We start from the raw sequence: 57,671 nt of genomic DNA on the forward strand, positions 1-57,671 counted from the left end.
TTGAGCTCGGGGTTTTCTCGGAATAGGTGCCTGACGATGACCTACTCTCGCATGGGGAGGCCCCACACTACCATCGGCGCTGATCGGTTTCACTGCTGAGTTCGGCATGGGATCAGGTGGTTCCCGTACGCTATGGTCGTCAGGCGAAAAACGGTGAATCATGCTGACGAGATGCGTCTCTACGTATCCGTCGTGTCGGTTGCCATCGGCAGACCGCTTGGGTGTTATATGGTCAAGCCTCACGGGCCATTAGTACCGGTTAGCTCAACGCCTTGCAGCGCTTCCACACCCGGCCTATCAACCAGCTGGTCTCGCTGGGCCCTTCAGGAGGCTCAAGGCCTCGGGGAGATCTCATCTTGAAGGGGGCTTCCCGCTTAGATGCTTTCAGCGGTTATCCCGTCCGCACATAGCTACCCGGCAATGCCACTGGCGTGACAACCGGAACACCAGAGGTGCGTCCACTCCGGTCCTCTCGTACTAGGAGCAGCACTTCTCAAATCTCCAACGCCCACGGCAGATAGGGACCGAACTGTCTCACGACGTTCTAAACCCAGCTCGCGTACCACTTTAAATGGCGAACAGCCATACCCTTGGGACCGACTTCAGCCCCAGGATGTGATGAGCCGACATCGAGGTGCCAAACACCGCCGTCGATGTGAACTCTTGGGCGGTATCAGCCTGTTATCCCCGGAGTACCTTTTATCCGTTGAGCGATGGCCCTTCCATACAGAACCACCGGATCACTAGAACCTACTTTCGTACCTGCTCGACGTGTCTGTCTCGCAGTTAAGCACCCTTATGCTCTTGCACTCAATGCACGATTTCCAACCGTGCTGAGGGTACCTTCGTGCTCCTCCGTTACTCTTTGGGAGGAGACCGCCCCAGTCAAACTACCCACCACACACGGTCCTCGATCCGGATAACGGACCTGAGTTAGAACGCCAATGATGCCAGGCTGGTATTTCAAGGTTGGCTCCACTGCGGCTGGCGCCGCAGTTTCCAAGCCTCCCAGCTATCCTACACAAGCAACATCAGCGTCCAGTGTGAAGCTATAGTAAAGGTTCACGGGGTCTTTCCGTCTAGCCGCGGGTACACAGCATCTTCACTGCGATTTCAATTTCACTGAGTCTCGGGTGGAGACAGCGTGGCCATCATTACGCCATTCGTGCAGGTCGGAACTTACCCGACAAGGAATTTCGCTACCTTAGGACCGTTATAGTTACGGCCGCCGTTTACCGGGGCTTCGATCAGGAGCTTCGCGTGAGCTAACACCATCACTTAACCTTCCGGCACCGGGCAGGCGTCACACCCTATACGTCCGCTTGCGCGTTTGCAGAGTGCTGTGTTTTTAATAAACAGTTGCAGCCACCTGGTATCTTCGACCGCTTCGCGCTTAGGGAGCGAGTCCCATCACGCTAATGCGGCGTGCCTTCTCCCGAAGTTACGGCACCATTTTGCCTAGTTCCTTCACCCGAGTTCTCTCAAGCGCCTTGGTATTCTCTACCTGACCACCTGTGTCGGTTTGGGGTACGGTTCCACTGTATCTGAAGCTTAGAGGCTTTTCCTGGAAGCGTGGCATCGATGACTTCCAGACCGTAGTCTGTTCGTCTCGTCTCTCGGCCTTGAAGAACCGGATTTGCCTGATTCTTCAGCCTACTGACTTTCACCAGGACAACCAACGCCTGGCTCACCTAGCCTTCTTCGTCCCCCCATCGCAATACAGTGAAGTACGGGAATATTGACCCGTTTCCCATCGACTACGCCTTTCGGCCTCGCCTTAGGGGCCGACTCACTCTGCTCCGATTAGCGTCGAACAGAAACCCTTGGTCTTCCGGCGGGGGAGTTTTTCACTCCCCTTGTCGTTACTCATGTCAGCATTCGCACTCGTGATACCTCCAGCAGACCTCTCGATCCACCTTCATCGGCGTACACGACGCTCCTCTACCGCTCGTCATTCGACGAACCCGTAGCTTCGGTACCTGGTTTGAGCCCCGTTACATCTTCCGCGCAGGCCGACTCGACTAGTGAGCTATTACGCTTTCTTTAAAGGATGGCTGCTTCTAAGCCAACCTCCTAGCTGTCTGAGCCTTCCCACATCGTTTCCCACTTAACCAGGATTTCGGGACCTTAGCTGACGGTCTGGGTTGTTTCCCTTTTCACAACGGACGTTAGCACCCGCTGTGTGTCTCCCACGCGTCACTCACCGGTATTCGGAGTTTGCCTCGGGTTGGTAAGTCGGGATGACCCCCTAGCCGAAACAGTGCTCTACCCCCGGCGGTGCTACGTGAGGCGCTACCTAAATAGCTTTCGAGGAGAACCAGCTATCTCCGGGCTTGATTAGCCTTTCACTCCGATCCACAAGTCATCCAAATCTTTTTCAACAGATCCTGGTTCGGTCCTCCAGTTGATGTTACTCAACCTTCAACCTGCTCATGGATAGATCGCCCGGTTTCGGGTCTATTCCCAGCGACTGGTCGCCCAGTTAAGACTCGGTTTCCCTACGCCTCCCCTATACGGTTAAGCTCGCCACTGAAAATAAGTCGCTGACCCATTATACAAAAGGTACGCGGTCACAGAACAAGTCTGCTCCCACTGCTTGTACGCACACGGTTTCAGGATCTATTTCACTCCCCTCTCCGGGGTTCTTTTCGCCTTTCCCTCACGGTACTGGTTCACTATCGGTCAGCCAGGAGTATTTAGCCTTGGAGGATGGTCCCCCCGTCTTCAGTCAAGGTTTCTCGTGCCCCGACCTACTCGATTTCACACCAATCAGATTTCGACTACGGGGCTATCACCCTGTATCGCGTGGCTTCCCAACCACTTCGTCTATCAGTCATGGTGCTTAAGGGCTGGTCCCCGTTCGCTCGCCGCTACTAGGGGAATCTCGGTTGATTTCTTTTCCTCGGGGTAATGAGATGTTTCAGTTCCCCCGGTTCGCCTCCTGACACCTATGTATTCAGTGCAGGATACCCACGTTGCCGTGGGTGGGTTTCCCCATTCAGAAATGCCCGGGTCACAGGTTGTTTGCCACCTCGCCGAGCCTTATCGCAGGCTTCCACGTCTTTCATCGCCTCTGGCTGCCTAGGCATCCACCGTGTGCGCTTCATCGCTTGACCATATAACCCCAAGAGGTCTGGTCCGCGATGACAATCGACAATTGCCGGATACGCTTGAGACGTATCTCGTGTCTCTTCCTCTCGGAAGAAACGTTTGTCAGCATGATTCACATTGTTAAAGAGCACTGTTCAGAGAACAGTGGGAAGCCGTCTGGCTTGCCGCTGGTCTCTGTGACCGGACTGTCAGGTGAGGATGGTGGAGCCTAGCGGGATCGAACCGCTGACCTCCTGCGTGCAAGGCAGGCGCTCTCCCAGCTGAGCTAAGGCCCCTCTGATCCTGCAAATGGTGGGTCTGGGCAGACTTGAACTGCCGACCTCACCCTTATCAGGGGTGCGCTCTAACCAACTGAGCTACAGACCCGGCTACAAACCACTGGGTCCGCGACCCAAACAGTCTTTGCTCTGGTCGATCAGGTAATTCATTGTGGACACTTGCCGAGTGCCGGCGACGTCGTCGATTAAGGAGGTGATCCAGCCGCAGGTTCCCCTACGGCTACCTTGTTACGACTTCACCCCAGTCATGAACCACACCGTGGTGATCGCCCTCCGAAGTTAGGCTAACCACTTCTGGTGCAGTCCACTCCCATGGTGTGACGGGCGGTGTGTACAAGGCCCGGGAACGTATTCACCGTGACATTCTGATTCACGATTACTAGCGATTCCGACTTCACGGAGTCGAGTTGCAGACTCCGATCCGGACTGAGACCGGCTTTATGGGATTAGCTCCACCTCGCGGCTTCGCAACCCATTGTACCGACCATTGTAGCACGTGTGTAGCCCTACCCGTAAGGGCCATGATGACTTGACGTCGTCCCCACCTTCCTCCGGTTTGTCACCGGCAGTCTCCCTAGAGTTCCCGACCGAATCGCTGGCAAATAGGGACAAGGGTTGCGCTCGTTACGGGACTTAACCCAACATTTCACAACACGAGCTGACGACAGCCATGCAGCACCTGTCTGAGAGTTCCCGAAGGCACCAATCCATCTCTGGAAAGTTCTCTCGATGTCAAGGGTAGGTAAGGTTCTTCGCGTTGCATCGAATTAAACCACATGCTCCACCGCTTGTGCGGGCCCCCGTCAATTCATTTGAGTTTTAACCTTGCGGCCGTACTCCCCAGGCGGTCGACTTATCGCGTTAACTGCGCCACAAAGGTCTCAAGGACCCCAACGGCTAGTCGACATCGTTTACGGCGTGGACTACCAGGGTATCTAATCCTGTTTGCTACCCACGCTTTCGCACCTCAGTGTCAGTGTCAGTCCAGAAGGCCGCCTTCGCCACTGGTATTCCTCCCGATCTCTACGCATTTCACCGCTACACCGGGAATTCTACCTTCCTCTCCTGCACTCTAGCCTGACAGTTCCGGATGCCGTTCCCAGGTTGAGCCCGGGGCTTTCACAACCGGCTTATCAAGCCACCTACGCGCGCTTTACGCCCAGTAATTCCGATTAACGCTCGCACCCTCCGTATTACCGCGGCTGCTGGCACGGAGTTAGCCGGTGCTTCTTCTGTGAGTGATGTCTTTCCTCCGGCGTATTAAGCCGAAGGCGTTCTTCCTCACTGAAAGTGCTTTACAACCCGAAAGCCTTCTTCACACACGCGGCATGGCTGGATCAGGCTTTCGCCCATTGTCCAATATTCCCCACTGCTGCCTCCCGTAGGAGTTCGGGCCGTGTCTCAGTCCCGATGTGGCTGATCATCCTCTCAGACCAGCTACGGATCGTCGCCTTGGTGAGCCATTACCTCACCAACAAGCTAATCCGACATAGGCTCATCCGATAGCGCAAGGTCCGAAGATCCCCTGCTTTCTCCCGTAGGACGTATGCGGTATTAGCCTGAGTTTCCCCAGGTTATCCCCCACTATCGGGCAGATTCCTATGCATTACTCACCCGTCCGCCGCTCGACGCCTCCTAGCAAGCTAGGATCGTTTCCGCTCGACTTGCATGTGTTAGGCCTGCCGCCAGCGTTCAATCTGAGCCATGATCAAACTCTTCAGTTTAAAGTCTGATAGTTCCTAAGGTGGAACCAAACCTGGCTCAAGGTTCAAACGTCTCATTTGACGAGTCGCTTGCCTTGAATGTTTCAGTGACTGGTCACCGACATCCCGACAAGCGCCCACATGAATTACCTGATCGATTGTTAAAGAGCATCTCGCTGTTGCCGTCGTGTCCGGCCAACTTCTTGCGAAGCGGCGGTCTCGCCGGCGCCCTGCGAGGAAGGCGTATTCTACCTGACCGGCGTTTCTTGTCAACCCTGCGAGGCGTTCCGAAGAAGCGAAGCGGGTGACCGAAACCTCGTTGCGCTAGCGCGCTGCGAGTGCCGATCGAGTGGCGTGCATTCTACCGAATGCGGCGAGTTCGTCAAGCGGGAATTTTCAAAGCGTCTTCGAAAAACCCAAATGGAAACAAGCACTTCTGCCACCATTACCGCCTGCAACGTTTGCCCGTCGCCGGCAGCGGATGCGTACTTTACGGATTTCCCGGGGACCGTGCAAGGCCTTCGTGAAGAAAAATGTCGGGGGCGTGTCGCGAGCGTGACACGGCGATGACAGCCACCTTATCCACAGCGCCTTGCGGCGCCCGGCGCGATGACCGGGTGTGGATAGATTTCTCGCCTTCCAGAGACACGAACGCCCGCGCGAGGCGGGCGTCGTGACGGGCGCAGGATACCGCCCGGGCGGCCTGCTGGCGAGGCCGCTCCTGGTGGAGGATGGCCTCAGCCGCCGATGGCCAGGCGCACCCGTCCGCCATTGCTCTCGTAGGCACTCACCTCGATCTCGTAGGTGCCGGGCTCGAGGTAGCGATGGATCCGTGAGCCGTAGCCGAGGTCCCCGGCATCGTCGTTCTGTTCGCTGACGCCGTTGCCCGTCAGGCCGAGGATGGTGTCCACGGCACCCGAGGTGGTCTCGATGACCACATCCTGAGCCGCCTCGACGACCAGCCGGTAGGTCAGGCTGCGGCCGGGGCTCAGCTGGCCATAGACCACCTCGCCGGTCGCCACCTCTCCCCCGTTGCTGATGCGCCCCTCGAAGGCACGCTGCTCGGTGCGCAGCCGGTAGGCGCCGGTGCCGCTGTAGCTCTCCACGTCCAGGCGGTACTCGCCGGGCTCGAGCACGGTGGTGATCAGGGAGTTGCGATCGCCGCCGCCATCGTCGTCACTCAGGTCGATGCCGTTGCCGTAGAGGCGCAGCACGGGATCGAAGGCGCCGGACTCCAGGGCCAGCTCCACCTCGCTGACCTCGTCGATCACGAAGCGGTAGGTGTTGCTCGTGCCGGCCCCGACCAGGTTGCCGCCGAGGCTCTCGCCGGGCGTCACCTCCCCGCCGTTGCGCAGCTCGCCGTCGAAGGCGCCAAGGGTGACGTCCAGCGCGTACTCGCCGTCCGCCTCGCCGTAGCCGCTCACCTCGACGCGATACTCGCCGGGCATCAGCACGGTCTGCAGCCGGGAGTCGGTGCCGGTGCCACCGTCGTCGTCGACCAGTTCGCTGCCCTCTCCCGTGACGTGCAGCACGGTATCGAAGGCCGAGGAGCGCAGCGCCAGCGCGACGTTGCTGGGCTCATCGATGCGCAGGGTGTAGGCATTGCCGGCGCCGGACTCGAGGGTGCCGGTGATGCGATCGCCATCCCGCAGCGGCCCCGCGTTGCGGCGGCCGTCGGCCAGGTCCTTGCGCTCGGCCACGAGGCGATGGACGCCGTCGGCGCCCAGCAGGCGGGGCGCACACGCCTCGCCGGAGGCCTCGACGGCCTTGTCGTCCTGCTCGACCTCGACGCGATACTCCCCGGCGTCGAGGTAGGCTTCGAGGCGCAGCTCGCCGGGCGCGCAGGCGCGGGCCTGGCGGCTGACGCCGTCGCCGACCAGGCGCAGGCTCAGGTCGGCGCCGCCGGAGAGGGAGAGGTCGATCCAGGCGGGCGCGTCCAGCGTCAGCGGATAGGCCGCGCGACCGTCCTCCAGCCGCCCGACCAGCGCGCCATCGGTTTCGAGCTCGGTCGAGAAGGAGACCGGCTCGGCCTCCAGGCGGTAGGGCCCGAAGGCGCCGTCGTCCTGGCCGCTGACGGCCACCAGGGTGCACGCCTCGGCGGAGGCCATCAGCACCGGGCGCTCACCGCCGGGCTCGCCCGCGACGCTGCCCAGCCACTGGCCCTGCTCGTCGAAGGCCGAGAGGCGGGCGGCGAAGGGCGCGTCGAGCGCATAGCGCACCAGGGACGAGGCATCGTCCGCGCCGCCGCACAGCCAGTGGGCGGCCACGCGGGTGCCGTCGCTGAGGTTGATCTCGCTGGATGAGGTGAGCTCGCCGGCGATGTCGCTGCCGAGCGTGGCCTCGGGGGCCGCGGCGAAGCGCGTCTCCTCCTCGGCGCAGCCGGCCAGCAGGACCAGGCCGGCGGCGCCGACCAGCAGGCGATGGGGGCGCAGGACCGCATGACCGGACGCCTTCCGGATTGCTTGAACTACCACTCGAAGTCTCCCTACGTAAGTATCACTCTCTGTCGCACCCATGCGACGAGAGCTAATACTTTAGCCGAAAACGGTATAGAAGGGGACGCAGCAAGGGCGACCACGGCGCCGCGCCCGGCGGATGCCCGCCGGGCGCGGTTCTCAGGGCGCGGCGCTGGCTCGGTCGAGCAGCGAGAGGATCGAGCGGTAGGGGATGCCGCCGTGCTCGGCCAGGCCGATCTCGCAGGTGCGCGAGTTGGAGTAGCCGGCACTGCAGTCGGCCACCTGCTCGGCCAGCCCCGCCAGCGCGGAGGCGTTGAGCTCCGGCGTGGTGAAGCCCTTGTCGCCGGCGAAGCCGCAGCAGGTGATCTCGGCCGGCACCACCACCTCGCGGGCGCAGGCCCGGGCCAGGGCGACGAACTTGTCGGCCAGCCCCATGCGCGTGCTCGAGCAGGTCACGTGGACGGCGACTCGCTCGTCCACCGGCGTCACGGCGAGCCTCGGCAGCAGGTGATCGTGGGCGAAGGCGACCGGCTCCAGCATCTCGAGGCGCGCGTCGAGGTGCTCGCGCATCTGCAGGGTGCAGGGGCTGGTGTCGCAGAGCACCGGGTAGCGGCCGTTCTGGCTCGCCACCAGCAGCTCGCGGTTGAGCTCGCGCCCCTTGTGGGTCGCCTCCTCGAACTGCCCCTTGGACTGGAAGGCCATGCCGCAGCAGAGGTGGCCGATCATCTCCGGCAGGATCACCTCGAAGCCGGCCTTGTCGAGCAGCGCCAGGGTGATCTCCATCACCGAGCGCTGCTCCGTGTCGTCATGGTCGGCACCGAAGATGCGGGTGGCGCAGGAGGGCAGGTAGACCACCTTGTCCCGGGTGGCATCGCCCGACGACACCCGATCGAGTACCCGAATCGACGCCGACCTGGGCAGCGCCGGGCTCCAGCGGGGCAGGCGGCCGCCGCTCAGGCGGCGCACCCCGCCGCTGGCCCTGGCCATCAGGTCGGTGCCGAGCAGGGCCCTGGCCGCGCCGGCCGCATTGAGCCCGCCCCGGGCCACCCGGGTCGCACCCGAGAAGTGGCGCCCGATCCGCCGGGCGACCCCGGCCGTGCCGGCGGCCCGCTCGTGGCGCATCCCGCGCACCAGGTCGCCGGTGTTGATGCCCACCGGGCACTGGGTGGAGCAGAGGCCGTCGGCGGCGCAGGTCTCGTCCCCCGCGTAGCGATAGTCGTCGCGCAGGGAGGCCAGGCGCGCCTCGTCCTCGGCGCCGCGCGAGGTGCCCAGCGCCTCGAGTCGCGCCAGCTCCCGGGCGATGACGATGCGCTGTCGCGGGGTGAGGGTCAGGTCCTTCGACGGGCAGACCGCCTCGCAGAAGCCGCACTCGATGCACTTGTCGACGATCGCGTCGGCCGCCGGCAGGGGCTTGAGGTTCTCCAGGTGCAGGGTCGGGTTGCGGCTCAGGATCACCTCGGGGTTGAGCAGGTTCTCCGGGTCGAAGAGCGCCTTGATCTCCCACATCAGCGCGTAGGCGTCGGGCCCCCACTCGAGCTCGACGTAGGGCGCCATGTTGCGCCCGGTGCCGTGCTCGGCCTTGAGCGAGCCGCCGTACTCGACGCCGACCAGCTCGGCCACCTCGTCCATCAGCGCCTGGTAGCGCTCCACCTCGCCGGGCTTCTCGAACCCCTGGGGGAAGACGAAGTGCAGGTTCCCCTCCAGGGCGTGGCCGAAGAGGATGGCGTCGCGGTAGCCGTGGCGATGGAAAATGTCGGTCAGCGCCAGTACGCCCTCGTCGAGGCGCTCGATGGGGAAGGCGACGTCCTCGATGATCACCGTGGTGCCGACCTCGCGCACCGCCCCCACCGCCGGGAAGAGCCCCTTGCGGATCTTCCAGTAGAGGGCGTAGGTGTCGGCCTCGCGGGTGAAGGTGACCGGCTCGAGGGTCTGGATCCCCTCGAGGGTCGCCTGCACCGCCTGCATGCGCGCCTCGAGCTCGTCCGCGTCGTTGCCGCGCACGTCGACCAGCAGCGCCGCCGCCCCCTCGGGCAGCGTCTTCAGCACCCCGGGCATGCCCGGCTGGTCCTGCACCGAGCGCAGCGCGGCGCGGTCCATCAGCTCCACCGCGGAGACCGGCGCCTGCTTGAGCGCGATGGTCGCGCGGCAGGTGGTGCCCATGTCGGGGAAGAAGGCCAGGGCCGCGGCCTTGAGGGGCTCGTCGACCACGCTCTCGTAGGTGATGGCGCTGATGAAGCCGAGGGTGCCCTCGGAGCCGATCATCAGGTGCTTGAGGATCTCGATGCCGTCCGTGAAGTCGACCAGGCTGTTGAGGGCGTAGCCGGTGGTGTTCTTGAGCCGGTACTTGTGGCGGATCTTCTCGGCCAGCGCCGCGTTGTCCCGGGTCTCGGCGGCCAGGCGCTCGAGCCCGGCCAGCAGCTCGCCGTGGGAGGCGCGGAAGGCGGCGACGCTCTCGGCATCGGCGGTGTCGAGCAGGCTGCCGTCGGCGAGGATCACGCGGAGGTCGCGCACCGTGCGGTAGCTGTTCTGGGCGGTGCCGCAGCACATCCCGGAGGCGTTGTTGGCGGCGATGCCGCCGACCATGCAGCTGGCGATGGAGGCCGGGTCGGGGCCGATCTTGCGCCCGTAGGGCGCCAGCAGCTGGTTGGCCCGGGCCCCGATCACCCCGGGCTGCAGGCGGATCGCCCGCCCCTCGTCGAGGATCTCGTGGTCGCGCCAGCCGCGCCCCAGCTGGATCAGTACCGAGTCGGTCACCGCCTGGCCGGAGAGCGAGGTGCCGGCGGCGCGAAAGGTCACCGGCAGCCGGCGCGCCCGGCACTCGGCCAGAGTGCGCTTGAGCTCCGCCTCGTTCTCGGGGCGCACCACCAGCCCCGGGATCAGCCGGTAGAAGCTGGCATCGGTGCCGTAGGCCAGGGTGCGCAGCGGATCATCGATCAGCCGCTCGGCGGGCAGCACGTCGCGCAGCGCCTCGCGCAGCGCCTCGAAGGGTGCCGTCACGCCGCCGGCCTCGGTTCCCCGTGCAGTCTCATCGCCCATCTCATCCTCCTATCTCATGCCGACGCGCCGAGTCATTATTCACCGCGGCTCGCACTGCCCACCAGCGAATCCGGCCCGAGATCGGCGATGGTGCGCGCTCCGGTGAGCGTCATTGCCACGCGCATCTCCTTGTCGATCAGCTCGAGCAGATGCGCCACGCCCGCTTCTCCAGCGGTGGCCAGCGCGTAGATGAAGGCACGTCCCAGCAGGACGGTATCGGCTCCCATGGCGATCATGCGCACCACGTCGAGGCCATTGCGCACGCCGGAATCGGCCAGGATGGCCAGGTCGCCCTTGACCGCATCGGCGATAGCCGGCAAGGCATGTGCCGTCGAGGGCACACCATCGAGCTGGCGACCACCATGGTTGGAGACGACGATGCCATCCGCGCCGAAGCGCACGGCATCGCGAGCGTCCTCGGCGTCGAGGATGCCCTTGATGATCATCGGCCCGTCCCAGAACTCGCGGATCCATTCCAGATCCTTCCAGGAGATGGAAGGATCGAAGTTGTCGCCGAGCCAGGCGATATAGTCCTCGAGTTCGGTGGGATGGCCGCGATAGTCTGAGACATTACCCAGGTCATGGGGGCGACCATGAATGCCCACGTCCCAAGCCCAGCGCGGATGGGTCGCCGCCTGAAGCATGCGGCGAATCCCACCGTACTTGCCACTCATGCCGGAATGGGCGTCGCGATAGCGCGCCCCGGGTACGGGCATGTCGACAGTGAAGACGAGCGTCTTGACGCCCGCGGCCTTGGCACGCTCCAGCACATGCTTCATGAACCCCCGGTCCTTCAGCACGTAGAGCTGGAACCAGAGGGGACGATCCACGGCCGAGGCGACTTCATTGATGGGGCAGACCGACACCGTGGACAGCGTGAACGGAATGCCCTTCCCGGCCGCCGCTCTCGCCGCCTGCACCTCGCCTCGCCGGGCGTACATGCCCGTCAGGCCCACCGGCGCCAACGCCACCGGCATGGCCATCGACTCACCGAACAGCTCGGTCTCGAGCGACAGGGAGGACATGTCCTTGAGCACACGTTGGCGCAAGGCGACACCGGCAAGATCCTCGACATTGCGTCGCAGCGTATGCTCGGCGTAGGCACCACCGTCGGCGTAGTGGAAGAGGAAGGGCGGAACACGGCGCTTGGCGGCTCGGCGGTAGTCCGTGGAAGCTGAAATGATCATGGCGAGTCCCGTGCAATGGATGGACGATCCAAGGGTGGCTGGCGACGACCTCGTGTCGAGTGCGGAGCGTCTCACCCTGATACGCGAGCGAACGCATCATGACGAGCCCGCCCCCGAGATCGAATAGTGATCAGACGCACCCTCGTCCCATCCCTGCGCGAGCTCGGGAAGTGCGGCGAGAGCCTGGGAAGTCCGGCGTGAGCCTGTAGGGTAGCGTCTGGTGGCAATCAGGCACGGCCACGTTGCATGACGAATGACCGGGCGAGTTATCGATTATTGGTAAAACCAATTTACATCAGGCGTGAAGCGCACTCTAGAAGCGCCCGACAACCGGTGTCAAACCGCACCCCTTCACGGGCACTTATACTTTAGTCACGTCTCGCTCGGAATATCCCTAACTCATTGAGAGACAGAGCCTTCGCTCGTCGAAGCCGACTTGCCAGGCAAGCATCTCATCGCCTAATATTGGTCTTACCAATTTTATCTTCACCTTTTTCTATCGATGGTGCCCCATGGCCTACCAACCCGTTCAGCATCCGCGCCTCGCCGACGTCATCACCGAGCGCCTGGAGGCGCTGATTCTCGAGGGCAGCCTGCGGCCCGGTCAGCGCCTGCCGCCGGAGCGCGAGCTGGCCGAACGCTTCGGCGTCTCGCGGCCTTCGCTGCGCGAGGCCATCCAGAAGCTCTCGGCCCGCGGGCTGCTGATCAGCCGCCAGGGCGGCGGCACCTTCATCAGCGAGGAGCTCAACAGCGGCTACAGCGACCCGCTGCTGGAGATGCTCGCCCGTCACGGCGAGTTCCACCTCGACCTGCTGGAGTTCCGCGACGCCATGGAGGGCATCTCCGCCTACTACGCCGCGCTGCGCTCCACGCCCACCGACAAGGCGCTTCTGATCTCGCGCTTCGAGGAGCTCGAGGCCTGCTTCAAGGGCCACGACCCGGTGCTCGAGGCGCGCGCCGACGCGGCCTTCCACATGGCCATCGCCGAATCGGCCCACAACGTCCTGCTGCTGCACACCATCCGCGGGATCTTCCACCTGCTGGAGAAGAGCATCGTCGACAACCTGGCCCACCTGTTCGAGAAGGCCGAGTCGCGCCCGCGGCTGATGGAGCAGCACCGCGCCCTGCTCGACGCCATCCTCGAGGGACGCGCCGAGGACGCCCGGGCCCGGGCCCATGAGCACCTGGTGTTCGTCGAGGAGAGCCTGCTCGAGGTCGAGCGCGCCGAGACCCGGGCCCAGCGCGCCCTGCGCCGCTCCCAGGTCATGCCCACCGACTCCCACTGAGGCCCCGGCCATGCCGACTTCGCCCCGCGGCCGCGGCGTGCGCCGCCTGCTCTGGGTGCTGGCCCCGCTGGGGCTGGTGCTTGCCATGTGGCAGGCCGCCCAGCTGGCCCGCGACCAGGCCCTGACGCAGCTGCGCCAGGACGCCGAGAACGAGCTGCGCCTCTCCGCCGAGGGACTGGTCGGCCACCTGTCGCGCCACGACTACCTGCCCGAGCTGCTCGCCTCCCGCGAGATGGTCAAGCGCTTCCTGGCCGCCCCCGAGGCCCAGGACGCGATGCCGCTCAACCGCCTGCTGGACCGCTTCCGCGCCACGGCCGGGGTCTCCGACGTCTACCTGCTCGACCGTGACGGCGACACCCTGGCGGCCAGCAACTGGCATCGCCCCGCCACCTTCATCGGCCAGAACTACGCCTTTCGCCGCTACTACCAGGAGGCGATCGCCGGCCGCCCCGGGCGCTTCTATGGCCTCGGCGTGCAGTCCCGCGAGCGCGGCTACTACTTCTCGGCCCCGGTGTGGCTGGAAGAGACCGCCCCGGACGCCACCGCCGACGGCGTCATGGTGGTGAAGGTGCTGCTCGACACCGTGGAGGCGGGCTGGGCCGAGCAGGACGCCGAGCTGCTGGTCATCGACGGCGACGACATCATCTTCATGGCCAGCCGTCCGGAGCTGCGCATGCAGGCGCTGCGGCCGCTCTCCGACGCCGACCGCGAGGCGCTGCTGGCGACCCGCCGCTACGCCGACGAGTCCCTCGACGCCTCCGGCATCGCCTTCCTGGGCGACCTCGAGGAGCACGGCCAGCGGATCGGCTTTCGCCACGGGCCCCTGGCCGACACCGAGTACCTGGGGCTCTCGCGCCAGATGCCGGACTTCGGCTGGCGGATGCAGATCCTCACCTCGCTGGCCCCGGTGACCCGGGCGCAGTGGCTCGCCGCCCTGCTCGCCGGCGGCCTCTACGGCGTGGTGGTGCTGGCCGGCGGCATCGGCTGGCAGCGCCTGCGGCTGCGCCGCGAGCGCGAGCAGTTCGCCGAGCGCGAGCGCCGCACCCTGGCCCGGGCCCGGGACGAGCTGGAGCGCAACGTCCAGCGCCGCACCCGCGACCTGGTCGAGACCAACCAGCGCCTCTCCGGGGAGATCGAGGAGCGCCGGCTCGCCGAGGAACGCCTGCGCCAGACCCGCGACGAGCTGATCCAGGCGGCCAAGCTGGCCGTGCTCGGCCAGCTCGCCGCCGGCATCAACCACGAGCTCAACCAGCCGCTGGCGGCGATCCGCGCCTACGCCGAGAACGCCAGCGCCTTCCTCGAGCGCGGCCGCCCCGAGGCGACCCGCGACAACCTGGCGCAGATCGTCGAACTCACCGAGCGCATGGCGGAGATCAGCGCCCAGCTGCGCCAGTTCTCGCGCAAGAGCGGCGACCGCCCCACCGCCGTGTCGGTGCCGGCCTGCTTCGACTACGCCCTGCGCCTCTTCCAGTCGCGGCTGCGCGAGGGCGGCGTCACGGTCGAGCGCGACTGGCCCGAGCAAGAGGCCTGGGTACGCGCCGACCTGGTGCGCCTCGAGCAGGTGCTGGTCAACCTGATCGGCAACGCCCTGCAGGCCATGGGCCAGACGCCCGAGCCGCGCCTGGGCCTGGTCATCGAACCCGGCGAGACGACGGTGTGCATCCGGGTGATCGACAACGGCCCCGGCATCGCGGACGAGCACCTGGGGCGGATCTTCGAGCCCTTCTTCACCACCAAGTCGCCGGGCAGCGGCCTGGGGCTCGGCCTCTCGATCTCGGCGCGCATCATCGACGACCTGGACGGCGAGCTGAGCGCGGACCGGGCCCCCGGCGGCGGCGCCCGCTTCACCATCACCCTGCCCCGCGCCGCCGACCCCGACGGCACCGGCGAGCCGCGGACCAAGGAGCACGACACCCATGCATGACCCGGCGACCCTCCCGGTGATGATCATCGACGACGAGGCGCACCTGCGCATCACCGCCGGCCAGACCCTTGAGCTGGCCGGCTACGCCCCCCAGGCTTACGACAGCGCCGAGGCCGCCCTGGCGGCCCTGCCCCCGGACTTCCCCGGAGTGGTGGTCAGCGACATCCGCATGCCCGGCATGGACGGCATGGCGCTGCTGCGCGAGGTGAGAAGCCGGGATCCCGATCTGCCGGTGATCCTGATCACCGGCCACGGCGACATCTCCACCGCCGTGGAGGCGATGCGCGAGGGCGCCTGGGACTTCCTCGAGAAGCCCTTCCCCGGCGAGCGGCTGGTGGAGATGGTGCGCCGCGGCGTCGACAAGCGCCGCCTGAGCCTGGAGAACCGCGCGCTCAAGGCCGAGCTAGAGGCCCAGCAGTCGGCGCCGGGACCGCGCCTGGTGGGCCGCACCCCGGCCATCCAGCGCCTCGCCTCGATGGTCCAGCGCATCAGCCAGGTCGAGACCGACGTGCTGCTGTTCGGCGAGACCGGTGCCGGCAAGGACCTGGTGGCCCGGGCCATCCACGAGCGCAGCCGCCGCGGCGGCCGCCCCTTCGTGGCCATCAACTGCGGCGCGGTGCCCGAGAGCATCATCGAGTCGGAGCTCTTCGGCCACGAGAAGGGCGCCTTCACCGGCGCCGTGGAGCGGCGCATCGGCAAGTTCGAGCACGCCGAGGGCGGCACGGTGTTCCTCGACGAGATCGAGTCGATGCCGCTGGCGCTGCAGGTCAAGCTGCTGCGGGTGCTCCAGGAGCGCTCCGTCGAGCGCCTCGGCGCCAACGTGCCGGTGCCGCTCGACCTGCGGGTGATCGCCGCCACCAAGGTCGACCTCAAGGCCGCGGCCGAGGCGGGGCGCTTCCGCGAGGACCTCTACTACCGCCTCGAGGTGGTCACCCTGCCGATTCCGCCGCTGCGCGAGCGCCGCGAGGACATCCCGCTGCTGTTCCAGCACTTCGCCGTGGTGGCCGCCAACCGCAGCGGGCTGGAGGCGCCGCCGCTGGACGCCGGCGGCGTCTCGGCGCTGCTCGCCCACGACTGGCCGGGCAACGTGCGTGAGCTACGGAACCTCGCCGAGCGCTACGTGCTGCTCGGCGCCACCTGCGACTACCGCCTCGACGCCCTGCTGCGCGGCGTGGGCAGCGACGCCGTCGACCTGGCGCTGCCCCGGCAGGTGGAGCTGTTCGAGAAGAGCCTGATCGACCAGGCCCTGGCACGCCATCGCGGCCGGGTCAGTGAGGCCTGCGAGCAGCTCGGCCTGCCGCGCAAGACCCTCTACGACAAGCTCCGAAAGTACGACCTCAAGGCCGAGGACTACCGCCAGAGCGAGGCGCCCTGAACGAGCAGCTCGCGCAGCGGCCCCCAGGGCGGCAGCCAGGGGGCGAGACTCACCGCCGCCATCAGCATCGCCAGGGAGTTGCCCGGCTCGCGCCAGTCGAAGGGCTTGAGGGCGGTGCCGAAGGAGCGCTTGAGGCGCGCGCCGGTGAGATCGACGCTGTAGAGCTCGTCGAGCAGCAGGTGGATGACGAAGCCGAGCGCCAGGGCGGCGCCCTGGGCCCAGGCCAGGTGGTCGGGCTGGTCGAACAGCCGGTGGCTCAGCGCGGTGGTGGAGAGCCCGCACAGCCCGGCCGCCAGCAGCGAGTGCCAGAGGCCGCGGTGCACGGTGAAGCGGGCGAACAGCGCCCCGGCCAGGAAGCGCACGGCGAGATAGATCGCCCCGCACGCCATCAGCAGGGTGCCGACGGGCAGCCGGGCCTGCAGCAGCAGGGCGCTGGCCACCACCGCGGGCACGGCCAGCAGGTGGAAGATCAGGCGGATCGCCCTGGAGCGGTCGGCGTCGATGTCGGGCAGGATGCCGCCGAGGGTCACCAGCGCCAGCAGCGGCAGGCTCTCCACGGCGCCCCACAGGCCTGCCTGCCAGCCGCCATGGGCCAGCACGGCGCCGCCGGCGGCGGCCACGCCGAAGTGGGTGCGAAAGTTGGCCATGCCGGGGCGCGCCCCTCGATTACTGGATAAATGACCAGATTATCGCGCGCCCCGACAATGGAAAACAATGGGTTAGAGAATCATTCCGCGGCCGCCAGGTACTCGTCCTTCAACTTTACATAGTTGCCGGCGGTATAGGGGAAGAAGGCGCGCTCGGACTCCTTGATCGGCCGCAGCGCCTTGGCGGGGTTGCCGGCGTAGACGTGGCCGCTCGCCAGGTGCTTGCCGGGCGTCACCACGGCCCCGGCGGCGATGATCACCTCGTCCTCGACCACCGCACCGTCCATGACGATGGCGCCCATGCCGACCAGGATGCGACTGCCCAGGGTGCAACCGTGCAGGATCGCCTTGTGGCCGATGGTCACGTCATCGCCGATGGTCAGCGGGAAGCCGTCGGGATTGAAGTCGCTGGCGTGGGTGATGTGCAGCACGCTGCCGTCCTGCACGCTGACCCGCGCGCCGATGCGGATGCGGTGCATGTCGCCACGGATCACCGTCATCGGCCACACCGAGCAGTCGTCGCCCAGCACCACGTCGCCCAGCACCACGCAGTCCGGGTCGATGTAGACCCGCTCGCCCAGCTGCGGCTCATGGCCCTGCCAGGGCCGCAGGCACGTTGCCTCGCTCATCGTTCACCTCATCGTTGTGGGGTCAGGCCGGTCCGTTCGGGCCGGTCAGATCAGTCCGGCTCCCAATACTACCAGCGTCAGCGGGATCGACACCCAGCGCAGCAGCGCGCGCCAGAAGCGAAAGCCGTTGGGGCCGGCATCCAGCGCCCGCAGGGCCTCCTGCTCGGGCATCACCCAGGCGGCGAACACCGCGATCAGCAGTCCGCCCAGCGGCAGGAAGATCTCCGGCGGGATGGTGCTGACCAGCTCGAAGGGGTTCATGCCGAACAGCACCTGGGTCTCGGCCAGGCTCGAGAAGGAGAGCACCGAGAGCATGCCGAGCCCCCATACCGCGATGCCCACCGCGGCCGACGCCTGGCCGCGCTTGAGTCCCCAGCCCTGCAGGGTGGCGACCATCGGCTCGGCGAGGTTGATCGAGGAGGTCCAGGTCGCCAGCAGCAGCAGCAGGAAGAACAGCGACAGCCACAGCGGCCCGCCGGGCAGCTCGGCGAAGGCCACCGGCAGGGTCACGAACATCAGCCCCGGCCCCTCGCCCGGGTCCATGCCCTGAGCGAACACCACCGAGAAGATGGCGATGCCGGCGAGCAGCGCCACCGCCACGTCGAGCACCGCCACCGCTGCCGCGGCGCGGGGCAGGCTCTGGTGGTCGGGCATGTAGGCGCCGTAGGCCATCAGCGCGCAGGCGCCCACCGCCAGGGTGAAGAAGGCGTGACCCATGGCCTGCAGCATCACCAGCGGGGTCACCGCCGAGACGTCGGGCAGGAACAGCCAGGCGAGCGCCGGGCCGAAGCCCTCGGTGGTGGCGGCATAGCCCGCCAGAACCAGCAGCAGCGCGTAGAGCATCGGCATCAGCAGGTTGTTGAGCTTCTCGAGCCCCTTGGTCACCCCGGCGGCGACCACCAGCATGGTCATCACCAGGAACAGAGTGTGGTTGAAGGTCAGCCGCCCGGGGTCGGCGAGGAAGGCGTCGAAGCCCGCGCCGATCTCGGCCGCGCTGCGCCCGACGAAGTCGCCGTTGATGGAGGCCACCAGGAATTCGATGGACCAGCCCGACACGACCGAGTAGAAGGAGAGGATGCAGAAGACCGTGAAGGCGCCGAACAGCCCCAGCCAGCGCCAGTGGCGCGAGCCCCCGGCCTGGGCGGCCAGGTGGCCGATCGACTGCATGGGGCTGCGCCGCCCGGCCCGGCCGACCAGGATCTCGGCCATCATCATCGGCAGCCCCAGCAGCAGCACGAAGGCCACGTAGAGCAGCAGGAAGACGGCGCCGCCGTTCTCTCCGGTGATGTAGGGGAAGCGCCAGATGTTGCCCAGCCCCACCGCCGCTCCGGTCACCGCCAGGATAAAGGCGCGTCGCGTGCCCCAGCGTTCCAGCGTCTCGTTCATCGGTCACACCCTGCGTGCCTGAAAAGGGCGCAAGCCTAGCATATTGAAAGCCGGCGCGACCGCCCGCATCTACGACCCATCCTTCATTCCCGATTCGAGGTGCGCATGCCCCGCAATCCCTTGCTCGACGCCCACGACCTCCCCCCCTTCGACGCGATCCGTCCCGAGCACGTGGTGCCGGCCGTGGAGGCCCTGCTGGCCGAGAATCGCACCGCCATCGAGGCGCTGGTGGCCCGCGCCGAGCAGGCGCCCCCGACCTGGGAGAGCCTGGCCGCCCCGCTGGAGGCCCTCAACGACCGGCTGGCCCGCGCCTGGTCGCCGGTCTCGCACCTCAACGGCACCATGAACAGCCCCGAGCTTCGCGAGGCCTACCAGGCCTGCCTGGGCCAGCTCTCCGACTACAGCACCTGGATCGGCCAGCACGAGGGGCTCTTCCGCGCCTGGCAGGCACTGCGTGACGGCCCCGCCTGGGCCGAGCTCGACGAGGGCCAGCGGCGCACCGTGGAGAACGCCCTGCGCGACTTCCGCCTGGCCGGCGTCGACCTGCCCGCCGAGCAGAAGCAGCGCTACGGCGAGATCAAGTCGCGCCTCTCCGAGCTCGCCAACACCTTTTCCAACCAGCTGCTGGACGCCACCCAGGCCTGGCACCTGGACCTCGCCGACGCGAGCCGCCTTTCCGGGCTGCCCGAGAGCGCCTTGGCCACCCTCAAGGCCAACGCCGAGGCCAAGGGCCTCGAGGGCTATCGCATCACCCTGGACTTCCCGAGCTTCTTCCCGGTGATGACCTACGCCGAGGATCGCGCGCTGCGCCACGAGGTCTACACCGCCTTCGTCACTCGCGCCTCGGACCAGGGCCCCCACGCCGGCGAGTACGACAACGCCCCGGTGATGGAGGAGATCCTCGCCCTGCGCCACGAGCTCGCCGGGCTCCTGGGCTTCGCCGACTACGCCGACTATTCGCTGGCCACCAAGATGGCCGAGTCCCCCGAGCAGGTGATCACCTTCCTCGAGGACCTGGCCGAGCGCGCCGTGCCCCAGGCCCGCGAGGAGTACGCCGAGCTCGCCGCCTTCGCCCGCGACGAGCTGGGCATGGACGCCCTCGAGCCCTGGGACGTGGGCTTCGCCAGCGAGAAGCTGCGCGAGGCGCGCTACGCCATCTCCGACGAGCAGCTGCGCCCCTACTTCCCGGCGCCCCAGGTGGTCGACGGCCTGTTCCGGGTGGTCGAGCGCCTCTACGGCGTGACCTTCGAGGAAGACGAGAGCGCACCCCGCTACCACCCCGACGTGCGCTACTTCCAGATCCTCGAGCAGGGCGCGCCCATCGCCGGCTTCTACCTCGACCTCTACGCCCGCGAGGGCAAGCGCGGCGGCGCCTGGATGGACGAGTGCCGGGTGCGGCGCCTGGAGGCCGGTGAGGTCCAGCTACCGGTGGCCTACCTGACCTGCAACTTCACCCGTCCGGTGGGCGACGCCCCGGCGCTGCTGACCCACGACGAGGTCACCACCCTCTTCCACGAGTTCGGCCACGGCCTGCACCACATGCTGACCCGCCAGACCGTCGCCGACATCTCCGGCATCAACGGCGTGGCCTGGGACGCGGTGGAGCTGCCCAGCCAGTTCATGGAGAACTTCTGCTGGGAGCGCGAGGGCCTGGACCTGATCGCCGCCCACGTGGAGACCGGCGAGCCGCTGCCCGAGGCGCTGTTCGAGAAGCTGATCGCGGCCAAGAACTTCCAGTCCGCCATGGGCATGGTGCGCCAGCTGGAGTTCTCGCTGTTCGACTTCCGCCTGCACCGGGAGCACGCCGCGCCCTCGGCCGGGGAGATCCAGGCGCTGCTCGACGCGGTGCGCGACGCCGTCTCGGTGTTCCCGCGGGCCGCCTTCAACCGCTTCCAGAACGGCTTCGGCCACATCTTCGCCGGCGGCTACGCGGCGGGCTACTACAGCTACAAGTGGGCCGAGGTGCTCTCGGCGGACGCCTGGAGCGCCTTCGAGGAGGCCGGCATCTTCGACCCCGAGACCGGACGGCGCTTCCGCACCGAGATCCTCGAGCGCGGCGGCTCCCGGGACGCCGCCGAGCTGTTCCGCGCCTTCCGCGGCCGCGAGCCCAGCGTCGAGCCGCTGCTGCGCCACAGCGGCATCAGGGCGGCCTGACAAGGCCGCCCGAACGGTGCGCCGGGCCACCCCGGCGCGCCCCGTCGGGGTAGAATGACCGCATCCGCGCGTCGTCCTGCCCCGACGCCCCAATCCGAACCGCACCTTTCAGGAGGCCTCATGGCCACCCAGAAACGCTTTATCGCCGGCGCCATCTGCCCGCGCTGCGCCGAGATGGATCGCATCCGCGCCTGGGAGCAGAATGGCGTGCGCTACCGCGACTGCGTCAGCTGCGACTTCTTCGAGCAGCTGCCCATCGAGGACGAGGCGCTCCCCGAGCTCGAGACCCGGGTCAACCGCGAGCGCGAGGAGCAGCGCAGCGCCGAGCTGCAGACCGTCAAGATCCTCGACCCCAAGGGGCGCTGAGCCGCCCATGCTCCGGGGAGCGAGCGCGGCCCTGACCGCCCGGCGCCCCATGCTGGAACTGCTGGGGCTCGCCACGGCGGCGGCGTTGCTGGTCGCGCGGCTGGACATCGCCACCCTGGCCGCCGGCCTGGGCCTCTTCCTGTGGGGCATGACCCACCTGGAGGAGGCCATCAAGCGCCTCTCCGGCGGCACCCTGGACCGCTGGCTGCATGCCGCCACCCGGCGCCCCTCCCGGGCCATCGCCGTCGGCGCCCTGGCCACCGCCCTGGTGCAGTCCAGCTCGCTGGTCACCCTGCTGGCGATGTCCTTCGTCGGTGCCGGCCTCGTGGCGTTGCCCGCCGGCATCGCCCTGCTGTTTGGCGCCAACCTCGGCACCACCACCGGCGCCTGGCTGATCGCCGGCCTCGGTCTCAAGGCGAGCCTCGCCCAGTACGCCATGCCGCTGCTGGCCCTGGGGCTGCTGGGCTCGCGGCTGCTGCAGGGCAGTCGCGCCGGGCTTGCCGGCCTGCTGCTCGGCGTGGGCCTGCTGCTGCTCGGCATCGACTTCATGAAGCTCGGCTTCGAGAGCTGGCAGGACGGCCTGACGCTCGACGGCCTGGCCGGCGAGCGCCTCTGGCACTGGCCGCTGCTGGTGCTGTTCGGCGTCACCGCCACCGTGGTCATGCAGTCGAGCCATGCCACCCTGCTGATCACCCTCACCGCCCTGGCCTCCGGCCAGCTGCCCTACCTGCCGGCGCTGGCCATCGCCATCGGCGCCAACATCGGCACCACCGTGACCGCGGTGATCGGCGCCTTCGGCGCCAGCACCGCCGGCCGGCGCCTGGCCGGGGCCCACGTGATCTTCAACCTGGTCACTGCGGCCGTGGCCCTGGCGCTGCTACTGCCGATGGCCGGGCTGGTGGACCGTATCGCCGAGCTGATCGGGCTGGCCCCGGATGCCTGGCCGCTCAAGCTGGCGCTCTTCCACACCCTCTTCAACGGGCTCGGCATCGCGCTGATGCTGCCCGTCATCCCGCGGCTCGCGGCGGGTCTGGAGCGCCTCTTCCCCGGGCCCGCGCGGCTGGCCCCCTCTCAGGCGCGCTACCTGGACGCCACGGCCCTGCAGCACGCCGACACGGCGCTCGCGGCCATCGCCCAGGAGTGCCGGCGCCTGGAGCGGCGCACCTACCACCTGCTCGCCTCGGCGCTGCTGGTGCCGAGCGGCGAGGTGATCGGCCATCCGCCCAGCCGCGAGGTGATCGAGGCGCCCATCGATCCCGAGGCCTGGCCGCCGGTCAACACGCGCTACCACGAGCGCATCAAGCCGCTGATGGCGGAGATCCTCGACTTCTACTCGCGTATCGACATGCCCCTCACCGAGGCCCAGGAGGCGCGCCTCGAGGCCCTCTACGCCCGCACGCTGCGCCTGGTCGAGGCGGTGCGCTTCGGCGAGGTGCTGCAGCGCAGCCTGCTGCGCCATGCCGCGGCGGCGAGCCCCCTGCGCGAGGCCCACGACGACCTGCGCCTGGCGGTCGCCGAGGGCCTCAACCGGCTGGCCAACGACCCGGGCGCCGCCGACATCGGCGCGCCCCTCGAGGAGGTGCGCCGCCGCTGGCAGCACGAGCTGGCCGAGCGGCTGCGCCGCCAGCGCCTGGATCCCTGGCTCGCCTCCTCGCTGATGAACGACCTCCACCAGGCCAGCCGGCTGACCGCCGCGCTGGCCTCGCCCCCCGCCGTGGCGGCCTGACGCCGCCGCGCCGCGCCCCTGACGTGCGGATTTCCGCACACCGCGACGCCCGCCCCGTGCGGGATCCCGGCCCCGACGCGTCTTTCTCGTTTCGACCAAGGTCGAAGCGCGCATCTATAACCCCATGAATAGAAAGGGATAACTCCTGAAGGGCACGGCGCTTGCCCCAGTAAGGGCGTTGATGCCACCCCGGCCTGGATCACGGCAGGTCTCGCGACCACTGACCATACTGGGGCCGATGGCATGCAGCACCGGGACCGAACGCCCGGGCACTCAACAAGAGCAACACACACAGGAGACACGCCATGCGCAACGCCACCTCACGGACCCTCGTCGGCACCCTCGCCGGTACGCTGGCCGGCACCCTGCTGGTCGCCGCCTCGGCCGCGGCCCAAGACCGCAGCGACTGGCCCGAGAGCTTCACCGTGGGCACCGCCAGCCAGGGCGGCACCTACTTCGTCTACGGCTCCGGCTGGGCCAACCTGATCGCCGACGAGCTCGGCATCTCCGGCGGCGGCGAGGTCACCGGCGGCCCAACCCAGAACATGGCGCTGGTGCACGGCGGCGACGTCGCCCTGGGCCTCACCACCATGGGCCCGGCCGCCGAGGCGCTGGCCGGCGAGAGTCCGCTCGCCCCGGGCATGGCCATGGACAACGTCTGTGCGCTCTTCCCGATGTACGAGACGCCCTTCTCGATCACCGCCCTGGCCGACAGCGGCATCACCTCGATCGAGGACATCCCGGACGGCGCGCGCATCGGCTTCGGCCCGGCGGCCTCCACCTCCGACACCTACTTCCCGGCCATGCTCGAGACCCTGGGCGTGGAGTTCGATCGCCGCAACGGCGGCTGGTCCGACCTCGGCGGGCAGCTGCAGGACGGCCTGATCGACGTCATCGCCTTCGCCGCCGGCATCCCGATCCCGGCCGTCAGCCAGCTCGAGGTGCAGACCGACGTCAACATCATCGAGTTCACCGAGGAGGAGCAGCAGACGGTGCTCGAGGCGTTCCCGGTCTCCGAGTTCCAGATCCCGGCCAGCACCTACCAGACCCTCGAGGAGGATGCCCGCGCCGTCTCCATGTGGAACTTCACCATCGCCAACTGCGACCTGCCGGAGGACTTCATCTACGAGGTCACCAAGCTGAGCCTCGAGAACAACGACCGCATGCGCGACGTCCACCGCAGCGCAGCGACCAGCATTCCGGAGAACATCAAGTACAACAAGGTACTGCCCTTCCACCCGGGCGCCGTGCGCTGGTACGAGGAGAACGGCTACGAGATCCCGGCCGACCTGAAGCTCTGATCCGCTGACCCGACCGTCCCCCGCCGCGCCACCCGCGCGGCGGGGCACCGTTCCCTTGCCCCTCCGACAACCCCTCAAGGGTGCCATTCATGTCCCATACCCCCGAATCCCGTGACGACGCGCCCCAGGGCGACGTCGTCGAGACGGTCAACGCCGAGGGCGTCGACGACGTCGCCGTGGAGTCCAACCGGCGACTCTATACCGGCTGGCAGTGGCTGCTCTTCGGCGCCCTGGCCATCGTCTACTCCAGCTTTCACCTGATCTCGCTGAACGTCTATCCGCTGGAGACCTGGTCGTTTCGCATCGTGCACATCGCCGGCGCGCTGATCCTCGGCTACGGCCTCTACGCCGGCACACGCTTCGCCGACGAGACCCATCGCCCCTCCCCGGTCTGGCTCGCCTGGGTGAGCTGGGCGCTGCTGGTCCCGGCCGTCTACGCCCTGGTGCGGGTGGTGATGATGTACCAGGCGATGAGCGGCGGCGCCATGCGCATCGACCCGGCGATCGAGGCCTGGCACTTCGGCTATCCGCTGATACTGGCCACCGTGGCCGGCATCCTGCTCTCCTGGAGCTATCGCCAGTTCCGCGACCGCCTGTCGCCGGCCGACCTGGTGCTGATGGTCTGCGCCCTGGCCGTGGCCGGCTACCTGCTGGTGATGTACAACAGCCCCCTGCGCGCCGCCACCGGCACCTCCTTCGCGCCCATGGGCATCTCCTACGCCGCCATCGCCGGCTCGCTGCTGATCCTCGAGCTGACGCGCCGCGTCGCCGGCCTGGCGCTGGTGGTGATCTCCGCGATCTTCCTGATCTACGTCTTCGCCGGCCCCTACCTGCCGGGCTTCCTCGGCTACCCCGGGCTCTCGGTGGGCCGCTTCTTCAGCCAGGTCTACACCGACGCCGGCATCCTCGGGCCGACCACCGCGGTCTCCTCGACCTACATCATCCTGTTCATCATCTTCGCCGCGTTCCTGCAGGCCTCGAAGGTCGGTGACTACTTCGTCAACTTCGCCTTCGCCGCCGCCGGCCGGGCCCGCGGCGGCCCCGCCAAGGTGTCGATCTTTGCCTCGGGCCTGATGGGCATGATCAACGGCACCAGCGCCGGCAACGTGGTCTCCACCGGCTCGCTGACCATCCCGCTGATGAAGAAGGTCGGCTACCCGGCCCGAAGCGCCGGCGCCATCGAGGCCGCCGCCTCCACCGGCGGGCAGATCATGCCGCCGATCATGGGCGCCGGCGCCTTCATCATGGCCGAGATCACCGGCATCCCCTACACCGAGATCGCCGTGGCGGCGCTGATCCCCGCCATCCTCTACTTCCTGTCGATCTACTGCATGGTCGACTTCGAGGCGGCCCGCAAGGGCATGCGCGGCATGCGCAAGGAGGAGATCCCGCTCTTCTCCAAGCTGGTCAAGCAGGTCTACCTGTTCGCGCCGATCATCATCCTGATCGCCGCGCTCTTCATGGGCTACTCGGTGATCCGCGCCGGCACCCTAGCCACCGCCTCGGCCGCCGTGGTGAGCTGGTTCTCGCCCCACAAGATGGGCATCCCGGCGATCCTGCGCGCGCTGCAGCTGGCCGGCACCATGGCCATCCAGATCATCGCCGTGTGCGCCTGCGCCGGACTAATCGTCGGCGTGATCTCGCTGACCGGGGTCGGTGCGCGCTTCTCCTCGCTGCTGCTCGGCCTCGCCGGCGTCAGCCAGCTGCTGGCGCTGGTCTTCGCCATGCTGATCTCGATCCTGCTGGGCATGGGCATGCCGACCACCGCCGCCTACGCGGTGGCCGCTTCGGTGGTCGCCCCGGGCCTGATCAACATCGGCATCCAGCCGCTGGTGGCGCACTTCTTCGTGTTCTACTTCGCGGTGGTCTCGGCGATCACCCCGCCGGTGGCGCTGGCCTCCTACGCGGCGGCGGGCATCTCCGGCGACAACGCCATGGGCACCTCGGTGGCCTCGTTCAAGATCGGCCTGGCGGCCTTCATCGTGCCCTTCATGTTCTTCTACAGCCCGGCGATGCTGATGGAGGGCTCCTGGCTGCAGATCCTGCGCGTGGGCGTGACCGCGACACTAGGCATCGTGATGCTGGCGGCCACCGTCCAGGCCTGGTTCTTCGGCCCGGTCAAGGCCTGGCAGCGGCTGGTGATGCTGATCGGCGCCGTCTGCATGATCTACGGCGGCATCTACTCGGACGTCGCCGGCCTCGCCATCGGCGCGCTGATGTTCTTCCTGCAGCGCGGCCGCCACGGCGGAGGCGACAAGGCCGTCACCACCGGCTGAGTGCGATGAGCGCTGAGACGCAGCGCCCTCGAACGCAACGGGCCCCGCCAGTGGCGGGGCCCGTTGCGTTCATGACGAGGCCAAATCGGTCGGGCGGCGTTCCGTCGAGCTGCGCTTAGCCGGTGATATTGTCGAGGATGCGCAGGCAGGGGGTCGCCTGGTTGAGGGTATAGAAGTGCAGGCCGGGCGCGCCGCCGTCGAGCAGGCGCTGGCAGAGCCGCGAGATCACCTCCTCGCCGAAGGCGGCGATCGCCTCGCTGTCGTCGCCGTAGGCCTCGAGCTGCTTGCGGATCCAGCGCGGGATCTCGGCCCCGCAGGCGTCCGAGAAGCGCGCCAGCTTGGCGTAGTTGGTGATCGGCATGATGCCCGGCACGATGGGCGCCTCGACGCCCAGGGCGCGGGCCCGCTCGACGAAGTGGAAGTAGGCGTCGGCGGTGAAGAAGTACTGGGTGATGGCGAGGTTGGCGCCGGCCTTCATCTTGCGGGCGAAGTTCGCGAGGTCGCGCTCGAGGTCCGGCGCCTGGGGGTGAGACTCGGGGTAGGCGGCCACGGCGATCTCGAAGTGGTCGCCGGTCTCCTCGCGGATGAACTCGACCAGCTCGTTGGCGTAGCGCAGCTGGCCGACGCCACTGCCGCCCATGCCGGAGGGCAGGTCGCCGCGCAGCGCCACCAGGCTGTCGATGCCCTCCTCGCGGTAGCGTGAGAGCAGCTCACGCAGCGCGCCCTTGTCGCTGCCGATGCAGGAGAGGTGCGGCGCGGTGGTGATGCCCGACTCGCGCACCCGGCTGACGGTGTCCAAGGTGCGCGCCTGGGTGGAGCCCCCGGCGCCGTAGGTGACCGAGAAGAAGCGCGGCGCCCGCTCGGCCAGGGCATCGCGGACGCCGAGGAGCTTGTCGCGCCCGGCGTCGGTGTTGGGCGGAAAGAACTCGAAGCTGATCCCCAGCGGGTGTTCCTGCGTGCTCATCGGCGGGCCTCATGAAAACGTTGCATATTGCGGCTATTCTGACCGCCGACGTATCCGCCGACTAATGAAAGATACGCGACCCAACATCAATCCCTTTCATACAGGGATGCGCCAACGCCGCCATGCACCAAGGAAGGACATGACCTCGATCGACCCCGGCACCCTGATGGGGCCCCTCTGGACCCTGCTCGCCTACATCGGCCTGGGCTGGCTGGCCGCCCGCCGCCTGGCGGTGGACCCGCGCCCCGTGGCCACCCTGCTGATCTACCTGATCGCCCCGCTGACCTTCTTCCGCGGCCTGTTGCTGGGCGGCCCCACGCCCGGCTACCTGCTGCTGACCGCGGCACTGTTCGTGGTGGCGAGCCTGATCGCCCTGCTCGTCCACCGGCTGGCGCGGCACGGCTTCGCCGCCCAGGAGAGCGCCCTGCTGGCCTTCTCCTCCGGGACCGGCAACACCGGCTACTTCGGCCTGCCGGTGGCGCTGGTGCTGCTGCCGCCCCAGGGGGTGACGCTCTATCTCTTCGGCGTGCTGGGGGTGACCCTCTACGAGTTCACGGTGGGCTTCTACCTGAGCGCCCGGGGGCAGTTCTCGGTGCGCCAGAGCCTGGCCAAGATCGTGCGGCTGCCGCTGATCTACGCCTTCCTCGCCGCGCTGCTGGTGAGCGGGGCAGAGATCCCCCTGCCCGAGGCGATGATGGAGGGACTGGCGGCCTTCCCCGCCGCCTACACCCTGCTCGGCATGATGATCATCGGCATGACGCTCGGCCGGGTCACCATCCGTGAGCTCGACTGGCGCTTCATCGGCGCCTGCCTGGCGATCCGCTACGCCTTCTGGCCGCTGCTGGCGCTTGCCGGGGTGATGGGGCTCCAGGCGCTCGTGCCCCTTCCCGGGGAGCTGGCCATGGCGCTGCTGCTGATCGGCGTGGTGCCCATGGCCGCCAACGTGGTGGTGGTGGCCATGGAGCTCGGCATCGCCCCCGAGAAGGGCGCCCTGGCGGTGCTGATCACCACCCTGGCCGCGCCGCTGCTGATTCCCGCCTACCTGGCACTGATGCTGCCGCTGGTGGCCGGCTGAGGGGGCTCGTCGGCGCGGCGCGCGTAGCGCTGGGCCAGCACCGCGCAGACCATCAGCTGGATCTGGTGGAACAGCAGCAGCGGCAGCAGCGCGGGGCCGATGGCGCCGCCGGCGAACAGCAGCTGGGCCATGGGCACCCCGGTGGCCATGCTCTTCTTCGAGCCGCAGAAGACGATGGTGATCTCGTCCTCGCGGTCGAAGCCCAGGCGGCGGGCCAGCCAGGTGGTGAGCGACAGCACCAGCGCCAGCAGCGCGCAGCACGTCAGGGTCAACGCCGCCAGCTCGCGGGCCGACACCGTCTGCCACAGCCCGCCCACCACCGAGGCGCTGAAGGCGGTGTAGACCACAAGCAGGATGGAGCCCTGATCGACGCTCCCCAGCCAGCCGCGGTGGCGGGCGACCCAGTCGCCGGTCCAGGGGCGCGACAGGTGGCCGAGCGTGAAGGGCAGCAGCAGCTGCAGCCCGATCTTGCCCACCGCCTCGAGGCTCGCCGCGGCCTCGCCGGCGCCCTCGGCGTCCAGCAGCAGCGTCAACAGCAGCGGCGTCAGGCCGATGCCGATCAGGCTCGAGGCCGAGGCGCTGCACACCGCCGCCGAGACGTTGCCCCGGGCGATGGAGGTGAAGGCGATCGCCGACTGCACCGTGCCCGGCAGCGCACAGAGGTAGAGCACCCCGATGAAGAGCGGCAGCCCCAGCAGCGGCAGCAGCAGCGGCTCGAGGGCCCAGCCGAGCAGCGGGAACAGCACGAAGGTGCAGGCGAAGACCAGCAGGTGCAGCCGCCAGTGGGTCGCCCCGGCGACGATCGCCTGGCGCGACAGCTTGGCGCCGTGCAGGAAGAACAGCAGCGCGATGGCCAGCCGGGTCAGCCAGACGAAGACGACCTCCCCGTCGCCCTGGGCCGGCAGCAGGGTGGCGATCGCCACCACCGCCATCAGCAGCAGCGTGAAGGTATCGAACAGGGTGCGGAGTCGCGACAGCATGGCATCACCTCATGGACGGCGGCGCCGGGATCCGCCGCATCGGGCAGCAGGACGATCCATCGGCGCCATGACGGAAGCTGTCGCGACAGGCTACCCTGAACGCCGTCGTCGGTTTCACGCCAATGGGACACCATGTATCGACAAACGGACACCCCGCCGCCCGAACCAAGGCGCCTCGAGGAGCTCAAGCGGCTGCCCCGCCCGCTCTACGGCCATCGCGAGACGCTACCCAACCGCGCCATCCGCCGCCGCCATCGCCACCCCTGGGCCCAGCTCTCCTACGCCGCGCGCGGCGTGATCGAGGTGGAGACGCCCACCGGGCGCTTCGTGGCGCCGCCCAGCCGCGCCGTCTGGGTTCCCGCCGGCCATCCTCACGGGGTGCGCTGCTCCCGGGACACAGAGATGCGCAGCCTCTACGTCGAACCGACGGCCTGCGCTGCCGACTGGCCGGACTGCCGGGTGCTGGAGGTGACGCCGCTGCTGCGCGAGCTGATCCGCGCCTTCGGCGAGCTGCCGGTGGCCTACGACGAGGCCGGGGCGGAGGGACGGCTGGTGGCGGTGCTGCTGGACCGGCTGGCCGCGGCTCCGGGCAGCGACCTGGGCCTGCCCTGGCCGACGGACGCCCGGCTCGCTCGGCTCTGTCGGCGGCTGCGCGAGGCGCCCGACGACGCCCGGACGCTGGGCGAGCATGCCCGGCGGCTCGGGGTCTGCGAGCGCACCCTGAGCCGCGCCTTCCGGGCCCAGACCGGGCTCGGCTTTCGCCGCTGGCGCCAGCGCTGCCGGCTGCTCGCCGCCCTGCCCCGCCTCGAGGCCGGCGAGCGGGTCACCGACGTCGCCCTGGCCTGCGGCTACGAGAGCCTCTCGGCGTTCATCGCCGCCTTCCGCACCCAGTTCGGCGCCACCCCCGGCGAGCTCCTGCGCTCGCCGGAGGGCGCCTCATCACGGGCGACGTCGCACCCTCGGTCGCGCGATCAGTAGCGGTAGGCGTCGGGCTTGTAGGGGCCGTCGACGGGGACGCCGGCGTAGTCGGCCTGCTCCTCGGTGAGCCGGGTGACCACGCCGCCGAAGCCCTCGACCATGTAGCGCGCCACCTCCTCGTCGAGGTGGCGCGGCAGCACCGAGACGCCGAGGGCGTCGCGGCGATCCCCCTCGGGCAGCTCGGCGAAGCGCCCCTCGTAGAGGTGGATCTGCGCCAGCACCTGGTTGGCGAAGGAGCCGTCCATCACCCGGGAGGGGTGGCCGGTGGCGTTACCGAGGTTCACCAGGCGCCCCTCGGCGAGCAGGATCAGGTAGTCGCGGCTGTCGGGATCGAACTGGTCCGGCTTGCTGTCGCGATAGATCTGGTGCACCTGGGGCTTCACCTCCTCCCAGTGCCAGTGGCGACGCATGTAGGCGGTGTCGATCTCGCTGTCGAAGTGGCCGATGTTGCAGACCACCGCGCCTCGCTTCAGGGCCCGGAGCATGGCCGCGTCGCAGGCGTGGAGGTTGCCGGTGGCGGTCACCACCAGGTCGATGCGCGAGAGCAGCTCGCCATCGACGCTCGCCTCGCCCCGGTTGATGCCCTTGCGGTAGGGCGAGACCACCTCGAAGCCGTCCATGCAGGCCTGCATGGCACAGATCGGGTCGATCTCCACGATGCGCACGATCATGCCCTCCTGGCGCAGCGAGGCGGCGGAGCCCTTGCCGACGTCGCCATAGCCCACCACCAGCGCCTGCTTGCCGGCCAGCAGGTGGTCGGTGGCGCGCTTGATGGCGTCGTTGAGCGAGTGTCGACAGCCGTACTTGTTGTCGTTCTTGGACTTGGTGACGGCATCGTTGACGTTGATCGCCGGCACCCTGAGCAGGCCGTCGCGCAGCATCTCCTGGAGGCGATGCACGCCGGTGGTGGTCTCCTCGCTAATGCCGTGGACGGCGTCCAGGAGCTCCGGGCACTTCTCGTGGAGCAGCGCGGTCAGGTCGCCGCCGTCGTCGAGCACCAGGTTGGGGGCCCAGCCGTCGGGGCCCGCCACGGTCTGCTCGATGCACCACCAGAACTCCTCCTCGGTCTCGCCCTTCCAGGCGAACACCGGGATGCCGGCGGCGGCGATGGCGGCGGCGGCGTGGTCCTGGGTGGAGAAGATGTTGCACGACGACCAGCGCACCGTGGCGCCCAGGTCCACCAGGGTCTCGATCAGCACCGCGGTCTGGATGGTCATGTGGATGCAGCCGGCGATGCGCGCGCCGGCCAGGGGCTGACGGTCGCGGTACTGCGCGCGCAGGGTCATCAGCGCGGGCATCTCGGTCTCGGCGATGCGGATCTCGCGACGGCCCCAGTCGGCGAGCGACAGGTCGGCGACCTTGCAGTCGGTGGCCAGGGGGGCGGATACGGCGGCTTGGTTCATGCGTCACCTCTTTCCCGGGGAAAAGCGTGCCCTTCACTATAGGCAGTCGGCGGAAACCCGGACAAGCCGCCGGGGAAGCCGTCCCGCCCTGGAAACCGTCCTGCCCTAGAAACCTTCCGTGCCGGCCTCGCCCAGCCGCCGCGCCAGCGCCCGCACCTCGGGATGGGCGAAGAAGTCGACCAGCGCCGCGGCGCGGTCGGGGCCCACGCCGGGCAGCGCCCGCCAGTCGCGACGGCCATAGGCGCTCAGGGTCGCCCAGTCCGCCGGCAGGGCGCCCTCGACCCCGGGCGGCGCCCCCAGCGCCTCGAGCCAGCGGGAAAAAGGCGCCGTCCGCGTGGCCGCGAAGGCGGCCGTCAGGGCCTCGGCCCGCGCCTCGCCGATGCCGTGGGCGCGGCGCAGCACCGACGCCTCCAGGGCCCGCCAGTCGAGCAGGCCGGTGACGAGCCCCGACTCGACCAGGGCGGCCCAGGTGCCGGGGCCGATGCCCGGCAGGTCGAGTGCCTGGGGGCCGCCGAGCCAGGCCAGGCGCTCGAGGAACTGCGCCTCGCAGCCTGGCGTGAGCCTCCAGCAGCTCAGCGCATGATAGGCCGCCGGGTCGGGCACAGAGAGCGCCGGGCGCTCGGCGGCGCGCCACACCACCCCCTCGAGCCGAGGGATGGTCAGCCCGGCCAGGGCGATGGCCACCCGATCCCCCGGGCGGATGTCGAGTTCGCGCCAGCGATCCAGCGAGCCGGCGCTGACCCGGCGGATCGTGCGCTCCTCCAGGGCGACGGGCATCAGGTGCAGCAGCGGCGTGATGCGCCCAGTGCGTCCGATGCGAAACTCCACCCCGCGCACCTCGGCCAGGGCCTCCCGGGGCGGGTGCTTCCAGGCCGCGGCCCACTCCGGCGGCTCGGCCCGCCACCCCTCTCCCGGCGGACGACCGTCCTGGCGCAGCACCACCCCGTCGGTGGCGAAGGGCAGCGCCCCGCGATACCAGCGCTCGCGAAAGCGCGTCACCTCCTCAAGCGTCATGACGGGGTGCGTCAGCGCGGCGCTGTCGGCGAAGCCCAGCCGCTCGAGCCCCGCGAGGCGCTCGGCCATGGCGGCCGGGCCATCCGGCCAGTCCCAGACGAAGAGCCCGATGCGCGCCGCCGCCTCATCGGACAGCGCCTCCCGGGACAGCCACCCGGCCACCTCGCTGCGCGCCCCGACACCGCCCGCCTCGGCCTGGACATGATCGTCCAGACGCCGGTAGAGCTCCCCCTGCAGCAGCGCATCGACCGCCTCCGGCAGTCGCGCGGGCACAGCGGGCAGGCGGCGCACCGCCGCCGTCCAGTCCTGGCCGCGGCGCCCGTCGCCGCGACTGATGGCCCGCACCAGCCGGCCGTCGCGATAGACCAGGGTCACCGCCACGCCGTCCACCTTGGGCTGCACCCAGACCCCGTCACGCCGCGCCAGCCAGCGGCCCACCGCGGCCGCGTCCTCGAGCTTGGCGAGCCCGGTCTGGGCGATGGGATGGCGCGCCTCGCCGACGGGGTGATCCGGCACTGTCGCCTCGGGCACCGCCTCGGGAAAGCAGCGCCGCCAGCGCTCGTACTGCCGGCGGGCCTGGTCGTAGAGGGCATCGCTGACCGGGGACTCGCCGCGGCGGTAGTAGGCGTCGTCCCACTCGGCGAGCCGCTGGGCCAGGGCGACGACCTCGGCCTCGGCCGGCGCCTCGGCGCCGGTCGGGCACATCACCGCGCGAGCCGGCAGGCTCGACAGCAAAAGGCAAATCAGCAGGGAGAGGGCCGGCAGACCGGCCGGTGCGCGGGGGACCATGGCGGCTCCTGGGAAGGGACTGCCTTGACCATAGCACCCGAAACGCGACGGGCCCCGCCGGCAGTGCCGGCGGGGCCCGTCATCACCTGGCGGCGATCGCCTAGAGGCCGGCGGCCTGGCGCAGGGCGGCGGCCTTGTCGGTCTTCTCCCAGGGGAAGGCCGTGAAGGTCTCGGTGTGCTCGTGGCCCTGGGTGTCGGTCCAGGTGTAGCTCGCCTCGAAGGGCTCGCGGCCGAAGTGGCCGTAGGCCGCGGTCAGCTGGTACATGGGGTGCAGCAGGTCGAGCATGCGGGTGATGGCGTTGGGGCGCAGATCGAAGTGCTCGCGCACCAGCTCGATGATCCGGGTGTCGTCGACCTTGCCGGTGCCGAAGGTGTTGATCGAGACCGAGGTGGGCTCGGCCACGCCGATGGCGTAGGAGACCTGGATCTCGCACTTGTCGGCGAGCCCGGCGGCGACCAGGTTCTTGGCCACATAGCGGCCGGCATAGGCGGCGCTGCGGTCGACCTTGGAGGGGTCCTTGCCGGAGAAGGCGCCGCCGCCGTGGCGGGCCATGCCGCCGTAGGTGTCGACGATGATCTTGCGCCCGGTCAGGCCGCAGTCGCCCACCGGCCCGCCGATCACGAAGGTGCCGGTGGGGTTGATGTGGTAGCGGGTGGCCTCGGTCAGCCACTCGGCGGGGATCACCTCCTCGATGATCTCGCGCTTGACCATCTCACGCAGCTCTTCCTGGTCGACCTCGGGGTCGTGCTGGGTGGAGAGCACCACCGCGTCCACGGCGCAGGGCTTGCCGTCGTCGTCGTAGCGGAAGGTGACCTGGCTCTTGGCGTCCGGGCGCAGCCAGGTCAGCAGGCCGTGGCGGCGCAGCTCGGCCTGGCGCTCCACCAGCCGGTGGGCGTAGTGGATCGGCGCCGGCATGTAGGAGTCGGTCTCGTTGGTGGCGTAGCCGAACATCAGGCCCTGGTCGCCGGCGCCCTGGTCCTCGGGCTTGGCGCGGTCGACGCCCTGGGCGATGTCCACGCTCTGCTTGCCGATCAGGTTGAGCACGCCGCAGGTCTCGCCGTCGAAGCCGACGTCCGAGGAGGTGTAGCCGATGCCGGTGATCACCTCGCGCACCAGCGCCTCGAGATCGACCCAGGCCGAGGTGGTGATCTCGCCGGCGACGATGGCCACGCCGGTCTTGACCAGCGTCTCGCAGGCCACCCGGGCGTTCTTGTCGCGGGCGATGATGGCATCGAGCACCGCGTCGGAGATCTGGTCGGCGATCTTGTCCGGGTGTCCCTCGGACACGGATTCGGAGGTGAACAGGGAGTATTCGCTCATGGCGTCCTCGACCCTCTAGGTATCGGCAATAGGCAGTCGCGGAGTCTACACGCTGCGGCTCCCCCGGGCATCCGCGATTTGATGCAGGGCGGCAAGTCGGCGACAATAAGCGCCCGAATTTGACTGCGCCGCCCCGTCCCGCGGCGTCACCCAGCCAGAAGCCACGTCCGGCCGCTCCCCCTGGCCCGACCGTGTCGTGGCCTTCATTCTGCCGCAGGCGAGGAGCTCCCCATGCCGTCCCGTTTCGAACTGGCCAATGCCGTACGTGCCCTGTCCATGGACGCCGTCCAGAAGGCCAATTCCGGCCATCCCGGCGCGCCCATGGGCATGGCCGACATCGCCGAGGTGCTGTGGAACGACTACCTCGTCCACAACCCGGCCGACCCGCACTGGGCCAACCGTGACCGCTTCGTGCTCTCCAACGGCCACGGCTCGATGCTGCTCTACTCGCTGCTGCACCTGACCGGCTACGAGCTGAGCCTGGAGGAGCTGCAGAACTTCCGCCAGCTGCACGCCAAGACCGCCGGCCATCCGGAGTTCGGCTACGCGCCGGGCATCGAGACCACCACCGGTCCGCTGGGCCAGGGCCTGGCCAACGCCGTGGGCATGGCGCTCGCCGAACGCACCCTGGCGGCCCAGTTCAACCGCCCCGGCCACAGCGTCATCGACCACCACACCTGGTGCTTCGTCGGCGACGGCTGCCTGATGGAGGGCATCTCCCACGAGGTCGCCTCACTGGCCGGCACCCAGAAGCTGGGCAAGCTGATCACCTTCTATGACGACAACGGCATCTCCATCGACGGCGAGGTGGAAGGCTGGTTCACCGACGACACCGCCAAGCGCTTCGAGGCCTACGGCTGGCACGTGGTTCAGAACGTCGACGGCCACAAGCCCGAGGAGATCAAGGCCGCCATCGAGCTCGCCAGGAGCCACGAGGACAAGCCGAGCCTGATCATCTGCAAGACCATCATCGGCTTCGGCGCGCCCAACAAGCAGGGCAAGGAGGAGTGCCACGGCGCGGCACTGGGCGAGGAAGAAGTCGCCGCCGCACGCCGGCAGCTCGACTGGCCCCACGCCCCCTTCCACGTCCCCGAGGAAATCTACCGCGGCTGGGACGCCATCGAGCGTGGCCGGACCCGCCAGGCCGCCTGGGACGAGCGCTTCGCGCGCTACGCCGAGGCCTATCCCGAAGAGGCCCGCGAGCTGCAGCGTCGCCTCAAGGGCGAGCTGCCGGCGGCGCTGACCAGCGAGGCGATGGTCGAGGAGGCCCAGGCCAAGGGCGAGAGCGTCGCCAGCCGCAAGGCCTCGCTCGGCTGCCTCAACGAGCTCGGCCCGCAGCTGCCGGAGCTGCTCGGCGGCAGCGCCGACCTCGCGCCCTCCAACCTGACCTTCTGGAAGGGCGCCCGGGCGATCAGCGCCGAGACCCCCGACGGCAACTACCTGCACTACGGCGTGCGCGAGTTCGGCATGGCCGCGATCATGAACGGCATCGCCCTGCACGGCGGCTTCGTGCCCTATGGCGCGACCTTCCTGATCTTCTCCGAATACATGCGCAACGCCGTGCGCATGGCCGCGCTGATGAACCAGCAGGCCATCCACGTCTTCACCCACGACTCCATCGGCCTGGGCGAGGACGGCCCCACCCACCAGCCGATCGAGCAGCTGACCACCCTGCGCTCCACGCCCAACCTGGCCACCTGGCGCCCCTGTGACGCCGTGGAGACCGCCGCCGCCTGGAACGCCGCCCTCAAGCGTCGCTCCGGTCCCACCGCGCTGGTCTTCTCCCGCCAGGGCCTGCCCCACCAGGCGCGCAGCAAGCAGCAGCTGGCCGACATCCAGCGCGGCGGCTACGTGCTCAAGGACAGCAAGGGCACGCCGGAGCTGATCCTGATCGCCACCGGCTCCGAGGTCGGCCTGGCCATGGACGCCGCGGAGCGGCTCGAGGCCGAGGGTCGCGCGGTGCGCGTGGTCTCCATGCCCTCCACCGACGCCTTCGATCGCCAGGACGCCGCCTACCGCCAGCAGGTGCTGCCGGCCGAGGTGGGCAACCGCATCGCCGTGGAGGCCGGCCACCGCGACTTCTGGTACAAGTACGTGGGCCTCGAGGGGCGCATCCTCGGCATGGACACCTACGGTGAGTCCGCGCCGGCCGGCGACCTGTTCAAGCACTTCGGCTTCACCGTGGAGAACCTAGTGAACGAGGCCGAACAGCTGCTGGACGACGCCGAGGACTGATCGCGGCGCCAGCGCAGACGACGAAGGGGCACGGCAGACGCCGTGCCCCTTTTTCATTGGCCTGGGCCGGTGCTTTCGCCGACGCGCGGAGCCCCTGGGCCTGCGCCCTCAGGCGAGGGTGACGGTCTCATCCAGGTAGACGTCCTGGATGGCGTTGAGCAGCGCGATGCCCTCGTCGGTGGGCTTCTGGAACGCCTTGCGCCCGGAGATCAGCCCCATGCCGCCGGCGCGCTTGTTGATCACCGCGGTGCGCACCGCCTCGCCGATGTCGGAGGCGCCCTTGGAGCCGCCGCCGGAGTTGATCAGGCCGGCGCGACCCAGGTAGCAGTTGGCCACCTGGTAGCGGGCCAGGTCGATGGGGTGATCTGAGGTCAGGTCGCCGTAGACCCGTTCGTGGGTATGGCCGAAGCCGATCTCGCGGTAGCCGGCGTTGGTCTCGGGCAGCTTCTGCTTGACGATGTCCGCCTTGAGCGTGGCCGCCAGGTGGTTGGCCTGGCCGGTGAGGTCGGCGGCGACGTGGTAGTCGGTGCCCTCGTGCTTGAAGGCGGGGTTGCGCAGGTAGGCCCACAGCACGGTGACCAGGCCCAGCTCATGGGCGCGCTCGAAGGCCTCGCTGACCTCCTGGATCTGGCGGCGGCTCTCGTGGGAGCCGAAGTAGATGGTCGCCCCCACCGCCACGCAGCCCATCTCGAAGGCCTGGTCGACCTGGGCGAACGGCGTCTGGTCGTAGATCGCCGGGTAGCTCAGCGTCTCGTTGTGGTTGAGCTTGAGGATCATCGGGATCCGGTGGGCGTAGCGGCGCGCCACCGAGGCGAGCCCGCCGAGGGTCGAGGCCACGGCGTTGCAGCCCCCCTCGATGGCCAGCTCGACGATGTTGGCCGGATCGAAGTAGCGCGGGTTGGGGGCGAAGGAGGCCCCCGCCGAGTGCTCGATGCCCTGATCCACCGGCAGGATGCTGAGGTAGCCGGTGCCGGCGAGGCGGCCGTGATCGTAGAGCGCCTGCATGTTGCGCAGCACGTGGGGGCGGCGATCGCCCTGGGCCATCACCCGGTCGACGAAGTCCGGGCCAGGCGGGTGGATCGTCTCGGCGGGCACGCCGCGGCAGACGTGTCCCAGCAGGTCGTCGGCCTCGTCGCCGAGCAGTCGGATGGTATCGCTCATGGTGCTCCTCTCCTTGGTACCGGTGAATACGCTCTTCCCAGCGTAGCGGATGACCCTACCGAGCGAACGCCGCGCATGCAAATGGGAGCGCTCACCCCAGAGGGGGCAAGCGCTCCCGGGTTAGCGCCCGCTCAAGCCGCCGTGACCTCGATGCGCCGCCGGCGATGGGTGCGCTTGCGCGGCAGCACCAGCGTCACCACGCCGTTGTCGATGCGCGCCTGGATGGCCTCGGCATCGATCTCGTGGCTCAGGGTGAAGCGGCGCGCGTAGCGCTGGGCGCGCAACTCGGCGTAGATCGCGCTCAGCCCCTCGGGCATCTCGAGGCGCACCTCGCCCTCCAGGCTCAGCACGTCGTTGTCCACCTCGACCCGCAGCGATTCGCGGGTCACGCCGGGCATGTCGGCCACCAGGTGCAGCGCGTCGCCCTCCTCGAAGATATCCACCGGGGGCAGCAGGGCCTCCTCGGCCGGCTCGCGGTCGGCCGGCACCTGGGGCGCCTCATGGCGAGTCACATCGTTCATCTCGTTCACCTCCTCGGACTGCGTGATCACACGACCCGTTACGACGCCTGGATCTCGATGCGCCGCGGCTTGAGCTCCTCGCGCTTGGGCAGCAGCACCTCGCACACCCCGTCGCGGAAGCGCGCCTCGGCCCGCTCGACGTCCAGGCCCTCCGGCAGCGCCAGGGAACGGCTGAACTCGCCCTGGAAGCGCTCCCGGCGAAAGTCGGTACGGGCACCCTCGTCCGCGACCGCCGCCTCGCGCCGGCCCGAGACGGTCAGCACGTTATCCTGCACGCTCACCTCGAGCGCCTCGGCGGTGAGGCCGGGAGCGAACACGTAGACCCGGACCGCATCGTCGGTGCGCCCCACGTTGATCATCGGGAAGCTGCCGCGGGGCACCGAGCGGATATGCGCGGCCTCGGCCTCGGGCAGCATCCCGTCCAGCCATTGCCGGAACCAGTCCTCGCCCTGGGGCCGGCGGGTATCGAAACGCCTGAGATCTCCGAACATCACGAACACCTCCTACGCTAAGTGACCTCGTGTCGATGGTCGGGGGAAGTACCATGACGGCTGACATCGCCCCGGTAATCTGCACAATAGGAGCGCTTCGACGCTTTTCAAGGGCGCGCGAGTCGCCCGTCACCCGCGTTGTCAGAGCGCACCGAGACAAGGACCTGTCATGCCCGCACTGCGCGGATTCCTGTGGCTGCTGGGCTTTCTGCTGCTCGGCGAGACCCTGGTCACCCTCACCGGCCTGCCGGTCTCCGCCGGGGTCGTCGGCCTGCTGCTGCTCACCGGCTGGCTGCGGCTCCACGGCGGGGGCCTGGACGACATCGCCGCCGCCGCCCAGCCGCTGATCGCGGTGCTGGCGCTGCTGATCCTGCCCGGGGTGGTAGGCGCCTTCTTCCTCCTCGACGCGCTCGCGGGCCAGTGGACGGCGATTCTCGCCGCCCTGATCGGCGGCACCCTGCTCAGCGTGATGACGACCCTCGCGCTGATGCGCCGGCTGATGGGCGAGCCGCCCGCCGCCAAGGAGGGCGACGCATGACGGCGCTGCTCGATCACCTGCTCACCACGCCGCTGCTGGCCATCGCCCTGACCCTCGCCGCCCAGGCGGCCGGCGCCCGGCTGCTCCAGGCCCTCGGCGCGCCCGCCTGGTGCCCGTCGATCCTCGCCGCCGCGCTGCTGCTCGCCGGCACGCTGGCGCTGCTCTCCATCGACTACGCCGACTACCGCCGCGGCGCCGCCTGGCTGATGCTGCTGCTGGGGCCGGCCACCGTGGCGCTGGGCCTGCCACTGCACCAGCAGATGCCCCGCATCCTCGCCCTGTGGCGCCCGCTGCTGGCCTGCCTGCCGGTGGCGGTGGCGCTCGCCGCGGCCTACGCCGTGGGCATCGCCTGGTGGCTGGGCGCCCCGCCCGAGATCCTCGCCGCGCTCGCCCCCAAGTCGGTCACCGCGCCCATCGCGCTAGGCATCAACGCCCAGATCGGCGGCCCGGTCTCGCTGATGATGGGCGGCCTGCTGATCACCGGGGTGGCGGCCGTCGGCTTCGTGAGCCTGGGCGCGCGGCTGCTCGGCATCCGCGACGAGCGCCTCATCGGCCTCGCCCTGGGGCTCAACGGCCACGCCATCGGCACCGTGCGCGCCTTCGAGATCGGCCCGGTCGCCGGCGCCTTCGCCTCGCTGGGCATGAGCCTGACCGGCATCCTGAGCGCGCTCTTCCTGCCGCTGGCCTGGCGGCTGCTGGGCGCCTGAGCGCCGCGCGGCCCGCGCAGCAGACGCTCGGGGGCGAGATGCGCTAGAATCGCCGTTTCTGTTTCCCGGCTTCGGAGTCTCCGCCCCCTCATGGCCCTTCGCATCGCCATCAACGGTTACGGCCGCATCGGCCAGTGCGTGCTGCGCGCCCTGATCGAGGGGGAGGCGGCGCGCCACGACGGCCCGGCCCTGGAGATCGTGGCGATCAACGAGCTCTCGGACCTCGCCACCATCGCCTACCTGACCCGCTACGACACCACCCATGGCCGCTTCCCGGGCAGCGTCGAGGTCGACGGCGATCGGCTGGTGATCAACGGCCGGTCGATCCGCGTGCTCTGCGAGCCCGACCCGACGCGGCTGCCCTGGGGCGAACTCGGCATCGACCTGGTGCTGGAGTGCTCCGGCAGCTTCAAGGATCGCGCCACCGCCGAGGCCCACCTGGCCGCCGGCGCCGGGCGGCTGCTGTTCTCGCAGCCCGCCGAGAGCGACGTCGACGCCACCATCGTCACCGGCGTCAACGACGCCGACCTGACGGCGGCCTGCCGCATCGTCTCCGCGGCCTCCTGCACCACCAACTGCCTGGTGCCAGTGCTCACCGTGCTCGATGAGGCGCTGGGCATCGAGCACGGCGTGACCACCACCATTCACTCGGCGATGAACGACCAGCCGGTGATCGACGCCTACCACCAGACCGACCTGCGCCTGACCCGCTCGGCGATGCACTCCATCGTGCCCGTCGACACCGGGCTCGCCCGCGGCATCAACCGCCTGATGCCGCACCTGGCCGGGCGCTTCGAGTGCCTGCACGTGCGGGTGCCGACGATCAACGTCTCGACCATGGACCTGTCGATCTGCGTGCGCCGCGACACCTCGGCCGAGGCGGTCAACGCCCTGCTGCGCGAGGCGAGTCGCGGGCGGCTCTCGGGGCTGCTCGGCTACACCGAGGAGCCGGTGGCCTCGGTCGACTTCAACCACGATCCGCGCTCCGGTATCGTGGACGCCACCCAGACCCGGGTGGCCGGCGGCCACCTGATCAAGCTGCTGTGCTGGTTCGACAACGAGTGGGGCTTCGCCAGCCGCATGCTCGACGTCACCCGCAGGCTGGCCCGCCTCCCCCCGGCCCCGGCCGGTTCCCCCGACAGATGACATCCCTTCGGCCTTTCCAGACGAGGAACCTGCTTCCATGAACGTGCGCAAGATGACCGACCTCGACCTCAGCGGCCAGCGGGTGCTGATCCGCGAGGACCTGAACGTGCCCGTCAAGCACGGCAAGGTGACCAGCGACGCCCGCCTGCGGGCCAGCCTGCCGACCATCCAGGCGGCCCTCGAGGCCGGCGCCAAGGTGCTGCTGATGAGCCACCTGGGTCGCCCCACCGAGGGCGAGCCCGCCGAGGAATTCTCCCTGGCCCCGGTGGCCGACCACCTGGGCGAGCTGCTGGGTCGCCCGGTGCGCCTGGTCGCGGACTACCTGGACGGCGGGCTCGAGGTGGCCGACGGCGAGGTGGTGCTGCTCGAGAACGTGCGCTTCAACCGCGGCGAGAAGAAGGACGACGAGGCCCTGGCCAAGCGCTACGCCGCGCTGTGCGACGTCTTCGTGATGGACGCCTTCGGTACCGCCCACCGCGCCCAGGCCTCCACCCACGGCGTGGCGCGCTTCGCGCCGACCGCCTGCGCCGGCCCGCTGCTGGCCGCCGAGCTCGACGCCCTCGAGAAGGCGCTGGCCACCCCCAAGCGGCCGATGGCGGCGATCGTCGGCGGCTCCAAGGTCTCCACCAAGCTCGAGGTGCTCAACGCCCTCTCCGAGAAGTGCGACCAGCTGATCGTCGGCGGCGGCATCGCCAACACCTTCATCGCCGCGGCCGGCTACAACGTCGGCAAGTCGCTGCACGAGGCCGACCTGATCGAGGCGGCCAAGGCGCTGATGGCCAAGGTCGAGATCCCGCTGCCCACCGACGTGGTGGTGGCCACCGAGTTCTCCGAGCACGCCGAGGCGGTGGTCAAGCCCGTCGACCAGGTGGGCGATGACGAGATGATCCTCGACATCGGCCCCGAGACCGCCGGGCGCCTGGGCGGCCTGCTCAAGGACGCCGGCACCATCCTCTGGAACGGCCCGGTCGGGGTGTTCGAGATCGACCAGTTCGGCCACGGCACCGAGGCGCTGTCCCGGGCCATCGCCGAGAGCGCCGGCTTCTCCATCGCCGGCGGCGGCGACACCCTGGCGGCCATCGACAAGTACGGCATCGAGGACCGCGTCTCCTACATCTCCACCGGCGGCGGCGCCTTCCTCGAGTACGTGGAAGGCAAGACCCTGCCCGCGGTGGCCGCCCTGGAAGACGCCGCCCGCTGAGGCCCGCCCCCGCTATCCGGCGCGGCCCAAGCCGCCGCGCCGTCACGACCCGACAGACAACAGGAGCCCCCATGGCACTGATCAGCATGCGCCAGATGCTGGACCACGCCGCCGAATACGACTACGGCGTGCCGGCCTTCAACGTCAACAACCTCGAGCAGATGCGTGCCATCATGGAGGCCGCCGACGAGACCGACTCCCCGGTGATCGTCCAGGCCTCCGCCGGTGCCCGCAAGTACGCCGGCGCGCCCTTCCTGCGCCACCTTATCCTGGCCGCCGTCGAGGAGTTCCCGCACATCCCGGTGGTCATGCACCAGGACCACGGCACCAGCCCCGCGGTGTGCCAGCGCTCCATCCAGCTGGGCTTCTCCTCGGTGATGATGGACGGCTCGCTCAAGGAAGACGGCAAGACCCCGGCCGACTACGCCTACAACGTCGACGTCACCCGTCGCACCGTCGAGATGGCCCACGCCTGCGGCGTCTCCGTCGAGGGTGAGCTCGGCTGCCTGGGCAGCCTCGAGACCGGCATGGCCGGCGAGGAAGACGGCGTCGGCGCCGAGGGCAAGCTCGACATGGAGCAGCTGCTGACCGACCCGGAAGAGGCCGCCGAGTTCGTCAAGGCGACCCACGTCGACGCCCTGGCCATCGCCATCGGCACCAGCCACGGCGCCTACAAGTTCACCCAGCCGCCCACCGGCGACACCCTCTCCATCCAGCGCATCAAGGAGATCCACGCCCGCATCCCCGAGACCCACCTGGTGATGCACGGCTCCTCCTCGGTGCCCCAGGAGTGGCTGGCGATCATCAACGAGTTCGGCGGCGCCATCCCCGAGACCTACGGCGTGCCGGTCGAGGAGATCGTCGAGGGCATCAAGCACGGCGTGCGCAAGGTCAACATCGACACCGACCTGCGCCTGGCCTCCACCGGCGCGGTGCGTCGCTTCCTGGCCGAGAACCCGGCCGAGTTCGACCCGCGCAAGTTCCTCAAGGTCAGCACCGCGGCCATGAAGGAGGTCTGCAAGGCCCGCTACGAGGCCTTCGGCACCGCCGGCAATGCCAGCAAGATCAAGCCGATCAACCTCGAGGAGATGTTCCTGCGCTACGAGCGCGGCGAGCTCGACCCGCGGGTGAAGTGATGGACGGCGCATCGATCGAAGCTCGATGAGCACCCAGATCGACGAGGGGCGGCCACCGGCCGCCCCTGTCGTTTCCGGCATCGGTAACGCCCTCAGCGCAGACTGCCCACCCGCACCAGCCCCGCCTCGTCGGCCCGGACCACGATGATCTCCCCGGAGCCGACGCCGCCCCCACCAGGGCGGTGATGTTCACCTGATGGGTAACCAGGACCAGGTTGCCCGCGCCGCTCCAGCCTCGCATCAGGGCGAGGGTCGCGTCGGTCTGGCGCTCGGCCGTCGAGCGATCGCGGAAGAAGGAGTCCAGCGCCGGAGTGGGGATGACGTCGCCCAGCCCGAGCAGCCGGGCGGTCTCGAGGCAGCGACACCAGCGGCTGGAGCGCACCTCGCCCACCTCGATCCCGCGTTCGCGAAACCGCTCACCGATCCCTCGCGCCTGCGCACGCCCGGCCTCCGAGAGGTTGCGCTGGGTCGCGCAGTCGCTCAGGCGGAAGTCGGGCGGATCCCCGATGCCGGGCGCCAGGGCATGGCGCATCAATCAGGGCGACATGGCCACCGCGGGCCAGGGCGGCCCAGGCGGCGTCGTTTCCCTCCGCTGGCTGCGCCCGTGCCGGGAAGGCGGCAACGAGCAGCAGGACGAGCGCCAATATCGGCAAGGCTTGCAGCGATAGCGTCGGGCAGCGTCGGAGCATGTGGACCTCGCCGTGGGAGCACTGGGGAGAGGAGCAACGCCAGAGGCAGCGTCGTGCGTTCAGCCTAGCCCAAGCCGCCAGCCCCCTCCTCGCCTCGCCACGTATCGTCTTGCTTTATCTCCCTTCCTTATTTCCACACGTCGCTCCTCGCCGGGTTCCTCTTGTGTTTAAAAGCGCGCGCGGAAGTGCCATTCGTCATCGCCGACGTCGTTGCGAATGGCCTCGACCAGGGAGGGGTCGAGCTCAGGGTCGTCGAGGTCATAGAGGCCGCAGCGGGCCAGGGCGCGGCGCGGATTCACCGGCTCGCCTAGCCGCTCATAGACCACCCGCACGCAGCAGGGCATGCGCTCGCTGCTATCGGCCACGCCAAGCTTGAGCCCGGTCAGGCGCGAGACGTGGCTGCGAAAGCTGGGGAAGAGGATGGTCTGGGTGACTTCATGGCCGTTGAGCGACTCGTAGTCGACCATGAAGATGCGGTCGGTCAGGAACAGCGCGGCGCCGCGATAGCGGTTGTGGTAGGGCCGCTGGTCGGTGGCGGAGGTCATTCGCTCGGTGCGCTGGTAGAGAGTGCTGCCCTCGCGTGACTCCAGGCAGACCAGGGTGCGCAGCACCTTGCCGGGCTGCGACATGGAGAGATAGTGCTCGTAGTAGCACCCCACATAGCGCGACATGCCCCGGCTGCCCTGGGTGAGCAGCGTGTCGGGCAGGATCAGCGAGCTGTGCGGCTTGTTGGTCTCTTCAACCGCTTCCTCGTCCGGCCGGGGGCGCAGCCTGATCAGCGGAATAAAGTCGTCATGGGGCAGCAGGATCTCGTGAACCTCGACCCCGAAGAAGTCACAGATGCGCCGCATGATGCTGTCGCAGGGCCGGTAGCGTCCGCTCAGGTAGCGGTTGAACTGCGGCCGATTGATATCGAGCCGGCGGCACACCTCGGCGATGGAGCGGTAATAGCTGCACAGCAGGCGGAGATTGGCCGCAAAATCATCATGCATGTCGTATCCTCGGCCATGTCGCGACCCGACATGGCGCAGTCTGGCGCACTTGGTGCGCAAGATACTGCGCCAGGGCGCAACGGAGCGTCAAATCCCATTGTGCTGGGCGGGCTGCTTAAATCGCGTAGACAACACGCAAGAACGGCTCACAACAACACAATAGCGGAGATATCCTCATGTTGGATTTCCTCAACGACCTGCTCTGGGGCAAGGTTCTGCTGGTCCTGCTGATCACGGTAGGCGTCGGCTTCACGGTGGCCTCGCGCTTCGTTCAGTTTCGCTACTTCGGTCGCATGTTCCAGATTCTCGGCGCCAGCCAGGCCTTCAAGCACGACAAGCATGGGCATCTGAGCTCCTTCCAGGCACTGGTGCTGTCGGTGGCCGGGCGCGTCGGCGGCGGCAACATCGCCGGTGTCGCCGTGGCGATCACGCTGGGCGGCCCGGGTGCCGTGTTCTGGATGTGGATGGTCGGTCTTATGGGCATGGCGACCAGCTTCCTCGAGTGCACGCTGGCGCAGACCTACAAGCAGGCCAGTTCAGATGGCACCTATCGCGGCGGGCCGGCCTACTACATCGTCAAGGGTCTGGGCAGTCGCTGGACCTGGCTGGCGGGGCTCTATTCCGTGCTGCTGCTGATGACCTTCGGCTTCGGCTTCACCGCCCTGCAGTCCTATGCGGTGGCGACCTCCTTCGGTGATGCCTTCGGCGTACCGGTGCTCTACAGCGGCCTGGCCCTGGCGATGGTGGTCGGACTGATCATCTTCGGCGGCATCAAGCGCATCGCGCGCATTTCCGAGGTCCTGGTGCCCTTCATGGCCGGCGGCTACATCCTCATTGCGCTGCTGGTGCTGGGCATGAACATCGAGAAGATTCCGGACGTGTTCACGTTGATCGTCAAGAGCGCCTTCGGCCTCGAGCCGGCCATCGGTGGCGGCATCGGCGCGGCGATCATGATGGGGGTAAAGCGCGGCCTGTTCTCCAACGAGGCGGGGCTCGGCAGTGCACCGAACGTAGCGGCGGTGGCCTATGTGCCGCACCCGGCCAATCAGGGGATCGTGCAGGCCTTCTCGGTGTTCATCGACACCGTGATCATCTGCTCGGCCACGGCCTTCATGATCCTGCTCAGCGGCGTTTATGATCCGGCCTCCACCAATGAGGTGGCGGGCATCGCCCTGACGCAGGCCGCGATGGCCGACCATGTCGGCGAATGGGGCCGCACCTTCGTCAGCCTCGCGCTGCTGCTGTTTGCCTTCAGCACCATCCTCTACAACTACTACCTGGGCGAGAACAGCCTCAACTTCTTCAGCCGCGATAACCAGACCCTGTTCAACGCCTTCCGCGTCGCCATCGTGCTGCTGGTGTGCTGGGGTGCGACGACCGATCTAGGCACGGTGTTCGGCTTCGCCGACGTGACCATGGGCCTGTTGGCGGTGGCCAACCTGATCGCCCTGATCATGCTCTTCAAGCCGGGCCTGCGCATCCTCAGGGACTTCGACGGCCAGATTCGCGGCGGCATCAAGCAGCCGATCTTCGATGCCAGCCAGCATCCCGACATGAACCTGGACCCCAAGGCCTGGGAAATCGAGCCGGAAGACCTGGCACGCATGCATGACGTGCTCGGCAACACGCCGGCCAGCGCCAAGGATTGACCTCTAATCCGGCTCGAGTTGCCGGATGCACGCCAAGGCGCACGCGGCCCCGCCCGACCGGGCGGGGCCGCGTCACTTTCCCCCTGTCTTCTTCGCTTGCTGAGTGAACGACACCATGACAACACGCACAGAACACGACCTGCTCGGCGACATGACGCTGCCAAGCGAGGCCTGGTACGGCATCCAGACCCAGCGGGCGGTGGACAACTTCCAGATCACCGGCGTGCCGATCAGCCACTTCCCCGAGCTGGTGCGCGCGCTGGCGATGGTCAAGTCGGCGGCGGCCAAGGCCAACGCGGACGTCGGCGTGCTGGCCCCGCACAAGGCCGAGGCCATCCAGGCGGCCTGCGCGGAGATCATCGACGGCGCCCTGCACGAGCAGTTCGTGGTCGATCTGATCCAGGGTGGCGCCGGCACCTCGACCAACATGAACGCCAACGAGGTGATCGCCAACCTGGCGCTCACCCGGCTCGGCTTCGCCAAGGGCGACTACTCCCGGCTGCATCCCAACGACGACGTCAATCGCTCCCAGTCGACCAACGACGCCTACCCCACCGCGGCCTGCCTGAGCCTGCAGTTCGCCGCCGAACCGCTGACCCAGGCGATTGTCGACCTGAAGACGGCGCTGGAACGCAAGGGCGCGGAATTCGCCGACGTGGTGAAGATGGGGCGCACCCAGCTGCAGGATGCGGTGCCGATGACGCTGGGGCAGGAGTTCGAGGGCTTCGCCGTGACCCTGGGTGAGGACATCGAGCGCGTCGCCGAGGCCTGCCGACTGCTCTGCGAGGTCAACCTCGGTGGCACCGCCATCGGCACCGGCATCAACACCCACCTGCAGTACCAGGCGCTGGCCGTCCGCCACCTGGCAATCCTCTCGGGCAAGCCCATCGTGCCCGCCTCGAACCTCGTCGAGGCCAGCTCCGACATGGGCGCCTTCGTCTTCCTGTCGGGCATTCTCAAGCGCTTCGCCATCAAGCTTGGCAAGATCTGCAACGACCTGCGCCTGCTCTCCAGCGGCCCGCGGACCGGTCTTGGCGAAATCGCCCTGCCGGCCATGCAGCCGGGCTCCTCGATCATGCCAGGCAAGGTGAATCCGGTGATCCCCGAGGCGGTCAACCAGACCGTCTACCAGGTGATCGCCAACGATCTCGCCGTGAGCCTGGCGGCCGAGGCCGGCCAGCTCCAGCTCAACGCCATGGAGCCGATGATCGTCTACAACCTGCTCAATTCGATGCGCATGCTGTGTTCGGCCTGCACCATGCTCCAGACCCGCTGCATCGAGGACATCGAGGCCAATCGCGAGCAGTGTGCCCGCCACGTCGATAACAGCATCGGCATCATCACCGCGCTGGTGCCCCACATTGGTTACTCGAACGCCTCGCGCATCGCTACCCAGGCCCTCACCAGCGGGGCCACCGTGCGCGAACTGGTGATCGACGAGGGGCTGCTCGACGAGGCCCAACTGGATCGGCTGCTAAGCCCCCAGGCCATGCTCGCCCCTGTCCAGGAGGCCTGACCATGTCGCGACTGCTGATCCTGCACACCGGCGGTACCATCGGCATGCAGCCCTCGGCGACCGGCTATGTGCCGGCCGACGGCTTTTCCGACCGCCTGGCGCATCACCTTTCCGCAAGCCTAGGTACCCAGCTTGGCGACCATGGTACGGACGCACTGCCCGACTACCACCTCATCGAGCTCGAGCCGCTGATCGACAGCGCCGACCTGGCCCCGGCGGACTGGAACCGTATTGTCGCGGCCTTGGCTCAGCACTGGCAGGGATACGACGGTTTCATCGTGCTGCACGGCACCGACACCCTGGCCTACACCGCCTCGGCGCTGTCGTTCATGCTCGGGCCCCTCGACAAGCCAGTGGTCCTCACCGGCGCACAGATCCCGCTCGGCGAGCCGCGCAGCGACGCCATCAACAACCTGACCACCGCGCTGTTGATGGCCGCCGACCCCGCCGCCCCACCGGAGGTCTGCATCGCCTTTCACGATCGGCTGCTGCGCGGCAACAGGGCGCGCAAGGTGCGAAGCCAGGGATTCGATGCCTTCGACTCCCCCGATGCGCCCTGGCTCGGCGAGGCCGGCATCGCACTGTCCTTCATGCCCGGGCTGGCGCTGGCGCCCGGCACGCCGGAAGCCGCCTCCGGTGGTATGGACGCTGCTCCCGCTGCGTTCACCCCAAACGTCACGCCGCGTCACTTTGCACCCGGCGCGGTGGCCATGTTGCCGGTACATCCCGGGCTGTCAGCGGCACTGCTGGACGCCGTGCTCGGCGACCCGGCGCTAAAGGGACTCGTGCTGCAGACCTACGGGGTAGGCAATCCCCCGAGTCTCGACGGCGCGCTGATCGATCGTCTGGCACAGTCAAGCCAGGCCGGCATCGCGATTCTCAATGTCAGCCAGTGCCCGCAGGGCCAGGTGGTGCAGGGCGCCTATGCCAGCGGTGCCGCGCTGAATGCCGCCGGGGTAATTCCCGGCGCGGATCTTACCCCCGAGGCGGCGCTGACCAAGCTGCAGGTGCTGATCGCCGATGGCCTGAGGGGTGAGGCGCTCAAGTCAGCACTAGCCACTCCGCTGCGCGGCGAGATGACAGTCAACTGATCACCTTCGGCGCAACAAGTCCCTTGCCAGGCACGAGCTAACAACATCACCAGGCCCTCCCCCCTTCTCGTCAAGCGCCTGCCGGCATCCATGCCGGACCACCGGGTATCACGACCGCCGGCTCAGGCGGGAAGCGGCCATTTTGCGGTAAGCCTCTGGGCGGTGTGGCCAGTCATGCGGCGGGCGCCGGTGACCGCCCGTGTAGCCGGCCACCGACCAGCACCACCGCATCTTCCTGGCTTGACGCCCTGCGCTTGAAAAGGGTCGACTCAGGGGGAGGATCCCCTGCAAGGCACGCGGGCCCTGCCTTCATCGCCTAGAGTCCCTTTCACAGGAGCCGAGATGTCGCACTCCACCCGACTGACGAGGGCCTCTCCTTGCTGAGCGACCTGTCCCTGGTCACGGCCTTCGCGCTGTTCGCCGGCTGCGCCTTGGTGATCGGCGTGGTCGGCACCCGGCTGACCGGCATCGTCGACGACCTGGCCGATCGCACCGGCCTCGGCGAGGCCATCGCCGGCACCCTGCTGCTGGGCATGGCCACCTCGCTGTCGGGGCTGATGGTCTCGGCCGCGGCGGCCATGGCCGACCGGCCGACTCTCGCCATGAGCAATGCCCTGGGCGGCATCGCGGTGCAGACGCTGTTCCTGACCGTCGCCGACGTCACCCACCGGCGCGCCAACCTGGAGCACGCCGCCGCCTCGCTCAGCAACCTGATGCAGGGAGGCCTGCTGCTCTGCCTGCTGTCGCTGGTGCTGGTCGGGCGCTTCGCCCCCGACTGGACCCTCTGGCAGGTGCACCCCATCACCCCGCTGCTGCTGATCGTCTACCTGTTCGGCCTGCGCCTGGTGAGCCTGAGCCGCGACAACCCCATGTGGCGCCCCGCCCAGACCCGGGAGACCGAGCCCGATGTGCCCGACGAGCAGGCCCTGGGACGCTCGGCGACGCGGCTGTGGCTTGCCTTCGCGGGACTCGCCGCGCTGCTGGGGGTGAGCGGCTGGCTGCTGGAACGCAGTGCGGCGATGATCGCCGAGCAGACCGGCCTCGGGCAGTCGGTGGTGGGGGCGCTGATGACCGCGGTGGTCACCTCGCTGCCGGAGCTGGTCACCTCGATCGCGGCGGTGCGCCGCGGCGCCCTGACCCTGGCCGTGGCCGGGATCATCGGCGGCAACGCCTTCGACACCCTGTTCGTGGCGGTCTCGGACATCGCCTACCGCGGCGGCTCGATCTACCACGCCATGCCCGACCCGGTCGCGCTGTGGGTCGCCCTGGCGATGCTGATGACCGCCATCCTGATGGTCGGGATGCTGCACCGCGAGCGCCGGGGCCCGGCGCGCATCGGCTTCGAGAGCGTCGGCATCATCGCCTGCTACCTGGCCGGGGCGCTGGCCCTGCTGCTCACCCCCTGAGGCTCGAGGAGCGCTGCGCCCCCGCCGACGCGTTCACGGCGGGGGCCGCTGCCCGCGCCGGCGGCGCGCCTCGAGCCAGGCGAACAGGTAGCCGCGCGGCGCATCCTCGCCGGTGACCACGTAGCCCAGGGTGTAGGGGTTGTGCAGGGTCGCCCGGAGCATCGACTCCGAGCAGGGAGTGCCGCAGAAGAGCACCTCGTCGCCGGCGCGAAGCCAGAGCGTCGAGTCCGGCAGCATGATTGACGTCCCGTTCCGGTGCACGGCGAGCGCCTCGCAGGGCAGCCGGGCCGGGTAGGCGCGCGCATCGACGCACAGCGCCCCCAGGGCCAGCCCCTCCCCGGCCGCCAGGTGGTCGGTCACCGCCGGCGCCTCGTCCGGCAGCAGCCGGATCGACCAGAGGTGGGGCGGCTCCTCGCCCACCGCCGCCTTGAGGCGGGCCACCAGGGTCCGGGTCTCGTCCGGGGCGCGCTCGGCGAGCCAGTCGATCAGCTCCTGGACCAGGGGCGAGATCAAGAGCTTCAGGATCCGGCGCGCCGTGGTCAGGCTGTGCTGGAGGACCAGGTCGGCCCGCGCGGCGTCGAACGCGACCTGATTCTCGTGGCTGTTCTGGCGCACGATGCGAAACGCCCGGGGATTGAGCTCGGTGACCGAGAGCAGGGTGCTGAGGTTGTCGCCGTCGCGGTTCGTCGCGGCGATGACCCCGGCGGCATCCTCGATCGCCGCGCTCGACAGGGCCGCATGGTCGGCGTGGGTCTGGACGATGACCGTGCCCTCGTCGACCTGGCCGGCGTCGACCTCCGGGTCGATGATCCGCACCTCGAGGCCGTGGGACCGGAGGTGGCGGTGGATCCAGGAGCCCATCCGCCCGTACCCGCACAGGATCCAGTTGCCCCGCGGCGCTCGCACCGGCACCCCGAGCTCGACCCCGCGCGCGCCCACGAACCACGCATTGAGGTTGTGCAGCTCCGGGCGCGCGATCGCCCGGGAGACGAGCTGGGCGAAGATCTCGAACGGATCGACCACCGTGACGTTGTCCAGCGAGCGAAGGTTGGCCTCGTGGCGGGCCGAGGTCGAGCGGCAGATCACCCGCAGCCGCGGGTTGAGGTGGCGGGCCATCACCGCGATCTTGAGGTTGACGTCATCGTCGTTGGTCAGCGCGACCAGGGCCCGGCAGGCCGGGTGCTCCACCCCGGCGGCCAGCAGGTGCTTCGGCGCACTGGCGTCCGCGTGGAGGCCCGGCATCGGGACCGTGTAGTCGCGCACGCCCAGGGCCTTGATCCGTTCGGTGTCGGCATCGAGGATCACCGCGCGCATCTGGTGGTCGCTCAGGCCCCGGGCCAGCAGGCTGCCGGCATCGCCGAACCCGCAGAGGATGACGAAGGGCTCCACGTTGCCCTTGACCTTGCGGGCGAAGCGGAAGCCGTCCATGGCCTGGATGAAGTGGGGGTTCTGCACCAGCTTGATCAGCGAGCCGATGGCATAGAACCAGGCGATGACGCCGGTATAGAGGCAGAAGATCGTCCACAGGCGCTGCTCCTCGCTGAAGCCGTTGGGCAGCTCGCCGAACCCGGTGGTGGTCGCCGTGTAGGTGAAGAAGTAGAAGGCGTGGAAGAGGTTCATGTGGGTCGTCTCGCCGTCGACGACCCGGCCCGGCATCAGGGCCATGCCCATGATGCCCACCGAGTAGACGAACAGCAGCACGAACAACGGCCGGCGCATGTAGCGCAGCACGATCATCGCCACGCGGTCGAGATCGGAGGTCGGCGTCACGGGATCATCCCCCGGATGGCGGCGGCGCGGGCAGCAGCACGGCCGCCTCAGCGCCGCGAGAGCAGCGTATCGCCGACCAGGATCACCGTCGCGATGATGTTCGCGACCAGCGCCCCCGAGGCGATCGAGACGATATCGGCCATCTCGGCCGGCCCCGGCCCGCCGCCGCCCTCGGGGTCGGCGACGATCCAGACGATGCGCGCCGTGATCAGCAGCAGGCCGGCCACCAGGCCGGAGGCCAGCAGCAGCGCCCCGGTCTGGGAGCGATCCCCCAGCTTCAGGCCGATGGCGACCAGGTTGACGATGATGGTGAAGGTGAGGATCCAGACGTTGTGGTGGGCGGCCGTCTCGCCCCCCCCAGCCACGAAGGCGGCATTGAGGCTCAGGGTGAGGATGATGAAGAAACCGAAGACCACGCGTTCGAGGTTCATGAGCCTGCTCCTGGCCGGGACGCGCCGTCAGTATAGGCACGGGTGCTTATTTAGCGCGACCGGCCCCGGCGGCCGCCCGGCATTCAAGAACAGTGTTCACAAAATGCGGAAACTGGGCTTTACTGATGGGCAGGACGTCACGATATCTGTAACAATGACGTTATAACTCTATGATTGCCCACGAGGCCCGGTGATGGCGCGCCCCCTCTGCCTGCTCTTCGATTGTGACGGCACCCTGGTCGACAGCGAACCGCTGCTCGCCGACGAGATGTCCGCGAGTCTCACCGAGGCCGGCCTGCCGTTTCGCACCAGCGACTACATGGGCGAGTTCCGCGGCGCCCGCTTTCGCCGCATCGTCGCCGCCCTGGAGCAGCGCTACGGCAGCGTCGACCCCGAACGGCTCGACGCCCTCGAGTGTCGCATGCGCGCCAACCTCAACCGCCGCCTGGCCAGCGAGCTGATCGCCATCGACGGTGCCGCCGAGGCGCTGGCCGCCCTGCGTGGCCACCCCATGGGCGTGGTCTCCAACGGCCCGGAGAACAAGATTCGCACCTCGCTTCACGCCACCGGCCTCGCCGAGGCCTTCGGCGACCGCCTGTTCAGCGCCTACACCGCCCAGTGCTGGAAGCCCGACCCCTGCCTCTTCCACCATGCCGCGAGCCGCATGGGCTTCGCGTCCCACGAGTGCGTGGTGATCGACGACGCCCTGGTCGGCGTGCGGGGCGCCCTGGCCGCCGGCATGACGGTGATCCACCTCAACCGCTTCCCCGACGCCGAGCAGACCCCCGACGGAGCGATCATGATCAGCAACATGTTCCAGCTGCCGACGATCATCGCCCACCTCGAGACGACCCGCGCCCTGGCCGCCCACGCCTGAGCGCCACGCCCCGGTCATTTCCCGAGCCGCCGTTCACCGCCTGACGTCGGGCGGCGCCGGATCACCGGACCGCCGGACCGCCGGACCGCCAGGCGGATGCAGCCCGCCGTCGGGATGGCTATCATCGCCGCATCGACACACGACAGCGCGAGGAGGCCCCATGGCATCCCTGAAGGAGCAGCTCGGCGGGCTGGTCTACTCCACCGAACACGGCGACACCTGCCCCGGGTGTCGTCGCCCCCTGGCCGAGTGCGCCTGCGCCGAGCAGGCCGAGGCGCAGCGCCTGGCCGCGCTCGACGGCACGGTGCGCATCCGCCGCGAGACCAGCGGCCGCAAGGGCAAGGGCGTCACCACCCTGGAGGGCATCCCGCTGCCGGCCGAGGAGCTCAAGACCCTGGCCAAGGCGCTCAAGAAGCGCTGCGGCACCGGCGGCGCCGTCAAGGAGGGCATCATCGAGATCCAGGGCGACCAGCGCGAGGTGCTCAAGGCCGAGCTCGAGCAGCGCGGCTACCGGGTCAAGCTGGCCGGCGGCTGAGTGCTTCGTCCGGGCCGGCGTCCAGCGCCTCGCAGAGCCCCACCAGGGCGTCGGCGGGGGCCGCGACCTTGAGGGCATAGAGGTCGTCGGCGCGGGTGCGGCCCAGGTTGAGGCAGGCGATGGGCCGTCCCGCCTTGGCCGCGGCCCGGGCGAAGCGGAACCCGGAGAAGACCATCAGCGACGAGCCCACCACCAGCAGGGCGTCGCTCTCCTCGAGCAGGGCGAAGGCGGCCTCCACGGTGGCGCGCGGCACGCTGTCGCCGAAGAACACCACGTCGGGCTTGTAGATGCCGTCGCCGCAGCGGGTGCAGCCGGGCACCCGGAAATCGGCGAAGTCGGCCTCGAGGTCGGCGTCGCCGTCGGGGCCCGCCCTAGCGCCGACCTCCCGCCAGTGGGGATTGCGCTCGGCCAGCTCCGCGTGCAGGTCGTGGCGCATGCGCCGGGCGCCGCAGCCCATGCAGCGGACCCGGTCGGCCCGGCCGTGAAGGTCGATCACCCGCCGCGAGCCGGCCCGCTGGTGCAGGCCATCGACGTTCTGGGTGATCACGCCCTGTACGTGGCCCCGCGCCTCGAGCCGCGCCAGCGCGGCGTGGGCGGCGTTGGGGGTCGCCTCCTGCAGGGTGCGAAAGCCGATCAGCGCCCGCGCCCAGTAGCGCTGGCGGGCCGCGTGGCTACCCATGAAGGCCTGGTGCTGCATCGGCGGCGGGCGCTTCCAGTCGCCCTGGTCGTCGCGGTAGTCGGGGATGCCGCTGGCGGTGCTGATGCCGGCGCCCGTGAGCACGGCGAGCCGCGGATGGCGGCGGACGAAGGCCGCCAAGGCCTCCAGGTCGGGGTCGTTGCCTGTCACGCTGCGCTGCCTCACCTCTGCCTCCTGATGGTCCGGCACATCGGGGCCGTCGACGATCGGCCGCGATCAACACTGCCCGCCGCGTCGGCTCGCCGATCGCGCCGAATGAGCATGGCCCCCCGGGGGGCAGGTTGTCTAGAATGGAGCCTCTCCCTCAGGGCAAGGACACCCGATGGCCTGGCTGGAATACCTGCTGCCGCTGATCTTCCTGTTTCCATTGGCGGCCACCGCCGTGATCGTTCTGGCGCTGCGCAACCTGCACGATGCCCGGGTGCACTCGCCCTTCGACGCCCACCCGCTGAAGGAGGCCGGCCAGGGCCTGCGCGACCGCCTCGACCGCGCCTTCGCCGGCCTCTTTCTCGACGGCGCCCTGGGCCCCATCGTCGTCCTGGCGCCGCTGGTCTACGGCATGGGCCGCATGCTCTTCGCCAACGAGCAGAACTGGATCGAGTGGGCCCTCTACGGCGCCCTGAGCACCCTGCTGGTGCTGGTGTTCTGCTTCCTGCTGATCCGCGACTTCCAGCGCATCCGCCGGCTCAAGCTGGGGCTCGCCTGCGAGCTCGCCGTGGGCCAGGAGCTCGAGCGGCTGATCCGCCCCGAGGGACACCCCTACTACGTCTTCCACGATGTGCCGGGCGACGGCCGCCCCCTCGATCACGTGGCGGTCACCCCCCACGGCATCTTCGTGATCGAGACCCGCGCCCGCACGCCGGCCCTCACGCCCGGCGGCCAGGAGGACAACCGCGTTGTCGTCGAGGCCGAGCGGCTGCGCTTCCCCGGCTGGAGCGAGCGGGCGCCGCTGCACCGGACCCGCGCGGCGGCGCAGTGGCTGTCGACCTGGCTGGAGCGCCAGGTCGGCCAGGCGGTGCCGGTCAAGGGGGTGCTGGCGCTGCCCGGCTGGCGGGTCGAGCAGGAGGGCGCCGCCAAGGACCTGCTGGTGGTCAATGGCGAGGACCTGGCGCGGCGCCTCAGCGAACGCGCCCAGGGCGAGCTCGACCCCGCCCTCCACGACGCCGCCATCGTCGCCCTGCGCCGGCACGCCGGCCTGTCGAGTCCGCCGCCCGAGGCCTGAGCCCTCGATCACTCGAAGCGCGCGATGCGCACCCGGGTCGCGCAGCGCCCACGCCCCTGGCGCAACAGGCTCTCGGCCGCCGGGAAGTCCGCCAGCCGGTCGGCGGCGATGCCGATGCGCACCTCGGTGAGCAGGCGGTTGCCCCGCCCGCCGCAGGAGAGCCGCAGCGCCCGCCCGGTGTCCTCGCCGAAGGCCGCCTCGAAGGCGTCGATCAAGGCGTTGCGCGCCACCTCGCCGCCCTGGTTCAGGGTCACGAAGGCGCCGAAGGCGCTCTCGTTGACCGCCTCGACCAGCG

43 protein-coding genes, 2 tRNA genes and 3 rRNA genes (1 of these 48 running past the window's edge) are annotated in these 57,671 nt (G+C 68.8%); 23 read left to right on the top strand and 25 right to left on the bottom strand.

The genetic code is table 11. The annotated features are described in order from the left end of the window. Window positions 1–28: 28 nt before the first annotated feature. The 8 genes from rrf to lldD all read right to left on the bottom strand — a co-directional run bounded on the left by rrf (window position 29) and on the right by lldD (window position 11,771). A 5S ribosomal RNA gene (gene rrf, locus C9F13_RS15925) occupies window positions 29–144 on the bottom strand. A gap of 84 nt (window positions 145–228) precedes the next feature. After that, window positions 229–3,116 (bottom strand): 23S ribosomal RNA (locus C9F13_RS15930). Between the two features lie 194 nt (window positions 3,117–3,310). Then, window positions 3,311–3,386, bottom strand: a tRNA-Ala gene (locus tag C9F13_RS15935). Between the two features lie 14 nt (window positions 3,387–3,400). Beyond that, window positions 3,401–3,477 (bottom strand) — tRNA-Ile (locus C9F13_RS15940). 98 nt (window positions 3,478–3,575) lie between these two features. Beyond that, window positions 3,576–5,113: ribosomal RNA gene (locus tag C9F13_RS15945) — 16S ribosomal RNA — on the bottom strand. The 16S, 23S and 5S rRNA genes sit together here with 2 tRNA genes alongside, the layout of an rRNA operon. 716 nt (window positions 5,114–5,829) lie before the next feature. Further along, complete coding sequence (locus C9F13_RS15950; protein WP_108447241.1) at window positions 5,830–7,566, bottom strand: hypothetical protein; 1,737 nt, start codon at window positions 7,564–7,566, stop codon at window positions 5,830–5,832. Between the two features lie 141 nt (window positions 7,567–7,707). Continuing rightward, window positions 7,708–10,584, bottom strand: coding sequence for an FAD-binding and (Fe-S)-binding domain-containing protein (locus tag C9F13_RS15955; RefSeq protein WP_211310988.1), 2,877 nt, complete (start codon window positions 10,582–10,584; stop codon window positions 7,708–7,710). Window positions 10,585–10,619: 35 nt separating this feature from the next. Next, window positions 10,620–11,771: an FMN-dependent L-lactate dehydrogenase LldD gene (gene lldD / locus C9F13_RS15960; protein ID WP_108447242.1), complete on the bottom strand. Its 1,152-nt coding sequence runs from the start codon at window positions 11,769–11,771 to the stop codon at window positions 10,620–10,622. A 512-nt stretch (window positions 11,772–12,283) separates the two neighbouring features. Here lldD and C9F13_RS15965 point away from each other — a divergent pair. Genes C9F13_RS15965 through C9F13_RS15975 form a run of 3 tightly spaced genes read left to right on the top strand, consistent with a single transcriptional unit; the run spans window position 12,284 to window position 16,356 of the window. Next, the gene (locus C9F13_RS15965; protein WP_108447243.1) at window positions 12,284–13,057 is read left to right on the top strand and encodes a GntR family transcriptional regulator; all 774 of its coding nucleotides are present in this window, start codon (window positions 12,284–12,286) and stop codon (window positions 13,055–13,057) included. 10 nt (window positions 13,058–13,067) lie between these two features. After that, entirely contained in the window at window positions 13,068–14,981 is a 1,914-nt protein-coding gene (locus C9F13_RS15970; protein WP_108447244.1) for a sensor histidine kinase, read from the top strand. Then, window positions 14,974–16,356 carry a sigma-54-dependent transcriptional regulator gene (locus tag C9F13_RS15975; RefSeq protein ID WP_108447245.1) on the top strand — a complete coding sequence of 461 codons (1,383 nt, stop codon included), beginning with the start codon at window positions 14,974–14,976 and terminating at the stop codon, window positions 16,354–16,356. Before C9F13_RS15970 ends, C9F13_RS15975 begins: the two co-directional genes overlap by 8 nt. Here the strand turns inward: C9F13_RS15975 and C9F13_RS15980 are convergent. From C9F13_RS15980 to C9F13_RS15990, 3 genes are all read right to left on the bottom strand, one after another. Beyond that, window positions 16,332–17,003, bottom strand: coding sequence for a metal-dependent hydrolase (locus C9F13_RS15980; protein ID WP_108447246.1), 672 nt, complete (start codon window positions 17,001–17,003; stop codon window positions 16,332–16,334). The two genes, C9F13_RS15975 and C9F13_RS15980, sit on opposite strands and share 25 nt — an antisense overlap. Before the next feature lie 80 nt (window positions 17,004–17,083). Further along, on the bottom strand, window positions 17,084–17,632 hold the full coding sequence (locus tag C9F13_RS15985; protein ID WP_108447247.1) for a gamma carbonic anhydrase family protein: 549 nt from the start codon (window positions 17,630–17,632) through the stop codon (window positions 17,084–17,086). A 45-nt stretch (window positions 17,633–17,677) separates the two neighbouring features. Continuing rightward, entirely contained in the window at window positions 17,678–19,018 is a 1,341-nt protein-coding gene (locus C9F13_RS15990) for a sodium-dependent transporter (RefSeq protein ID WP_108447248.1), read from the bottom strand. A 105-nt stretch (window positions 19,019–19,123) separates the two neighbouring features. On the opposite strand from C9F13_RS15990, the gene prlC reads away from it, so the two are divergent. The 5 genes from prlC (at window position 19,124) to C9F13_RS16015 (ending at window position 26,841) form a co-directional block, all read left to right on the top strand. Then, a complete protein-coding gene (prlC, locus tag C9F13_RS15995; RefSeq protein WP_108447249.1) occupies window positions 19,124–21,172 on the top strand; it encodes an oligopeptidase A in 2,049 nt (682 codons plus the stop codon). A gap of 120 nt (window positions 21,173–21,292) precedes the next feature. Beyond that, a complete protein-coding gene (locus tag C9F13_RS16000) occupies window positions 21,293–21,538 on the top strand; it encodes a YheV family putative zinc ribbon protein (protein ID WP_108447250.1) in 246 nt (81 codons plus the stop codon). A 7-nt stretch (window positions 21,539–21,545) separates the two neighbouring features. Continuing rightward, entirely contained in the window at window positions 21,546–23,264 is a 1,719-nt protein-coding gene (locus tag C9F13_RS16005) for a Na/Pi cotransporter family protein (RefSeq protein ID WP_108447251.1), read from the top strand. Between the two features lie 305 nt (window positions 23,265–23,569). After that, window positions 23,570–24,565: a TAXI family TRAP transporter solute-binding subunit gene (locus C9F13_RS16010; protein WP_108447252.1), complete on the top strand. Its 996-nt coding sequence runs from the start codon at window positions 23,570–23,572 to the stop codon at window positions 24,563–24,565. 89 nt (window positions 24,566–24,654) lie between these two features. Then, window positions 24,655–26,841 carry a TRAP transporter permease gene (locus tag C9F13_RS16015; RefSeq protein ID WP_108447253.1) on the top strand — a complete coding sequence of 729 codons (2,187 nt, stop codon included), beginning with the start codon at window positions 24,655–24,657 and terminating at the stop codon, window positions 26,839–26,841. A gap of 115 nt (window positions 26,842–26,956) precedes the next feature. On the opposite strand, the gene metF is transcribed toward C9F13_RS16015, so the two are convergent. Then, window positions 26,957–27,805, bottom strand: coding sequence for a methylenetetrahydrofolate reductase [NAD(P)H] (metF, locus tag C9F13_RS16020; RefSeq protein WP_108447254.1), 849 nt, complete (start codon window positions 27,803–27,805; stop codon window positions 26,957–26,959). Between the two features lie 139 nt (window positions 27,806–27,944). Here metF and C9F13_RS16025 point away from each other — a divergent pair, with 139 nt between their 5' ends. Beyond that, entirely contained in the window at window positions 27,945–28,880 is a 936-nt protein-coding gene (locus C9F13_RS16025) for an AEC family transporter (RefSeq protein ID WP_108447255.1), read from the top strand. Here the strand turns inward: C9F13_RS16025 and C9F13_RS16030 are convergent. After that, window positions 28,844–29,860, bottom strand: a complete 1,017-nt coding sequence (locus tag C9F13_RS16030; RefSeq protein WP_211310989.1) for a bile acid:sodium symporter family protein — start codon at window positions 29,858–29,860, stop codon at window positions 28,844–28,846. The two genes, C9F13_RS16025 and C9F13_RS16030, sit on opposite strands and share 37 nt — an antisense overlap. A 132-nt stretch (window positions 29,861–29,992) precedes the next feature. On the opposite strand from C9F13_RS16030, the gene C9F13_RS16035 reads away from it, so the two are divergent. Then, entirely contained in the window at window positions 29,993–30,838 is an 846-nt protein-coding gene (locus C9F13_RS16035) for an AraC family transcriptional regulator (protein ID WP_108447256.1), read from the top strand. On the opposite strand, the gene ahcY is transcribed toward C9F13_RS16035, so the two are convergent. The 3 genes from ahcY to metK all read right to left on the bottom strand — a co-directional run bounded on the left by ahcY (window position 30,832) and on the right by metK (window position 35,365). Then, a complete protein-coding gene (gene ahcY / locus C9F13_RS16040; RefSeq protein WP_108447257.1) occupies window positions 30,832–32,241 on the bottom strand; it encodes an adenosylhomocysteinase in 1,410 nt (469 codons plus the stop codon). The two genes, C9F13_RS16035 and ahcY, sit on opposite strands and share 7 nt — an antisense overlap. Window positions 32,242–32,346: 105 nt before the next feature. Next, window positions 32,347–34,044: an NAD-dependent DNA ligase LigB gene (gene ligB, locus C9F13_RS16045; RefSeq protein WP_108447258.1), complete on the bottom strand. Its 1,698-nt coding sequence runs from the start codon at window positions 34,042–34,044 to the stop codon at window positions 32,347–32,349. Window positions 34,045–34,144: 100 nt separating this feature from the next. Beyond that, on the bottom strand, window positions 34,145–35,365 hold the full coding sequence (metK, locus tag C9F13_RS16050; RefSeq protein ID WP_108447259.1) for a methionine adenosyltransferase: 1,221 nt from the start codon (window positions 35,363–35,365) through the stop codon (window positions 34,145–34,147). Window positions 35,366–35,596: 231 nt separating this feature from the next. Here metK and tkt point away from each other — a divergent pair, with 231 nt between their 5' ends. Beyond that, window positions 35,597–37,600, top strand: a complete 2,004-nt coding sequence (gene tkt / locus C9F13_RS16055; RefSeq protein ID WP_108447260.1) for a transketolase — start codon at window positions 35,597–35,599, stop codon at window positions 37,598–37,600. Window positions 37,601–37,708: 108 nt separating this feature from the next. Here tkt and C9F13_RS16060 read toward each other — a convergent pair whose 3' ends face one another. The 3 genes from C9F13_RS16060 to C9F13_RS16070 form a co-directional block, all read right to left on the bottom strand. Next, complete coding sequence (locus C9F13_RS16060) at window positions 37,709–38,761, bottom strand: class I fructose-bisphosphate aldolase (protein ID WP_108447261.1); 1,053 nt, start codon at window positions 38,759–38,761, stop codon at window positions 37,709–37,711. 131 nt (window positions 38,762–38,892) lie between these two features. After that, window positions 38,893–39,282: an Hsp20/alpha crystallin family protein gene (locus C9F13_RS16065; RefSeq protein ID WP_108447341.1), complete on the bottom strand. Its 390-nt coding sequence runs from the start codon at window positions 39,280–39,282 to the stop codon at window positions 38,893–38,895. Window positions 39,283–39,320: 38 nt separating this feature from the next. Further along, complete coding sequence (locus tag C9F13_RS16070; protein WP_108447262.1) at window positions 39,321–39,773, bottom strand: Hsp20/alpha crystallin family protein; 453 nt, start codon at window positions 39,771–39,773, stop codon at window positions 39,321–39,323. A gap of 169 nt (window positions 39,774–39,942) precedes the next feature. Between C9F13_RS16070 and C9F13_RS16075 the strand changes: the two genes are divergently transcribed. The 5 genes from C9F13_RS16075 (at window position 39,943) to fba (ending at window position 44,501) form a co-directional block, all read left to right on the top strand. After that, window positions 39,943–40,311 (top strand): CidA/LrgA family protein, encoded by a 369-nt coding sequence (locus C9F13_RS16075; RefSeq protein WP_108447263.1) that lies wholly within the window; start codon window positions 39,943–39,945, stop codon window positions 40,309–40,311. Further along, window positions 40,308–41,018 carry an LrgB family protein gene (locus C9F13_RS16080; RefSeq protein ID WP_108447264.1) on the top strand — a complete coding sequence of 237 codons (711 nt, stop codon included), beginning with the start codon at window positions 40,308–40,310 and terminating at the stop codon, window positions 41,016–41,018. The genes C9F13_RS16075 and C9F13_RS16080 overlap by 4 nt, the downstream gene beginning before the upstream one ends. A 90-nt stretch (window positions 41,019–41,108) precedes the next feature. After that, window positions 41,109–42,164: a type I glyceraldehyde-3-phosphate dehydrogenase gene (locus C9F13_RS16085; protein WP_108447265.1), complete on the top strand. Its 1,056-nt coding sequence runs from the start codon at window positions 41,109–41,111 to the stop codon at window positions 42,162–42,164. Window positions 42,165–42,201: 37 nt separating this feature from the next. After that, window positions 42,202–43,365, top strand: coding sequence for a phosphoglycerate kinase (locus C9F13_RS16090; RefSeq protein ID WP_108447266.1), 1,164 nt, complete (start codon window positions 42,202–42,204; stop codon window positions 43,363–43,365). 71 nt (window positions 43,366–43,436) lie between these two features. Continuing rightward, window positions 43,437–44,501, top strand: a complete 1,065-nt coding sequence (fba, locus tag C9F13_RS16095) for a class II fructose-bisphosphate aldolase (protein ID WP_108447267.1) — start codon at window positions 43,437–43,439, stop codon at window positions 44,499–44,501. Here fba and C9F13_RS16100 read toward each other — a convergent pair. Together C9F13_RS16100 and C9F13_RS16105 are read right to left on the bottom strand one after the other, a co-directional pair. After that, the gene (locus tag C9F13_RS16100) at window positions 44,440–45,033 is read right to left on the bottom strand and encodes a histidine phosphatase family protein (protein WP_245888811.1); all 594 of its coding nucleotides are present in this window, start codon (window positions 45,031–45,033) and stop codon (window positions 44,440–44,442) included. The genes fba and C9F13_RS16100 overlap by 62 nt on opposite strands. 324 nt (window positions 45,034–45,357) lie before the next feature. Continuing rightward, entirely contained in the window at window positions 45,358–46,182 is an 825-nt protein-coding gene (locus C9F13_RS16105; protein ID WP_108447268.1) for a helix-turn-helix transcriptional regulator, read from the bottom strand. A gap of 176 nt (window positions 46,183–46,358) precedes the next feature. On the opposite strand from C9F13_RS16105, the gene C9F13_RS16110 reads away from it, so the two are divergent. From C9F13_RS16110 to C9F13_RS16125, 4 genes are all read left to right on the top strand, one after another. After that, entirely contained in the window at window positions 46,359–47,831 is a 1,473-nt protein-coding gene (locus tag C9F13_RS16110; RefSeq protein ID WP_108447269.1) for an alanine/glycine:cation symporter family protein, read from the top strand. 115 nt (window positions 47,832–47,946) lie between these two features. Further along, complete coding sequence (locus C9F13_RS16115; RefSeq protein WP_108447270.1) at window positions 47,947–49,347, top strand: aspartate ammonia-lyase; 1,401 nt, start codon at window positions 47,947–47,949, stop codon at window positions 49,345–49,347. A 2-nt stretch (window positions 49,348–49,349) separates the two neighbouring features. Next, window positions 49,350–50,438, top strand: a complete 1,089-nt coding sequence (locus tag C9F13_RS16120) for an asparaginase domain-containing protein (protein WP_108447271.1) — start codon at window positions 49,350–49,352, stop codon at window positions 50,436–50,438. 377 nt (window positions 50,439–50,815) lie between these two features. Next, on the top strand, window positions 50,816–51,844 hold the full coding sequence (locus C9F13_RS16125; protein ID WP_108447272.1) for a sodium:calcium antiporter: 1,029 nt from the start codon (window positions 50,816–50,818) through the stop codon (window positions 51,842–51,844). Window positions 51,845–51,877: 33 nt separating this feature from the next. Here the strand turns inward: C9F13_RS16125 and C9F13_RS16130 are convergent, their stop codons facing one another. Further along, on the bottom strand, window positions 51,878–53,614 hold the full coding sequence (locus C9F13_RS16130) for a potassium channel family protein (RefSeq protein ID WP_108447273.1): 1,737 nt from the start codon (window positions 53,612–53,614) through the stop codon (window positions 51,878–51,880). A 47-nt stretch (window positions 53,615–53,661) separates the two neighbouring features. Beyond that, the gene (locus C9F13_RS16135; protein ID WP_108447274.1) at window positions 53,662–54,045 is read right to left on the bottom strand and encodes a DUF6394 family protein; all 384 of its coding nucleotides are present in this window, start codon (window positions 54,043–54,045) and stop codon (window positions 53,662–53,664) included. A gap of 193 nt (window positions 54,046–54,238) precedes the next feature. Between C9F13_RS16135 and C9F13_RS16140 the strand changes: the two genes are divergently transcribed. Both C9F13_RS16140 and C9F13_RS16145 read left to right on the top strand, forming a co-directional pair. Next, window positions 54,239–54,922, top strand: a complete 684-nt coding sequence (locus tag C9F13_RS16140; RefSeq protein WP_108447275.1) for an HAD family hydrolase — start codon at window positions 54,239–54,241, stop codon at window positions 54,920–54,922. Window positions 54,923–55,082: 160 nt separating this feature from the next. Then, complete coding sequence (locus C9F13_RS16145; RefSeq protein ID WP_108447276.1) at window positions 55,083–55,457, top strand: translation initiation factor Sui1; 375 nt, start codon at window positions 55,083–55,085, stop codon at window positions 55,455–55,457. Here C9F13_RS16145 and C9F13_RS16150 read toward each other — a convergent pair. Continuing rightward, on the bottom strand, window positions 55,438–56,319 hold the full coding sequence (locus C9F13_RS16150) for an NAD-dependent protein deacetylase (protein ID WP_245888812.1): 882 nt from the start codon (window positions 56,317–56,319) through the stop codon (window positions 55,438–55,440). The genes C9F13_RS16145 and C9F13_RS16150 overlap by 20 nt on opposite strands. A gap of 157 nt (window positions 56,320–56,476) precedes the next feature. On the opposite strand from C9F13_RS16150, the gene C9F13_RS16155 reads away from it, so the two are divergent. Further along, a complete protein-coding gene (locus C9F13_RS16155) occupies window positions 56,477–57,376 on the top strand; it encodes a nuclease-related domain-containing protein (protein ID WP_108447277.1) in 900 nt (299 codons plus the stop codon). A gap of 8 nt (window positions 57,377–57,384) precedes the next feature. On the opposite strand, the gene C9F13_RS16160 is transcribed toward C9F13_RS16155, so the two are convergent. After that, window positions 57,385–57,671, bottom strand: the end of a protein-coding gene (locus tag C9F13_RS16160) for a ribonuclease T2 family protein (protein ID WP_245888813.1). It continues 532 nt past the right edge of the window; 287 of the gene's 819 nt are visible here — the last part of the coding sequence; its start codon lies beyond the right edge, outside the window; the stop codon is at window positions 57,385–57,387.

This window comes from Halomonas denitrificans (assembly GCF_003056305.1).
GTDB classification, from domain to species: domain Bacteria; phylum Pseudomonadota; class Gammaproteobacteria; order Pseudomonadales; family Halomonadaceae; genus Halomonas; species Halomonas denitrificans.

What these genes read in the sequence shown, in the direction of transcription:
- C9F13_RS15955 (WP_211310988.1), bottom strand. Translation starts at nt 10,584, where the DNA reads ATGGGCGATGAGACTGCACGGGGAACCGAGGCCGGCGGCGTGACGGCA.
- lldD (WP_108447242.1), bottom strand. Translation starts at nt 11,771, where the DNA reads ATGATCATTTCAGCTTCCACGGACTACCGCCGAGCCGCCAAGCGCCGT.
- C9F13_RS15965 (WP_108447243.1), top strand. Translation starts at nt 12,284, where the DNA reads ATGGCCTACCAACCCGTTCAGCATCCGCGCCTCGCCGACGTCATCACC.
- C9F13_RS15970 (WP_108447244.1), top strand. Translation starts at nt 13,068, where the DNA reads ATGCCGACTTCGCCCCGCGGCCGCGGCGTGCGCCGCCTGCTCTGGGTG.
- C9F13_RS15975 (WP_108447245.1), top strand. Translation starts at nt 14,974, where the DNA reads ATGCATGACCCGGCGACCCTCCCGGTGATGATCATCGACGACGAGGCG.
- C9F13_RS15980 (WP_108447246.1), bottom strand. Translation starts at nt 17,003, where the DNA reads ATGGCCAACTTTCGCACCCACTTCGGCGTGGCCGCCGCCGGCGGCGCC.
- C9F13_RS15985 (WP_108447247.1), bottom strand. Translation starts at nt 17,632, where the DNA reads ATGAGCGAGGCAACGTGCCTGCGGCCCTGGCAGGGCCATGAGCCGCAG.
- C9F13_RS15990 (WP_108447248.1), bottom strand. Translation starts at nt 19,018, where the DNA reads ATGAACGAGACGCTGGAACGCTGGGGCACGCGACGCGCCTTTATCCTG.
- prlC (WP_108447249.1), top strand. Translation starts at nt 19,124, where the DNA reads ATGCCCCGCAATCCCTTGCTCGACGCCCACGACCTCCCCCCCTTCGAC.
- C9F13_RS16000 (WP_108447250.1), top strand. Translation starts at nt 21,293, where the DNA reads ATGGCCACCCAGAAACGCTTTATCGCCGGCGCCATCTGCCCGCGCTGC.
- C9F13_RS16005 (WP_108447251.1), top strand. Translation starts at nt 21,546, where the DNA reads ATGCTCCGGGGAGCGAGCGCGGCCCTGACCGCCCGGCGCCCCATGCTG.
- C9F13_RS16010 (WP_108447252.1), top strand. Translation starts at nt 23,570, where the DNA reads ATGCGCAACGCCACCTCACGGACCCTCGTCGGCACCCTCGCCGGTACG.
- C9F13_RS16015 (WP_108447253.1), top strand. Translation starts at nt 24,655, where the DNA reads ATGTCCCATACCCCCGAATCCCGTGACGACGCGCCCCAGGGCGACGTC.
- metF (WP_108447254.1), bottom strand. Translation starts at nt 27,805, where the DNA reads ATGAGCACGCAGGAACACCCGCTGGGGATCAGCTTCGAGTTCTTTCCG.
- C9F13_RS16025 (WP_108447255.1), top strand. Translation starts at nt 27,945, where the DNA reads ATGACCTCGATCGACCCCGGCACCCTGATGGGGCCCCTCTGGACCCTG.
- C9F13_RS16030 (WP_211310989.1), bottom strand. Translation starts at nt 29,860, where the DNA reads ATGCTGTCGCGACTCCGCACCCTGTTCGATACCTTCACGCTGCTGCTG.
- C9F13_RS16035 (WP_108447256.1), top strand. Translation starts at nt 29,993, where the DNA reads ATGTATCGACAAACGGACACCCCGCCGCCCGAACCAAGGCGCCTCGAG.
- ahcY (WP_108447257.1), bottom strand. Translation starts at nt 32,241, where the DNA reads ATGAACCAAGCCGCCGTATCCGCCCCCCTGGCCACCGACTGCAAGGTC.
- ligB (WP_108447258.1), bottom strand. Translation starts at nt 34,044, where the DNA reads ATGGTCCCCCGCGCACCGGCCGGTCTGCCGGCCCTCTCCCTGCTGATT.
- metK (WP_108447259.1), bottom strand. Translation starts at nt 35,365, where the DNA reads ATGAGCGAATACTCCCTGTTCACCTCCGAATCCGTGTCCGAGGGACAC.
- tkt (WP_108447260.1), top strand. Translation starts at nt 35,597, where the DNA reads ATGCCGTCCCGTTTCGAACTGGCCAATGCCGTACGTGCCCTGTCCATG.
- C9F13_RS16060 (WP_108447261.1), bottom strand. Translation starts at nt 38,761, where the DNA reads ATGAGCGATACCATCCGACTGCTCGGCGACGAGGCCGACGACCTGCTG.
- C9F13_RS16065 (WP_108447341.1), bottom strand. Translation starts at nt 39,282, where the DNA reads ATGAACGATGTGACTCGCCATGAGGCGCCCCAGGTGCCGGCCGACCGC.
- C9F13_RS16070 (WP_108447262.1), bottom strand. Translation starts at nt 39,773, where the DNA reads ATGTTCGGAGATCTCAGGCGTTTCGATACCCGCCGGCCCCAGGGCGAG.
- C9F13_RS16075 (WP_108447263.1), top strand. Translation starts at nt 39,943, where the DNA reads ATGCCCGCACTGCGCGGATTCCTGTGGCTGCTGGGCTTTCTGCTGCTC.
- C9F13_RS16080 (WP_108447264.1), top strand. Translation starts at nt 40,308, where the DNA reads ATGACGGCGCTGCTCGATCACCTGCTCACCACGCCGCTGCTGGCCATC.
- C9F13_RS16085 (WP_108447265.1), top strand. Translation starts at nt 41,109, where the DNA reads ATGGCCCTTCGCATCGCCATCAACGGTTACGGCCGCATCGGCCAGTGC.
- C9F13_RS16090 (WP_108447266.1), top strand. Translation starts at nt 42,202, where the DNA reads ATGAACGTGCGCAAGATGACCGACCTCGACCTCAGCGGCCAGCGGGTG.
- fba (WP_108447267.1), top strand. Translation starts at nt 43,437, where the DNA reads ATGGCACTGATCAGCATGCGCCAGATGCTGGACCACGCCGCCGAATAC.
- C9F13_RS16100 (WP_245888811.1), bottom strand. Translation starts at nt 45,033, where the DNA reads ATGCGCCATGCCCTGGCGCCCGGCATCGGGGATCCGCCCGACTTCCGC.
- C9F13_RS16105 (WP_108447268.1), bottom strand. Translation starts at nt 46,182, where the DNA reads ATGCATGATGATTTTGCGGCCAATCTCCGCCTGCTGTGCAGCTATTAC.
- C9F13_RS16110 (WP_108447269.1), top strand. Translation starts at nt 46,359, where the DNA reads ATGTTGGATTTCCTCAACGACCTGCTCTGGGGCAAGGTTCTGCTGGTC.
- C9F13_RS16115 (WP_108447270.1), top strand. Translation starts at nt 47,947, where the DNA reads ATGACAACACGCACAGAACACGACCTGCTCGGCGACATGACGCTGCCA.
- C9F13_RS16120 (WP_108447271.1), top strand. Translation starts at nt 49,350, where the DNA reads ATGTCGCGACTGCTGATCCTGCACACCGGCGGTACCATCGGCATGCAG.
- C9F13_RS16135 (WP_108447274.1), bottom strand. Translation starts at nt 54,045, where the DNA reads ATGAACCTCGAACGCGTGGTCTTCGGTTTCTTCATCATCCTCACCCTG.
- C9F13_RS16140 (WP_108447275.1), top strand. Translation starts at nt 54,239, where the DNA reads ATGGCGCGCCCCCTCTGCCTGCTCTTCGATTGTGACGGCACCCTGGTC.
- C9F13_RS16145 (WP_108447276.1), top strand. Translation starts at nt 55,083, where the DNA reads ATGGCATCCCTGAAGGAGCAGCTCGGCGGGCTGGTCTACTCCACCGAA.
- C9F13_RS16155 (WP_108447277.1), top strand. Translation starts at nt 56,477, where the DNA reads ATGGCCTGGCTGGAATACCTGCTGCCGCTGATCTTCCTGTTTCCATTG.